Raw genomic sequence first — 57,671 nt, forward strand, 5'->3', positions numbered from 1 at the left:
ATGGGGGCAGAACGCCTCAAGAAACCGAGAACCACAAAAAAGGACGAACCAGGTCGCAAGAGGCGACCTGGTTCGTCAACAAGCTGAAACCGATCGCAATACGATCGGTTTTTGTTTAACATTCTCCAGGCGTCCCAGCATTCGTCGCCGTCCTAAAGCTAGAACCGCAACCACATGTGGCAATCGCATTTGGGTTTTTTATCGTGAAACCTCCGCCGAGCATCGATTGCTTATAATCAATCTCAAGTCCGTCAACGACCCCATGGTCGACTTCAGCCACGATGACACGCACCCCATGATGGTCGAACTGAACGTCTTTGTCCGTTCGTTCTTCATCGAAGCCCATTCCGTACGAGAGTCCTGTACATCCGCCCCCTTGTACTTTCACACGCAAAAATTGCGCTTCCGGACGTTCCGTCTGCTTCATCATCTCTAACACTTGAAGTGCCGCTGATTCTGTTAAATGAATCATCTGAACCCCTCCTCATTTTATCTTCAGTTCAAGTCAATTGACTTGTCATATTGTGCATTATCTTGTATAACTAAACTGTAACAAAAAAAATTAAATCGTTCCATCTTCGGGGCAGGGTGAAATTCCCGACCGGCGGTATTGAAGAATATATTCTTCTCAGCCCGTGAGCGAGCAAGGCGTTGCTTGCTGATTTCGTGAGATTCGAAAGCCGACAGTATAGTCTGGATGGGAGAAGATGGCGGCATCCGACCGATATCCGGATGTTTTCTTTGACGTGGATTTTTCCGCCTCGGGAAACATCTGTTTCGTATGCGCGTAAACTCTCCCGATTGTCTTTAGTGCAATCGGGTTTTTATATGCGATGGGTGCCATTCATCAAGGAGCGACCTAAAGGAGAGATTCTGATGAAAACTACGCGCAACAAACGACTGACGACAATGGTGACTTTGGCAATGCTCGGGACGATTTCGTTCGTACTCATGCTATTCAACTTCCCGCTACCCTTTTTACCACCATTCCTCAAAGTGGACTTTAGTGACATTCCAGCACTCATTGCCGGGATCGTCTTCTCACCACTCGCAGGTGTCGTGGTCGTCGGACTGAAAAACGTCTTATACTATGTCTTTAACGGCGGTGGTGTCCCAGTCGGGGAAGTCGCAAACTTCTTCGCAGGCGTGGCCTTCATGTACCCGGTCGCATGGTTTTACCATAAACGAAAGACAAACAAGGCGCTCGCTTCCGGTTTGCTCGCAGGCACAATCACGATGGCATTCAGCCTCGCGATTTTGAACTACCTCGTCATCTTGCCAGCCTACGCATTCTTCTTCGGCATGGCGGATATGGCCAACCCGGCTGTGAAGACGGACCTTGTCCTTTACGGAATCTTACCGTTCAACTTGATTAAAGCGATCTTGATTAGCGCGCTCTTCATCCCGCTCTTCTTGAAGTTGAAGCCGTGGATCGAACGTCAGCGCATACAACTCCAAGCATAATCGATTTATGAATACAAGAGCACCTCAAACGATTGAGGTGCTCTTTATTGTTGGGTCTACTATATTCTATGCACCCTCGGCACCCCGTGCGAAGCCTAAACAACATTGTAAGAAATGGAGCGGCTCATTCGATAGCCAAGGTGCGACAATCCTTCCAAATAAAACAAGCGACCACATACGTGATCGCTTGTTTGTATTGTGATTAGAGAAGTCCGATCAAAAGACCAGCCAATGTTGCTGACATCAAGTTAGCAAGCGTACCGGCGAGAATTGCGAGAGCACCCATACGTGCGATGTCACCACGACGGTTCGGCGCCATACCACCGAGACCACCAAGAAGGATGGCAAGTGATGAAATGTTTGCGAATCCACAGAGTGCGAACGCTGTCATCGCCTCTGTACGAGCAGACAATTCACCCGACCCGATGATTGGAGCGAACTCAGAGAACGCCACGAATTCGTTCAATACGAGTTTTTGACCGAGGTAGCTACCGAACTGGACCGCATCTGCCCACGGTACACCAATTACGAATGCGAGCGGCGCAAAGACATAACCGAGGATCAACTGAAGTGAAAGAGATTCATATCCGAACCATCCACCGATGCCTCCGAGCATCAAGTTAACGAGCGCAATCAACGAGATGAAGGCGAGGAGCATTGCACCGACGTTCAACGCGAGGAAGAGACCGTCAGATGCACCACGAGCAGCCGCATCAACGAAGTTGGCAGGTTTGTTTTCTTCATCTTCAGCAATTTCAATGTTGTCGTCCACTTCTTGCGTTTCCGGAACGACAATCTTCGCGAACATAAGACCTGCAGGTGCGGCCATGAAGCTCGCTGCGAGCAAGTACTCAAGTGGTACACCGAGTGCAGCGTATCCAGCAAGTACCGAACCAGCTACAGAGGCGAGTCCACCGACCATGACTGCGAAAAGCTCAGACTGTGTCATCGTAGGAAGATAAGGCTTGATGACGAGCGGGGCTTCCGTCTGACCGACGAAGATGTTCGCTGTTGCTGAAAGCGACTCTTTACGTGACGTCCCGAGCGCTTTCGAGAGCGCCGTACCAAGAATACGGATGACCCATTGCATGACACCGATGTAGTAAAGGAACGCGATCAATGACGACATGAAGATAATAATCGTTAAGATTTGGAAGGCGAAAACAAAATTGTCACCTCCAACAGCTGTACCAAAGACGAAACTAATTCCGGCATTTGCCGTGTTCAACACTTGCTGTACCCCTTCAGAGAGCCACTTTAACGCTGCACGACCCCATTCTGAATAGAGGACGAGGAAGGCGAAAATGAACTGTACTGCAAAGGCAGCGAGGACGGTGCGCCATTTGATGGCTTTACGGTTGGTAGAGAAGATGAAAGCGATTCCAATTAACGCCACAATACCAACGAAACTCATGATAATCATTATTGATGAACTCCTTTCAAGATAAAAACGATATATTATGTCATACCCAAAATGAGATGTGTCCTACCGTTTGAAACGCTTTCTTTTTGTCGTTGTTAAACGTCAGACAACCTACATTTGAACCTCTTAGAATATACCATCTCTATTTTTAAAATGCAACGGGTGAAATAAAAAAGTTTGAGGTCATCCCTCAAACTTTTTACCATGCCATCTCTTCTATTTTCTCATACACCTTAGTCACCAGTTCGTCCGGTGTTTCACCGGTCACCACTTCTCCATCGACGAGGCAAAATAAATCAATTGAACAGACACCACAATAGCCCGTACAACCGTATTCGACCACATCGAGATCAGGGTCTGATTCCAATTTAGCACGCGCTATCTGTGAGCCCATCGCTAAATTCGATGCACAAAATTCGATGATTGGATTCATCATATATGTCACCGTCTTTCTTTATGTGAATTATCGGAAAATGGTCCTTCTACGGCAGATTATAACATGATACAGTTGAAGAGTAACAAAGGGGGATTATTATGCGCAAACTAGTCGTCTTAGGAGGCGGTTACGGGGGTATGCGTGTGATCGAAAGAGTTCTTGGACATCAGTTACAAGATATCTCGGTCACGCTCGTCGACCGTTTACCTTATCACGGATTAAAAACAGAGTATTATGCACTCGCCGCAGGGACGGTCTCAGACCGCGATATCCGCATCGACTTTCCGAATGAAATTGATTACATATACGGACAAGTCACAGATATCGACACGGAAGACAAGATGGTTTTGCTCGCGAGTGGAGAAAAGGTTCCTTATGATGACCTCGTGATCGGATTAGGATGTGAGGACAAGTATCATAACGTTCAAGGCGCAGCAGAGTTCACGTACAGCATTCAGACGTTGGAAGAATCTCGAAAGACACAACAAGCAATCAACGGTCTTCGACCAGGCTCCGTCGTTTCTGTCGTCGGTGCCGGACTATCCGGTGTCGAACTGGCCAGTGAACTGCGTGAGAGCCGTCCAGATTTGACCGTACGCTTGTTTGACCGCGGCCCGTCGGTATTGTCATTCTTATCGAACCGGGTCTCGATGTATGTACAATCATGGTTCGAAGAACATGGCGTCGACGTGATCAACAACGCGAACATCACCCGCGTCGATGCCGACGGCCTATGGAATCATGAAGAGTTGTTCCCTTCTGACTTGACCGTATGGACGGCCGGTATTCAACCCGTCGCCGTCGTACGCAACCAAGGTTGGGAACTCGATGGGGGCGGTCGGGTCAAGTTGACGGAACACCATTTCGTTCCTGACTTACCAGACGTGTTCGTCGTTGGTGACAACGCAAGCTTGCCGTACGCTCCGTCAGGACAGCTCGCAGAAGCCCAGGCAGAACAGATTGTGCAAGTGCTCATCTGTAAGTGGAAGGGTGTGGCTTACCCGGAGTTACCAGACATCAAACTAAAAGGGACGCTCGGGTCCCTTGGGAAGAAAGCCGGTTTTGGGGTATTTATGGGGAAACAATCACTCACCGGTAAAGTCGCCCGACTGTTGAAGTCAGGCATTCTGTGGAAACATAAAGTCATCAAATAAAAGAGTGGCAGTCCGACGACTGCCACTCTTTTATTGAATACCGAACCCCCGTCTACCCGTCCGTAATGGGCAGTTCAAAGTTTTTCTGTTGAGACTAATAGTTCTTCGGACGACGTGGCAATTTGTCTCGTTGCGTGTTGCAATTCCAGAATCGCATTGGTCACTTCTTGAATCTCATCGAACAAATGATTCATCTTCCCATCCGTCACCGTCGAATCTGTGGCGATTTTGACGAACAAGTCTGTCACCTGATGCATACGATTCATCGAATCTCTCATGTCTCGTTCTGTAACCATCACCCGTTCAGTCGTTTCCTCGATCCGGCGATTTAGACGATCCGTTAACTGTTCAACTTGTTCGGCTGATGTTTTCGACTGATTAGCAAGTTGCCTCACTTCAGAAGCAACGACTTGAAAGCCTCTTCCTTGTTCGCCAGCACGCGCAGCCTCAATCGCCGCATTCAAACTAAGCATATTCGTTTGGTCTGCGATCCGTTTGACTCCGTTCGTGATTGAAGAGATCTCAGACATCAACTGATTGAGTTCACCCATTTGGTGAGATGAGCTCGATAGCTCTTCTGAGATGGCCGTCAACCGGTTCGTTTCGTTCATTAACGTCTCTTTCCCAAACTGTGATGATTCACGCATGTCGCCGAGTGTCGACTTTGCCTCTTCGCTCATCGAACGCATTTCTCCGACCATGCCGTTCATCAAACTAAAACTAGCCGTCATCTCCTGCGTCATCGAGACGAGACCTTCTGTCGTCGATTGGACTGCCTTACTCATTTGTTCACGATAATCAATCTGATCTTTCATGTTAGATGCCTCTTCATCAAACATCTCTAAAACGATTTGTTGCTCAAAATTAAATATTTTTGTAACGGCTGAAATGAGTTTGATCTTTGAGACCGAGTCAAACGATTCAGATTCAATTTTCACTAAAATATAGTCAAAGATTTTTTGAAAGGCCGCCATATACCATTTTCCTTTAAGACCGATCATATGATGACGTTTCGCAATCCGATAACGTTTTTCAATGTATGCTGAATCGATCACCCCGTCGAACATCTCACCGATATGGGTGGTTAACGTCACTTTCAACCGGTCTGATGAGGAATGTTGATTGATGATGTGATTCACCTCTTCAATTTCCTCTAAGTGTTTATAAAATAAGTCAACCAGTTTAGGTAATGATTCTTGAATCTCAGCTCGGTAACTTCTCAAATAAGCTAAATCTTCTAAAGTCAGTTGAATCAATTGTCGCTGCTGATCCAACTCTGATGACAGTTCGATTCTGACGTCGTCGATTTCACCCGCTTCAAATAATTTTTTCTGCGATTGTACTTTTTTGCGAAACATAGTCATCGCCTCCTCTACCAGTAATATTACAATAAGAAAAACTTATTACCTTTATTCAAAAAATTAATTTTTTGTTATTTTTAATGAAAATAGACGACTTTATAGCGTATAAAATCGTCAAATTTGTCACATATTATTTTAGTACGCCATCGATTGCCGCGTACACCTTCCGTAGTTGAATGACCCCTTCGTCAATCACGTCCCCATCCAACAATACGAGCGGATAGAACCACTCATCCTCTTTCAACGCTCGGGCAAACTCATCTTCGCTCTGTTCAAAATCAATATACTCAAACGTGATTTTCTCAGGATACTTCCGACCGAGCGCGCTCTGTAACCATTCATATGTCTCGGTCGAGCTCGGTGCACCGACACAACTCGCACATTGAGCTTCTGTACCATATACTGTGATTTTCATTTTCCATCCCCCTCACTTTCATTATACAAAATCTGATCGACGACCGAAGTTTAGAGGCTCGGCGTAAATGATTGAGAAACCATCTCAAACTTGCTAAAATAAGATAGAACGAGAAAGGGGTAGATACCATGGAAATGTTTGATCAAGTCCAAGAAGTGCTCGATAAATTACGTCCGTTCTTGCTTCGTGACGGCGGAGACGTCGAACTCGTTGATGTCGAAGAAGGCATCGTCAAGCTCCGTTTAATGGGTGCTTGCGGCAGCTGCCCATCTTCAACCATCACGTTAAAAGCCGGGATCGAGCGTGCTCTCATTGAAGAAGTGCCAGGAATCCTTGAAGTAGAGCAAGTATTTTAAAAAAGGGAGACATTCGTCATCCCTTTTTTTCATGTTTCCATTCATCTAAGCTCTCGACCATAAAGGTTGGGAGTTTTTCTTGTTCATGAATAAATGCCGGTCCATGTACTCCTGAGTTGACATGAAGCGTGCGAATACCACCATTGATCCCAAACAAGATATCCGTATGATAGTTATCCCCGACCATCACAACATCCTCTTTCGATAACCCGATCATATCGAGTGCGACATCCACCATGACCGGTTCTGGTTTACCGATGAAGAACGGGTCTTTTTCTGTCGTCACCGTCAACACGGATGTGAGCGAGCCATTCCCTGGCAAAAAACCGCGTTCAGTCGGAATCGCAATATCCCCGTTCGTCGAGATGAATCTTGCCCCTGAACGGATGGCAATCGCACCTCTCGCCAATTTCTCGTAAGTGATGTGACGATCGAGACCGATGACGACATAATCCGCTTTCGGCTCGTCCGTAACATGAAAACCACGAGATTCCAAGGCCAGGCGGAGTCCATCTTCCCCGATCATATAAATCGTTGCCCTAGGAGACATTTTTTCAATGTAAAAAGCCGTTGCCATCGCACTCGTCAAGACGTGCTCCGCTTTTACGTTCGCCCCCATCGAGATCAACTTGTCTGCAATCTGTTGTTGTGTCATCGAAGCATTGTTCGTGACGAATAAATATGGGACGTTCATCGCTTCCAACTCATTGACGAAATCGACCGCCGCTTGAATCGGCTCTGTCCCAGCATACATTGTACCGTCTAAATCAAACAAATATCCTTTAATCGGTTCCACCCAATCACTCGCTTTCTGGTAAGAATGCGGACACTGGACCAAGTTCGACCTCTAAGTAGCGACGAACTTGCGCGGAGAACGGTGTGAAATCTTGGATTGACGTCCCCATCCAATCATCAAATCTTGATGCGTCGGCATCGACAAACTCCCGAACGTAATACGCACGTAACCCGACGAGTGCTTTCGTGGCGCTTGCTGTCGCCTCATCAAGAACACGTTCATCTAGTAGAATGTCGACAATGTCTTCATAGCTGCCCGGGTCACGCATGATGAACCCGTCAATCATCGAGTTGCCAACGTCGATGACACCTTCAATAAGCAGTACGGCCATCCGTTGTTTCGCAAGCTCTACAGTGAACGCATCCCCGTCCAATCGATCGATATGCGTCAACATCGTCTCCATTTGTTCCAGTGTCTGATTTATCTTTTCTCTATTCACAAAATACATGATGATCCCCCCTGCTGTTAATACTAATCCTTTTTCGATCTGGAGAAAAGAACCTCTCCTATTTACATCATTTATAAAATTGTGTTACACTAATCAACGGGTTTAATTCGAAAAAAGTATAACACATTTAATAGAGATAACGTGGAGGGTACAACACTATGGAACGTGAATTAGCATTAGAAATCGTACGAGCAACAGAAGCGGCTGCACTCGCTTCATCAAAATGGATCGGGCGCGGACAAAAGAACGAGGCTGATGACGCGGCAACGTCAGCGATGCGCGAAGTTCTCGGGACGGTCAACATGGACGCGACGGTCGTCATCGGAGAAGGTGAGCTCGATGAAGCTCCGATGCTTTACATTGGAGAACGGCTCGGTACGACGTTCGGCCCAAAAGTAGACATCGCCGTCGACCCGCTTGAAGGGACATCGATTGTCGCTAAAGGGCTTGGCGATGCGATGGTCGTCATTGCTGTCGCCGATGAAGGTGCCCTCCTCCACGCACCTGATATGTACATGGACAAACTCGTCGTCGGACCAAACTTGAAAGGAAAAGTGTCTCTCGACGAGCCGCTTGAGTCCATCATTGAAAAAGCTGCAAAGTACAACAATAAACGCATTGAAGAAGTGACCGTGATCATGCAAGACCGCGATCGTCATGAACATTTCCGTCGCGCCGCCATGAATGTCGGTGCACGCGTCAAACTATTCGAGGACGGTGACGTTTCTGCCGGAATCGCGGCTGCGGTCAAATCAAACCCAATCGACATCTTTATCAGTACCGGCGGGGCTCCTGAAGGGGTCATCACTGCCGCTGCGGTCAAAGCGCTTGGTGGCGACATGCAAGCCCGACTTCATCCGATGAACGAAGAAGAGTCTGCCCGTGTGATCGCGATGGGGTTAGCTGACCCGCTTCAACTTCTCACACTCGACGACCTCGTCAAAAGTGATGACTGCATCTTTGCCGCGACTGGTGTGACATCTGGCGAGTTGCTCGATGGGGTCAAGTTCTTAACAGATGATATCGTCGAAACGACTTCACTCGTCATGCGTTCGAAGACACGCACCATTCGTAAAGTCGTGGCCGAACACCACTTGTCATTGAAGCCATACTTACAAAAATCTGAAGTCAACGCCTAAACGAACGCCCCGCTCAATAATGAGCGAGGCGTTTGTTTGATTAAAATCCTTGATCTGTCTCATGAACCGGCTCGTCTGCGCCGATCCGATTGTCACGAATCGAATCATAGAACGTTGCATACGTCGTCGAATAGTATGGCCCGATGAAGAAGAAGCCGATACCGAGCGTCAAAATTCCGACGAGGAACCAACCGAAGAATGACAAGAAGAGCATGAACGCTTCCATCTTGTGACCGTCCATGAGGCGACGTGATTCCGTAATCGACTCGAGCGCCGAAAGTTCTGGCTGGTCGCGTAAAATGTACGGTGTGAGCGAATAAGAGAATCCTTTAATGATGCCAGGCACGATGAGGAGAAGCGTCCACAAGAAGAGGAACAATCCCATCACAAATGATGTGATGACATGTTTGACGTATTTCGTCTGGAACGGCTTGAACATCGCTGAGAGCGATGCGCCTTTTTCGCGTGATACATTTAACGCGAGCCATGACCAACCGATGGCAAGTGGCGCAATCAAGATCTGAAGAACGTTCGATACAAACGTCAACGTGACGTCTGTCGATGTGAACGCTTCCGGTGAATTGGGGTCCATCTCAGGGGCGAACCACTGCGGAATTCCGTTGATGATCAGGAATAAGAGCGCCAACCCTGCCATGAGCCACCATTTCCCTTTCAATGCTTGACGTGCATGTTGTTTCCATTCTGTTCTCATATGAACCCATCCTTTTTCATAGTCTTTCTATAGTGTACGTGAAAAAGTTACGATACGTTTCAAAAAATATATAAAAAAGGGAAAGGAATTTCTCCTTTCCACCTTACCGAATCATCACATTACCTAAAAAGAACTGAGACATGGATAAAATCAACAGCAACACCCCGATTGATAAAATCAAGTGAGATGTGATTTTGAATACGTTGCTCCGTAAAAAAGTATGGCTATACTCATAACGACGGATGAGCAATACGTGAACGAGTTCAAATAAAATAACGGCTGCTGTAAAATAAAACGTCATCATGATGTGGAAACTAAAAAAGAGCATCGCCAATATCCCGAGTCCGAAGTTATGAATTCGATTATGGACGTCATCCCGATCCCCAACGGTTGTTTGTATATGTTGCATCCAATCACCTCACCCTGAAAACCAATACTACGTAGCTATCCTTAATGCCAATTTATCACATTTTTCCAACCTCTAAACGTTATGTCATGACTTTTTACCTAAACGAAATATTTGGAAATCAAATGTAATAAAAAAAGTGCTGATGCTTCAGCACTTTACGTGTTTGTCTCTTCTGACTTGTTGAACTTTCGTTTTAACTTTAATTTTTGTTTCGTTCCACCAAAGACAGGACCACTTTCTTCCTCGTTAATTTCGGTTTCTTTTTTCAAGACGAAATAAGGACATCCGAAATTACAGTATTCATACACATAGTCCATCACGTTGTCGATCCGGTTCTCATATGTCGCCAATTTAGACTTTGGTTCATAGAACCCTTTCAATCGCAATTGACCGTGCCCCCAATCGCCGACGATGTAGTCATACTTGTCAAGCACATCGCTATACCTTGCGATAAACGCCTCTTCGTTGAATCCGTCGCGTTTCTCTTCTAAGACGGTATAACCGTGGCGATTCACTCGTATCATCGTTCCCACCTCCGCTTCCTTATCATAGCACGTCCCCCTCGAATCGGCTCTACCCTTTTCGGAGAATCTCATGTCGAGTGACGATCGCTTCTCTGAGCACGTCACGTAACAATTCGGGCATAAAATATCGTTTCGGTTGATCTTTCAAATACGGAAGAAGGGGACCAAACGTCAACATATCGACCGTCGCGACACGGTACGTTCGATTCGGTTCCAATCGTTCTCCTAACACAAAATACTGGCCGTCACGTTGTTCAATTTGATAGAAGCTCGGTTCTCCGAGCACGGTTCCTCTAAAGCCTAAACCTCTCACATGCATGTTCGTGAACGTCTCTTCGCTCACATCGTGTAAAAAACGTGTCAGCGTCTTTCCATCCAATGTGAGCACACAAGGATTGATCGGATGCGGACAAATCCGGTGCAGCATGTTGAGCGTCACTTTTCCAGGGGGGATCCCTTCAAGAACCACACCGGAAGGAATGATTCCGACGTCCGCCGTACACCATTCAACCATGCTTTTCACGAGCAGGTCACTGAGCGGGGAATGCCCGAACCAATTCGATACATAGCCGTCCGTCTCAGCAATCGTCACATCGAGAAGTCGTTTTGCATCGGCTCCTTCGGAATGCAAGATGGACAATGTGTCCGGACTATCGGATCGATGGGATAGCTCATGGAGGCGAGCTTCTTTCTCAATGATTTTCGTTCCATCAAGCCTTAACGTGACTTCCCCCACATACTTTCCATACTTGCCTGCCTGCGCGATCAACACCCCATTCGTCATCACACCTTCATCTAAGACGTGATGTGTGTGCGCGCCGAGGATGACATCGATTTCGGGGTACATCTCGGCCAATCGCTCATCTCCAAAAAAGCCGAGATGACTGAGCGCGATGATGACATCACAGTGTTCCAAACGCTTCAATGCTCGTTTGGTCGACTCATACGGCGATTCAATCTGCCAACCGAGTTCTGGATACAACTCTTCGTAAGGCGCGGTCATACCAAACAAGCCAATCTTTACACCATCTTGCTCGATCACAAGCGTCTCCTCAACCCAATCCGGTCGGGAGCCGTCCGCCTCATACACGTTCCCGAGCAGGACCGGAAACGTCGCCTCCTCGTACAGTTTCGACAGCCAATCGTGTGGAAACGTGATTCCTTCATTGTTTCCGATTGTGACGGCCGTCGGCTGAAGCCGTTCGAGCAAACGAACGTTCAACTTGCCACGGGTCACTTCCGTCGCCGGATGCGTACGGTCCGCGTGATCCCCTAAGTCAAAGTAGAGCGTATTGTCCGTGCGATGTTCTTCTAAAAAGGAAACAAGTTTCGGCCATTGGTCGAACTTTGAATGAAGATCGTTGTAATGAAAAATCGTAAGTGTCGTCACGGCCATCCCTTCTTTCTAAAACAGACTGATTTGTCGGGGTGCAAGCTCGTATTCGAGACCAAGAATCTCAATCAAGCGCTTGGCATTCGGAGCCGCGTCCCCGGCAGAGTTGTTGTTGAAGTACACATATACGTCTTTCGCCTCACGGTCAATCTCACGAAGTGAAGTTGCCAACTCTTGAAGTTCCTCCTCGCTGTAACGGTACAAGCAACGGACATGCCGCCATTCTTGACTCGTCATTCCCGGCTTTTTTAGCCATCCAGATGTATTTCGTCCATGTAATCGAACGACCGCGACGTCAGGATGGGTAACGACCGGGACGAACGGGATGCTACTTTCTTTCGTCTGTGGCTCATCACAAATCGTGTTGATGAATCGTTGTTCCTTTAAAAATTGTAGTGTCCGGTCCCGAAACGCTTCAGAGAACCATGTCGGATTACGGAACTCGATGGCAATCTCATAGTCAGAAAGCTCGGCACGGATCGTTCGCAAATAATCAAGGTATGGTTTTGAGACATCGAACCAAGGCGGTAGTTGAACGAGAACAGCCTTCAGCTTCCCGGCCTGCTTCAGCGGTTCGACGGAGACCCGGTAGCGTTCAAACAGTTCGGACAAAGGCACTTTTGGTTCACGGTCGTGTCCACTCATTTCCCTGGAAACTTTCACGACGAACTGGAAATGGTCCGGTGTCTCGGCATCCCACTTCTCGAAATTTTTCACAGGTTGAATTGCATAGAAGGTCGAGTCGACTTCGACGGTCGGAAAATGTCCTGCATATGTCGGTAATTTGTGTTTTCGTTCTTCTGGGGTCGTATACAATAAATCGTGGTCACCCCATCCGGTCACCCCTACGTAAATCATAGCGTCCTCCTTAAGATTCTGAAATGACGGCTGCTTTCCGTTTCGACCAGTTCCATGTCCCCGTAAACGTGACGAGCAATAACACGAGCCCCATGATGAACGGGTAGCGCATGTCGATATCAAAGGCAATTCCCGCGAGCGTCGGTCCTAAAATGTTTCCGATGCTCATATATGCGTTATTCATACCCATCGCAAGTCCTTGTTCGTTTCCGGCTAGTTTCGAGACGAGCGTATTCAACACCGGTCGTAAAATCGATGTCGATAGGAAGATGACGAGCGTCACCGCGAAGAAGAGCATATACGTTCCTGCGAACAGGGACATGAAGAAGCCGAATGACGCGAGCGCGATAAAGGCGAGCACGACCTTCACCTCTCCCATCAGTGCGACGAGACGGTCCACCGCGAACAGTTGGACGATGACGCTCACAATCCCCGTCCCGGTCACCATGATGGCAATTTCTTGTGGTGTCGCACTGAACATCTCACTGACATATAGTCCGAGCACCGATTCGTAAGCCATGAGACCAAATGCCATGACTAGGTTGATGACCAACACGAAGAAGTATGGCTTTCGTGTCGACATCGCCAATTGTGTCGGTAAAGATTCTTTCGTCTTCGGTGCCTCGTACGGGGCACGGTCAGGCTCTTTCAGAAGCAGTACAGACGAGATCACGGCGATAAACGATACAATCGCTGAAACGAGTAGCGGTGTCTTCAATCCGAACTCGGCAAAGAATCCACCAATCCCTGGTCCAACAACGATTCCAAGCGACATTGCCGCGGAAATATAACTATTCCCTCGAGCTCGTTGCTCTAGTGTTGTAATATCTGCCACGTAAGCGAAGATGGCCGGAATCAAGAGCGCCGCCCCCACGCCTCCGATCGCACGAGACACGAGTAAAACCGTCAAGTTATCCGATAGATAAAAGACCCCCATCGAGATGGTGAACCCGATGAGACCGAGGATAATCATGAGACGGCGCCCATAGACGTCCGCCCATTTCCCGGCAATCGGTGACATCACGAGTTGCGCACCCGCAAACACGGAAATCATTAGTCCTGCGGCCGTCCCTCCCTCGCCAATCATCTTTAAGTAGTCCGGAATAATCGGGATGATAATCCCAAATCCGGCAACGGCAATAAACATGTTCAACATGAGAATCGCCAATTGATTTTTTTGTTTTGTCGTCAATGCATGTCACTTCCTTTTCATCTTTCCATTTTACTGTTTGACTTCGCATATGGGCAAACAATAAGACAGAAAAAACCCATCCTTGACCAAAGGATGGGTTTGACTTAAGAGATGCGTGACTGAGCGAGTGACTCTCGTGTCCCACTCTTTGGAAGAAGAAGCGTGATCACGTAGACGATCATCGTCGGGACTGCCCAAGCTAAATTAATGTCCGCCATCGGTAAGCTCGAAATCCAAGACGTGACAGCTGAAGGTTGAATCCCGTTCCACGTCTCAAAGAGCGAGAGCACGAGGGCTGTATAAATCGTCGCTTTCATCGCCACACTAGGGTTGCGTTGGATACGCTCTGTCACCGACACGAGCACGAGGGCAATCATGACCGGATAGAGGAGCGTGAGAAGTGGCACTGCGATTTGAATCAATGTGTTCAATCCGACAAGGGAAATCAAATAACCGAACAACGTCGTCGCAATGACGACATGGTGGTATGTGAGTGACGTGAATTGGTTGCTGATGAAGCGTGAGAACTCAGAGATGAGCCCGACCGCTGTCGTCAAACAAGCGAGGAAGACCGCTAACCCGAGCGCGAGCATTCCGACTTGTCCGTATGACGTACCCGCAAACGCTTGGAGAAGACTCGCACCACTCGTCGTCCCTTCAGCGACCGCCATGTTCGCCCCGATTGACCCGAGCGAGATATAGACGAGCATCAAGCAGGTGACCGCGAGCATCCCCGCCGAGCGAAGGAGCGATGATGCCTCTTTTTGGTCACTCAATCCGTTAGCTTTCAACGTGACGAGGACGATTGCCCCAAAGACGAGAGCCCCGAATACGTCCATCGTCAAATAACCTTGTTGGAAACCTTGACCGAGTGCGCCAACCCATGTTTCAAACCCTTCCGCTGGAGATCCTGGTTCTCCAAGCGGTGCGACAAGGTTCGTGATTCCGATTGCCGCAAGCAAAAACAGGAGGATCGGTGTGATGATACGCCCGATGATTTCAATCAACTTTTGGGCACGAAGCGTCAAGAAGAACGTCAACCCGAAAAAGACGGTCGAACTGATCGCTAATGTCAAAGTAGAGGGTGCGTCGAGAAAAGGGACAAGTCCCATCTCATAAGTGACCGCTGCCGTACGCGGAATCCCGAAGAATGGCCCGATGGCCACGTACATTAATCCCGTCAAGATAAGCGCGAGACGCTTTGGAATATAACGAGCGATTTGATCCGTTCCGCCGCCTACCCGAGCGACTGCGAACAGAGCAAGAAGCGGTAAACCGACACCCGTAATGACGAACCCGATCATCGCCGGTACGAGGTTCTCACCCGCCAAGGCGCCGAGCTCAGGTGGGAACAGTAAGTTCCCGGCCCCAAAGAATAAAGCAAAAATCGTAAACGCTAACGGGAATAATGTCGATTTTTTCATACAACTACCTCCACATACTTGGTGTTCAATAAGCTTAACAAAAAAATAATAACTAAATTTTCTGACAATATATCGCTTGGTCTACTCCATTATACACACTTCCTATCGTTTGACCACCCCATCTCCAAAATTCAATTGTACTTTTTTATAAGTGGACGATATAAAAAAATCCCCTTAATCCAAGGGGATTTGTAAGCTTTCAGTAGCGGATATCGAATGAACGAAATGCTTGATCTTCCGCTTCGCCTTCTTCGATACGGTCGACACCGACAAAGCGGTTCCCATCTTTTAACGCTTGCTTGAACGTATCGATGTCTTTCTCTGAGCCTTCCACGTGAAGTTCGACCGTCCCGTCACTCTGATTTCGAACCCACCCTTTGATGCCGATTTGTTGAGCGGTCTCTTGTGAAAAATATCGAAACCCGACACCTTGGACACGTCCCGATACAATCAAATGTTTAGCGACTTTCATTCTATTTTCCCCCTTTATTTTGACAAAGATGTTTAAAGGTCCTTCCTTTAGGAAACAGTATTTAAGTAAAATAATGGAATTGGAGTGGTTGTATGAATGATGTTATTACGCTTGTCACGAAAGTTTCCGACTGGCTTTGGGGTGTCCCCATCATCTCGTTACTCGTCTTATCCGGTGTCTTCCTCACCATCAAGCTCGGTTTCTTTCAGTTTCGTTACCCGATCTACATATTCAAGCAAACGTTCGGCAGCATCTTTAAAAAGCCAAAAGGTGAAGGCGACATCAGCCCGAGACAAGCCTTAACGTCAGCGCTCTCTTCAACAGTCGGGGCCGCGAACATCATCGGTGTGCCCGCAGCGATCATGTTCGGGGGACCGGGTGCCATCTTCTGGATGTGGGTCATCGCCGTCATCGGCATGGCAATCAAATTTTCAGAGAGTGTATTGGCTGTTCACTATCGTGAAAAGAACGACGCCGGGGAGTTTGTCGGCGGTCCGGTCTACTACATATCAAAAGGACTTCGTTGGAAGTGGCTCGCGACCTGGTTCGCCTTCGCCCTCATGATCGAACTTATCCCGAGCATCATGGTACAAGGGAACGCCGTCAGCTCGGCCGTCCGTGAGACGTTCAACGGGAACACGCTCATCACCGGCATTCTCGTCGCTGGTCTAGTCGGCATCATCGTCTTCGGTGGACTGAAGCGCATCGCGAAAGTGACAGAGGTCGTCGTCCCAGGGATGGCTCTCATCTATGTCGGAGCCGGATTCATCATCGTCTTGATGAACTTGTCCGAGATCCCAAACGTCCTCGGTCTCATCTTCTCCTATGCATTTGAGCCGATGGCCGCGTTCGGAGGATTCGCCGGGGCCGCCGTTGCCGAGACGATCCGCTGGGGCTTCGCCCGTGGACTTTACTCGAATGAAGCGGGTCTAGGGACGGCTCCGATCGCCCACGCCGCGGCACAGACAGACCATCCTGTGCGACAAGGATTTTGGGCGGTGATTGGGATCGTCATCGATACACTCATCATTTGCAGTACGACCGCCTTCGTCGTCTTGTCTTCCGGTGTCTGGGCGGCTGACGGGGCGATGGAAGACCCAGCGGCATTGACGACGATTGCCTTCCGTGAATACTTCGGTTATACGGGAAGTTTACTCGTCACCATCTCGCTCATCTTCTTCGTGCTCTCGACCATCATCGTCATCATCTTTTACGGCTCGCGCCAGGCCGAGTACTTATTCGGGTTGACGGCAGGGAAGGTCATGAAGGCAGTCTATATCGTTTCGATCGTTATCGGATCGATCGGAGGCGCTCAAATGATTTGGAACTTCCTCGACTTGATGCTCGCGATGATTCTCATCCCGAACGTGATTGCCGTCTTGCTCTTAAGCAGTGAAGTGAAGCGATTGACGACCGAGTTCTTCACATCTGAGAAGTATTACAAGAAAGACATCGCCGAAGAAAAGGCATCATAATGACAAACCCGGCCACGTGGTGAGCCGGGTTCATTTTTATTGATTCGCCTCAACTTTTTCGATCGCTTTACGAATTCTTCCGACCGAGGCGTCGAACTGTTTTTGTTCTTCATCTGTCAGCTCGATCTCGACGATTTGACGAACACCGGTCCGGTCAAGCAGGGCAGGTACGCCAATGTGAAGACCAGAGGCACCATATTCGCCATCTAAATGAGCTCCGATTGTGACAACCGAGTTCTCGTTTCGAACGATGGCCTGAACGATCCGGAGTAGGCCAAGTCCAATCGCGTAATATGCCGCGCTCTTATATTCGATAATCTGATTCGCCGCATTGCGAACCCTTTCATAAATCGCATCCAAGTCTTCCTGATGATACATATCGTTCTCCTCAAGCAACTGTTTGATGGACTTCCCGTAAATGCGGGCGTTGTCCCAGGCAACGAAACCACCGGCACCGTGCTCCCCCATATAAAAGACATGACAATTTCGCGCCGACAAGTCAAAATACTCACCAATCTTATAACGGAGGCGCGCTGTATCAAGCACCGTACCCGAACCGAGGACGCGACGCTTCGGCAAGTTAGACGCTGTCCACGCAACGTGCGCCATTACGTTCACTGGGTTCGTCGCGACGACGATGATACCATCGAACCCGCTCGCCATGACCTCGTTCGTGACATGACGAACGACTGTCGCATTCTGTTCGGCAAGGTCCATCTGGGTTTGACCAAGTTTTTGTGCGGCACCGGCTGTGATGACGACGATGTCTGCATCACGGCAGTCCGAATAGTCACCTGCCCAAATCCGGACCGGTGTCGATGCGAAAGAGATCCCATGATTGAGGTCCATCGCCTCACCTTCTGCCTTGGCATGGTTCGAATCGATCAAAACGAGCTCTTCACAGAGAGCTGCGGTCGATAGTTGATAGGCGAAACTGATTCCTACCCAACCGGCACCGATGACGGCGATTCGGGTGATATCTTTTGGATCAATATAATCATTCTGCGGTTTACGTGTCATGTGTATCCTCCTTTTTAAATTTTTCTAAGTGCTCTACTTCTCCACCAGCATCGCATATTTCGGCTAATATTTATTTACGATAATCGTGTTTTTGTGCAAAAAGATTCATTATAAATATAGTTCCGATTGCACATGAATTAAATTAACTTCTTGATTATCTATTTTCTCAAATTTATATTTCATAAACATAGCATTGATATCACTATGGGTTGACAAAATCAGTTGGTATTCTTTTAAGAACTCATGACGAGTTAATTCAATAAAGGAATGGATATTCATAGTATCTAGATCTTGAACTGGATCATCTATAGTCAAAATTTTTAAGCCTTTTGAAATATTATAGGTTTTATTGATTGCTAGTGTAAAAGCTAATGAAATTACCGCTAGCTGTCCTGAACTTAAATGATGCATAACGTCATGGTCTGTACTTGGATCCGAAATAAAGCGAATCGACTCACTTCCCTCTTTCGTGTGTAAAAAGATGCCCATTCCTTGTTGATAATTTTGCAACATTTTAGCAGTATAAATGTAGAATGGTAACTTAATATTTTTAGCCATTTCTATTTTATGATTAGTAATCTCAGATTTATATACATCTTTTACTTTCAATAAATTTGAATGAACAAGATTAAATTTTTCTTTTCTATCTTTTAAATATCTAACAACTGAAAATTGCACATAATCATAGGTATATTCAACATACTTTCGTTTCTTCTCAATATCATTCAAACTCAACTTCTCAAATTCTTCAGCACTTCCATTAAAATATGTCTCAAAGTAATTATTGTCGTTTCGCGCTCTTCCACTATCAAATTTAAGATGTTTTTTCTTACTATTTAATTCAGATATTAACTTTATTCTATTAACCTCTATGATATCAAAATTTAATCTTGAATTTGTATTTATTTTAATAACAACTTTATTTAACTCTTCTTCTGACATTATACTCTTTACAAAAGAAATCTCATTATTAAAAGTACGGTAATATAGCATATTTATTTTTTCATACACTGAATAATCAACATACAAATAGTTTTCTAAGTAAGCTTTTAGTTTAATAACTGCTTCATTCAAATTACTGATTGATTCAATTTCGACCCAAATAAACTTTTGAATAGTTGGTATATTATTCAATTCTGATATTAAGCCCATTTCAAGATGCTTAAAGTCACTAATCTTTCTCAATACCTCGCCATCTATTTTTAGATGAGATTCAATTTTTTTTGACAAGTTATCTTTCAATGGTATAAAAATTTCACGTTCAAAATCAGTTTTAAGATTTAATAACTCTTTAGATTGTTCACTTAATACAATCGATAGATTTTCTGTTCTCTTATCAAAAGCTAGCATTAATGATTCAAAACTATTCCAGTTATGTCCGCAATAAGGACATTCACTTTCTAAATTAGGATGGTTACACTGTTTACTAGTCTCATCTCTTAGCAATTGACGCAATCTTAAAATCTCTCGCATGGTTTCTTCTATTTCATTTGTGGTTTTTGACAATAAATTATACTTTTTAATAAAATCGTTATACTTTTCAGATAAATCTGGTTTCAAATCTTTAATGATTTTCTCGATTTCATTTAAACTACTATAAGCATCATTTTTTTCTAATATTTCTAGATATTTGTTAAGTTGAGTGTATCGTTCATCATTTTGAATATATTCATTTGATTTAGAAATTATTTTTTGCAAAATAAATCGTTCAAGCAAATCGCGGTTCTTGATTAGATTTACATTTGAACGTATCTTTTCAAATTCATTTTGGAGCATAAAATCTTTCAATACAAAATAATATAAAAAATCTTGGTTCTCTATTAATTTATCTATCTCTAACAGTTTATTTTTCTTTTGAAATTCTTCTGGTGAAAACTCTTGTTTGAATTTAATTAGTGTGCTTAGTTCTTCTAAATATTCTTCTTTTTGTATCGGCCACAAATCACTGACCTTCTTATCAAATAGTGTTTTTCTATCAAATAGAAAGTCATTTTTTTCAAACAGAGGTTCGTAAGGTACGCTTTTAACTTTCTCATTACCTTCAATGGACTCTATTTTTTTATCAAGATCTTTGATTATTTGATTTATATCAAAAATTAATGTATCAATTTGGTGTAATTTTTCTTCAGCTTCTGATGTTTGAAAGAGAAACTTTAACTCATCCTTTCTTTCATTCTCAGACTTTTTTAAAAAGTATGTATTCTCTTCTTGTTGCAAATAATTGAATAAATAATATATGTCTTCTATTTTAAATTCTGTATCTCTAAATTCAAAAAAAGAATTAATTTGACTTTGGCTTAAGTTTTTTTCTGGATAAAATAGGTCTTTTTCAAAGTCCTCAGTATTTTCTGTAAATGTTTTTAACAAACCAAAGTCATTCGGTTTATTCTTCCTCCCTCTTCCATCGACAGTTCCAGAATTGTCTTTATCCAAAAATTTTACAATTATTAAATTTTCATTATTTTCTTTTTCTAACCATAGTTTAACGACCACATCTTCCCCGCTAGTATTTTGATAAAAAGGCTTTTTATAATCCTTAGCATCATTTGTTACACGTTGTTTGACAAATGTTCTATGAAGTTTTCCTGTAAGGCATAATTCAATCACATCATAAATAGTAGTTTTTCCAAATCCATTTGGTCCTATCAAAAGTGTAGTACTATTTTTAAAGTCAATTATTCTTTTTTCTTTGATTCCTTTAAAATTTTTTATATATACTTTTTTAATTTTCATTTTTTATTCACCTCAAAATGCTCAAAAAAACTACTTAATAAATCTGATTCATCAAAATCTAGAGCAGAATCTCTTAATAGAGGATATCTATCGATGCTACTATTTCTGATATATTCAAAAACTTTTTTCTCATATCTCAAAAGATTATTCCTCAGAATAACTTCATTTATTTTACTTTCCAAAGTCCGGTATTCTTCAACCTCTAAATCCAATTGTACAAATGGAATTTTCACAAATAATTGTATAACTACAAAATATTCTTCTTCTAAATATAAATTTTCTTGAAATTTTTCTAGTCTACTTTCTTCAAGAAGTATTATATGTAATTCTTTGAGCATGTTTTGGTAATCCTTAATTTTTTTAATACTTTCAGAGGTATATACTATGAGATATTTTCTGAAAAAATATTCATCTTCTTCAATCCTTAAAACTTGGTTCTTATACTTCTTATAAAATTCGTTTATACTCTCAACTTCAAGCAGCAAAATTAAGGATGTGTTCTTTCCTGCTTCTGTATCATTTTCTTTCATTTGATTAAACAAGTTTATTACCTCATCAGTCTTTTCACATTCAAAAAAATTAATAAACTCATCTATTGAATAATCTACTGTGATCAAGAATTCTTTATTTTCTCTATTAGAATTTATTATCCCTGATTGAGATTCAACACTTTCAAATTGACTTTCTAAATAGATTTTTTTGATAATATTTTTCATATACTATTACTCCTTCTCATTTAACTGTTTTATAGCGTTTTCTAAGTTAATAAACTTCAGATCAGCATATAAAAAATGATCATCTTCTATTATTTTTCGATTCCAATTCTCTTTTATATCTTCATTTTTAAAAGATTGCAAACCTTCAAAAATTTTAATGTTATCTATTTTTTCATTGACCAGATATTTCCGCTCAAAAATTGATGCTGTTACTAATTTGTTTGAAATCATTTCTCCAATAACAGATTTTATTGCCTGTGGTTTTCTGTTAATTAAAGTTAAATGATACCCTCCATTTGCTTTATATCCGAAATAATCAATTTCATAATCATTCTCTTTAACATTAAGTAAACAGTCAAAGAAAATATCTTTTAAGCTATCTACTTTAAATAAATCTATAACAGTTTCAACTGAGGCAATACTCTTATCGCTATTTTTATCAGGATTTAAATTTATCAAAAATTGAATAAATTCTTCATCTTTTAGTTGATATAATCTGGATACAATATCTTGCACTTTGTCTTCATGACTCTTTTGATACTCAACCCTCGACTCTTCTAATTCTTGAATAAAATCAATCCAAGATTGGACAAATTTTTGCCTCAATATAGAGGTATTGACTTCTGACTGAGTAACAGTATCAATAATTGTTGACTTTATTCTTTGAAAACTAAGACTAGGATATGTAGATTTTCCTAACAAATGTTTACTTCTTATTTCTGTGTCAAGTTCACTTAACAACAATTGATATATCCTTAGGTGTTGCTCTTTATTATCTTGAAACTCATGATTTATTTTTTTCAAAATACTTTCAATTTTTTCTAAGCAAAACATCTTTAATTTATCCTGATTATTCGTTCCTGACAAACTACAATACTTTAAGTTATCAGGATAAGTATAGAGTTGAATATTATTTGGATTTTCTATATATTTATTATTTGGATACGCTTTCAAGAATTCTTCTTCTGTAAGATCAAACCCAATTGTTTCTGTGATAGTATGAAGAAATCTAGAATCTCTTTGGACTTCAACATCTCCTAAATTTCCATGATTATCAACTTTATGTATTTGAAAACCTTTGGATTTGATTTTTAATTTTTTATCTTTAAACTCATATTCCAAAATTCCTAGCACATCTGAATAAGAAGAAGGATACATAGCATCTTTGTATGCCTTCACCTGATGTCTTGATACTACTATTGCTCCGTTTTTTATATCAATATCTTCTGCGGATTCATACTGAACTTCCCATCCCGCAATACTATCATCACTACTTGTTAAATCATCCAAATAAGCTAAAGCTAAAAAAATTCCCACTTTCCCCTGATGAAGATACCCACTCCAGCTTCCAGTTGCATTTCTACTATTCAAATCTGTTCTAACCTCCATTTATATTTTTGTAGAGTAAACGAAACATTCTTTTTAATGGAATTAAATATTATTTTTACCAGGTGCCTACATTCTATTTTTAACCATTCTACCAAAATATAATCAAATAATCTCATGATAATCAATATAATATTTCTGTCTTATACTTAGTTGCAACTATACTACTATACTTAATTTATTTTTGTTACCCTAAATTATCTTTGTTATTTTCAAACGGTAATGATAAATGTTTCAAGCTACTTTCAGTCGTTCACTGAACAGATGCTACTTTAAGTTATTAGAGTGTGTCCAGTTGAAATCAATCTAAAGACATGATTTATTTCTAATGTGACGTCTTATGATAATACATATAAATTTTTAAAAACTGCACCCCTAATGGCTAAAAATCTTAACCATCAGGGGTGCAGTTTATTAATTATTATAGGCAATCTATACTCATTTTGAGTTTTATCCAATCGAACCTTCCATCTCGAACTTGATGAGACGGTTCATTTCGACCGCATATTCCATTGGCAATTCTTTTGTGAACGGCTCGATGAAGCCCATGACGATCATCTCTGTCGCTTCTTCTTCCGAGATTCCACGGCTCATGAGGTAGAAGAGTTGCTCTTCTGACACTTTCGAGACTTTCGCTTCGTGCTCCAGCGACACTTGGTCGTTCAAGATTTCGTTGTATGGGATCGTATCCGACGTCGACTCGTTGTCCATGATGAGCGTGTCACACTCGATGTTCGAGCGCGCGCCCTTCGCCTTACGGCCGAAGTGGACGATTCCACGGTACGATACTTTTCCGCCTTGTTTCGAAATCGATTTTGAGACGATTGACGACGACGTGTTCGGTGCGAGGTGAATCATTTTCGCACCAGCGTCTTGGTGCTGTCCTTTACCAGCGAGGGCGATTGAGAGTGTCATCCCACGTGCGCCTTCCCCTTTCAAGATGACAGCCGGGTATTTCATCGTAAGTTTCGATCCGATGTTTCCATCGATCCACTCCATCGACCCACCCGCTTCACAGACGGCACGTTTCGTTACCAAGTTGTAGACGTTGTTCGCCCAGTTTTGGATTGTCGTGTAACGGCAGTATGCGTCTTTGTTGACGAAGATCTCAACGACCGCTGAGTGAAGCGAGTTCGTTGTGTAGACCGGTGCCGTACATCCTTCGACGTAATGAACCGATGCGCCTTCGTCGACGATGATGAGCGTACGCTCGAACTGACCCATGTTTTCCGAGTTGATGCGGAAGTAAGCTTGGAGCGGTTGCTCGAGTTTCACACCTTTTGGTACGTAGATGAACGAGCCACCCGACCAAACGGCTGAGTTGAGCGCTGCGAACTTGTTATCCGTCGGCGGGATCAACTTCCCGAAGTACTCTTTGAAGATTTCTTCGTCTTCTTTGAGGGCCGTATCTGTGTCTTTGAAGATGACCCCTTTCGACTCGAAGTCTTCTTGCATGCTGTGGTAGACAACCTCAGACTCATACTGAGCCGAGACACCTGCCAAATACTTTTGCTCTGCTTCCGGGATACCGAGCTTGTCAAACGTACGTTTGATTTCTTCTGGTACCTCGTCCCACGAGCGTTCTGTCTTCTCAGACGGCTTGACGTAATAAGTGATTTCGTCGAAATCAAGTGCCGAGAGGTCTCCGCCCCATGTCGGCATCGCCATCTTGTTAAAGTGATCCAACGACTTCAAACGGAAGTCGAGCATCCATTGCGGCTCTTCTTTCATGCGCGAGATCGTCTCTACGATTTCTGTTGTCAAGCCGCGGCCTGAACGGAAAATCGAAACGTCCCGATCATGGAAGCCATATTTATAATCGCCAATTTCCGGCATATTCTTTGCCATATCGGTCTCCTCCTTCTCCTTACGCGTCCTCATCTACCCCTTTTTCAAGCGCCTTCCACGCAAGCGTGGCACACTTGATGCGAGCCGGGAATTTTGATACGCCTGAGAGTGCCTCGATGTCATCGAGGTCAAACGTATCTGCATCGTACTCTTTACCTTGAACCATTTCAGAGAAGATGTTGGCGAGTTGAAGCGCCTCTTCCACTGTTTTCCCCTTGATGATTTGGGTCATCATCGAGGCTGAGGCGATGCTGATCGAGCAACCCTCACCTTCAAACTTCGCGTCTTTGACGATGTCATCTTCAATCTGTAATTGAAGTCGAAGCGTATCCCCACACGTCGGGTTGTTCAAGTTGACCGTCACGCCATCCTCGATGGCGCCGCGGTTTCTTGGATTTTTATAGTGATCCATGATGACCTGTCGATACAACATGTCGAGATTGTTAAAACTCATAATTGAAATACTCCTTCGTTTGACGTAACCCCTCGATGAACCGGTCGACTTCTTCTTTCGTGTTATACACGTAGAAGCTCGCCCGCGCCGTCGATGATTGCTTCAAAAGACGCATGAGTGGTTGCGCACAGTGGTGACCGGCACGAACCGCAATCCCTTGCATATCGAGAACGGTTGCGAGGTCGTGTGCGTGCACGTCCTTCAAGTTGAACGTGACGAGACCGACGCGATCTTCGGGACCATAAATCTCAATCCCCTCAATCGTTTTCATCTGCTCGATCGCATAAGATGCGAGTTCACGTTCATGCGCTTCGACGTTCTCAAGACCGATCTCTTCTAAGAAATCGATTGCGGCCGCAAGACCGACCGCACCAGCGATGATCGGCGTACCCGCTTCAAATCGATATGGAAGGTCTTTCCATGTCGATTCATATAAATCGACGTAGTCGATCATCTCGCCACCGAACTCGACCGGTTCCATGTTTTTGAGAAGTTGTTTCTTCCCATATAAGACACCGATCCCAGTCGGTCCGAGCATCTTATGTCCCGAAAAGGCGAGGAAGTCACAGTCGAGTGCTTGCACGTCAAGTTTACGATGCGGTGCACTTTGTGCGGCATCGACGACCATGACGGCCCCCACTTCATGCGCGAGTCGAGCGACGTCAGCGATCGGATTGATCGTACCGAGCACGTTTGAGACGTGGCTCATCGCGACGATTTTCGTACGGTCCGATAAGACTGATTCGACCGCATCGAGCGTGACGCGTCCGTCCGGCGTAAGTTCGACGAATCGAAGTGTCGCACCTCTCCGTTTGGCTAGCTGTTGCCACGGAATCAAATTCGCATGGTGCTCCATCGGAGTGAGGACGATTTCATCACCTTCGTTGACATTCGCATCCCCGTAACTCGATGCGACCAAATTGATGGCCGTCGTCGTCCCACGTGTGAAAATGATTTCTTCAGGAACCGTCGCATGAATGAACGAGCGGACACGTTCGCGTGCTCCTTCATACGCATCCGTCGCCTGCGTCCCGAGCGTATGGACGCCACGATGCACGTTCGAATGATTACGACGATAATAGTCCTCGATCGCCTCGATGACAGCGAGCGGCTTTTGAGAGCTCGCCGCGCTATCAAGATAAACGAGCGGGTGTCCATTGATTTCCTGATTTAAAATCGGAAACTGTTCACGAATCGAGGCGTTCAACATCTTAACGCACTTTCCCTTCGATGACTTCGCGGAGACGGTCTTTGACCGAATCGATTGCGAGTTCTTCGACGACAGGCGTCAAGAATCCGTGGATGATTAAACGCTCTGCCTCTTGGCGAGACAATCCACGGCTCATCAAGTAGTACAATTGAACATCATCGACACGACCGACCGACGCCGCATGCCCTGCCATGACGTCGTCCTCATCGATGAGAAGAATCGGGTTGGCATCGCCACGTGCTTTTTCAGAGAGCATCAAGACGCGCTCGGTTTGGACACCGTTCGATTTTGATGCACCATGGTGAATCATCGATGTTCCGCTGAAGATCGCAGTGGCTGCGTCTTTTTGGACACCGTGAATCAAGATGAACCCTTCAGATGCTTTCCCGAAGTGGTCGGTACGGATGTTGAAGTTTTGTTTTTGTGCACCGCGACCGATCGTCACGGCTTTCGTATCCGAATACGTGTTGTCGCCGACGAGGTGTGTCTTCGTTTCGACGACCGAGTTCCCGTCGTTCATGTGACCGAGCGCCCAATCGAGGCGACCGTTCGCATAGACGACACCACGACGATTCATGAACGTGAGTGCTGACTCAGCGAGTTGATCGACACCACCGAAGACGACTTTCGCGTTCTCTCCGGCGAATACTTCCGTCACGACGTTGACCGTGTGCGGTTCGTTCGTTCCTGATAGGAAGTTTTCGATATACGTCACTTCACTGCCTTCATCCGCGACGAGGATTGTGTGGTGGTAAAGGGCACCGTTCGCCTGTTCCATCGTGAAAATCGCTTGAAGCGGGTCGTTCAATTTCGTGTTTTTCGGCACGTAAATAAACGCACCACCGTTTGTGAGGGCGGCGTTCAATGCAGAAAGACGTTCTTCGTCGACACGTACGCCTTCTGTCATGAAATATTTCTCAACGAGCTCAGGATGTTGTTCCATCGCTTCTTTGATCCCCATGAACAAGACGCCTTCTGGCATCGACAATTCGTTGTAGACGACATGACCGTTGCGTTCAACGAGCACGTTTGTCCGATGGTCTCCGAGAAGTGCCTCGATGTCAGCCGTCAAACCGTCTTTCGTTTCTAGTTCGACATCACCGGCTGTGAAGTCCCATTTATCTATTTTAATCTTTTCAACTTTTGGTAAAGCAAGTGTCGGCGCAAGTTCTGCTGCTTCTTTACGACGGTTGACCATCCATGCTGGTCCGCCGAGCGCTTCTGCACGTGCCGACAACGCTTGTGCATCCAATTCAAATTGTACGGTCATCGTACGGCCTCCTTACGCTTCTGTGTCTACTGTCATGCCGAGTTCTTGTTTCACCCAGTCGTAACCTTCTGCCTCGAGTCGTTGCGCGAGCTCTTTTCCACCAGACAAGACGATTTTCCCGTCCATCATGATGTGTACGAAGTCTGGCTCGATATAGTTGAGAAGACGTTGGTAGTGCGTGATGATCAAGCAACCGAATTCTTCTGAACGCATTTCGTTGACACCTTTTGCGACGACTTTGAGGGCATCGATATCGAGACCTGAGTCGATTTCATCCAAGATGGCGATGTTCGGTTGAATCATCATCATTTGGAGAATTTCGTTACGTTTCTTCTCACCGCCTGAGAATCCTTCGTTTAAGTAACGGTGTGCCATTTCTGAAGGGATTTCGAGAAGTTCCATCTTCGCGTCGAGTTCACGGATGAACTTCATGAGCGAGATCTCTTGACCTTCTTCACGACGTGAGTTGATTGCTGAACGTAAGAAGTCTGCGTTTGTGACACCGCTGATTTCAGCCGGGTACTGCATCGCGAGGAACATTCCAGCTTGCGCGCGCTCGTCAACTTCCATTTCGAGGACATCTTCGCCGTTTAAATCGACGCTTCCCCCAGTGACCTCATAGAGTGGATGACCCATTAGTGCTGATGCAAGTGTAGATTTACCAGTTCCGTTTGGACCCATGATGGCATGAATTTCGCCACCTTTAATTTCTAGGTTAAGACCTTTGACAATCTCTTTTCCTTCGATTGAGACGCGGAGGTCATCAATTTTCATTTGTGGTACGTTTGACATTCGGATACCCCTTCCGTATTTTCTCGCCAAAATGATTGACGTAGATTAGATATATTCTAATCTTAGACTAGTCGATTTTTTATTTCAAGCGACTCACCTTACGATTCATTCTCAATAAAATGATAAAAGTTGAGAATGCTAATAGTAGGAAATCAAGACATTATCCAACCGTCTCTTCAACGAGTGCGAGTGCGGCTTTCCGTTCCCGTAAGGCGGCGGCAAAGAAGAAGGTGCCACACCCCGTCAAGATCGCCAAACTTCCGAACACCGGGAGCGAGGATTGACCGAATGTATCGAGTAACACGCCACCGATAATCGGTCCGATTGTCTGTCCGAGCGATGTCAATCCCATCGCCCCGAAATACGTCCCTCGTAAATGTTTCGGTGCGAGTTCATCCGTCAAGACGTCTGTCATCGTGAACATCAATACCTCACCGATTGTGAAAATGATCATTGCCACAAAAAGAACCCACTCGACCGTCGCCAACCCAATTAACAAGAGTCCGAGTGACAACGTTGAAATGCCGAAGAAGAGCGATTTGATCGGTGAGACACGAATCCCGAAACGCATGATTGGATATTGGACGATGAGGACCGTGATTGCGTTCGTCGTCAATAGGTAAGCGAACAATCTTGAACCGTCTTCTAATCCGTCACTCAGCGCGATGAATTGGGGAAGGGTTGAATTGAACTGACTATAGCCGATAATCGCAAAAATCATCCCGATGATGACCGACCGAAACGTCCGGTCGTCCCGTAAGACACGAAACGTCTCCGTCAAGCGCGGGCGTGCCTTGATTCCGTCCCCCTCCTCGAATGAGTATTTGTAAAATAGCGTCGAGATGATGACCCCATACAATATGTAGACCGCCGTCACGACGAAGAACGCGGTCTTCACACCGGTGAGCGACAAGACGACCGCTAACAATGGTCCGATCGCCGCGGCAATGTTGATCATGAAGTAACGGACGTTATAGACGATGACCCGCTGGTCCGCCTGTGTCGTATCACTGATGAGCGCGCGCGATGCCGGCTCTAAAAAAGAACGTGACACCCCCATCAAAATGGATAATGCATAAAACCAGACGAGCTCCGTCACGACGGCAAGACCTGTGAACGTGATGGCATTGAGCGCGATGCCGATGAGCATGAGCTGTTTTCGGCCATATCGATCAGAAAGTGTCCCTCCAAAAAAACTCATGAACAGACCCGAAAGTGCCATCACGGCAAAAATCGTTCCAATCACACTCGCCGAAAAGCCAAGCGTGGCCAAATAAATCGCAAAAAATGGCATGACGAAAAACGTTGCCAGTCGTGCAAAAAACGTCCCGAACAGGACTCCCCACGTCAGTGGATGAATCTGTCTGAGCTTCATCCAAATCCCCCCTTTTCTTTCATATATGTAGTGTACTTCTCTTTATGAAAGAACACTAGACAAAAAAAGGCCCAGGAGAAAGTCTCCTGGACCAAAATCGTTTACTGTTGTACCGGTACGACCGCACCTTTATATTCGTCCAAGATCCACTGTTGTGTCTCTTCAGACGTCAATACTTCGAGGAGTGCTTTGATGCGCTCATCTTCTTCGTCTCCTTCACGCGTGACGATCAAGTTGACGTATGGTGAGTCTTCGCCTTCAAGTGCGATTGCATCTTCAAGTGGGTTGAGGCCTGCGTCGATCGCATAGTTCGTGTTGATGAGGACCGCATCGCCTTCTCCGTTCTCAAATGCCGTCGTGAGTAATGTCGCTTCTACGTCCGTTTTGAACGTCAAGCCTTTCGGGTTGTCGACGATGTCAGCGACCGTCGCGTCCACCGTTTTACCATCCGCAAGTGTGAGGAGTCCTTCTGACTGGAGCATCGTGAGGATTCGTCCGTGATCAGCGACCGATGAGCTCATGATGATTTCTGCCCCTTCAGGAAGTTCGTCGAGCGATTTGAACTCTTTCGAGTAGACTCCGATCGGCTCGATGTGGACGCCACCCGCTGACGCGAATTTGTAGTCTTTGTTTTCAGCCATTTGCGATTCGAGGTACGGCTCGTGCTGGAAGTAGTTCGCATCGAGTTCTTCGCTCGCGAGCGTCTTGTTCGGAAGCACATAGTCTTGGAACTTTTTGATTTCGAGTTTGTAACCTTTTGCCTCATATTCTTCTTGTACGTGCTCTAAAATCTCAGCGTGCGGTACGTTCGAAGCACCGACGATCAATGTTTTTTCATCGCCAGAACCTGTTTCCGCTTCTTCCCCGCCACAAGCCGCGAGAACCGTGAATGCTGATAGTGCCGTCAATCCAAGTACTGTTTTCCAAGTTTTCATAATGAATCCCTCCAAATGTATGTGTGATTATGCTGAACGTTTATCAATGGTCGTGACGAGTCGGTCACCGATGAACTGGATGACGAACACGATCAACAAGATGAGCACCGTCGCCACGAACGTGACGTCGTTTTGTGAACGCTGGAATCCTTCCAAATAAGCCAAGTTCCCGAGACCGCCGCCTCCGACGACTCCGGCCATCGCCGTATAACCGACGATTGCGACAATCGTCACTGTAATCCCGGAGACGAGCGCCGGTAGTGCTTCAGGAATTAACACTTTATAGATGATCTGCCATTTCGTCGCACCCATCGACTCTGCCGCCTCGATGACCCCGCGGTCGACTTCACGAAGCGCAAGTTCTACCATTCGGGCATAAAACGGTGCCGCTCCGATGATGAGCGCCGGGAGCGCCGCCGTCGAGCCGAGCATCGTGCCGAGTAGGAACAAGGTGAACGGGATGAGTAAGATAATCAAAATGATGAACGGAATCGAACGAAACACGTTGACGATTGCGCTGACAAAGACGTAAATCGGACGATTCTTCAATAGGAGTGACTCGTTCGTAATGTATAGAATCAACCCTAGGGCGAGTCCGATCACAAACGTCGCCACACCTGCGACGAGCGTCATGTAGAGCGTCTCCCATGTCTGTTCCATCATGATTTGCCAGTCCACGTTAGGAAACATCGCTCTCCACCTCCACTTCTACGGATTGCGAACGAATCGACGTGATGGCACGATCGATTTCATTCGCTTCCCCAATCAATTGGATGAACAGCGTGCCGAGCGCACCGACTTGCGACTGGGTCACATTCCCGCCGATGATGTTGAATCCGATCTGATGCGTCTTGAGGACGTCAGACAAAATCGGTTGTTCCGCCGTTTCGTTCAAAAACTTCAATTTGACGATTTGACCGCTCGGGTACCGTTCTTTCAAATGTTCGAACGTGAGCGACAGATCGTCGACCGCCCCGATCTGTTTGACGAACTCTTTTGTGATCGGTTGTTCCGGATGTTGGAACACGTCCGAGACTTGACCCGTCTCAACGACTTTCCCAGATTCCATCACGGCGACCCGGTGACAAATCTTTTGGATGACGTGCATCTCATGCGTGATGAGGACGATCGTCAATCCGAGCTTCTTGTTGATGCTGACGAGCAGTTCGAGAATCGAATCCGTTGTCTTCGGGTCGAGCGCGCTCGTCGCTTCGTCACAGAGGAGCACCTCTGGATTTGTAGCGAGCGCGCGGGCGATCCCGACTCGCTGTTTTTGACCGCCTGATAGTTGCGATGGATAGCTATCCTCGCGACCGGCCAAGCCTACGAGCTCGATGAGTTCCTGGACACGTCGTTTCCGTTCACTTGCCGGCACCCCGATCAGTTCGAGTGGAAAACTGATGTTCTCTGCGACCGTGCGCGACCACAGAAGGTTAAAGTGCTGGAAGACCATCGAGACGTTCTTGCGGACTCCTCGTAATTCTTTCGGGCTGAGTTTCGTCAGCTCGCTCCCCGCGACCTCGATTTCACCGCTTGACGGTGACTCGAGACGGTTGAGTAATCGGATGAGCGTTGATTTTCCCGCTCCCGAATATCCGATTATTCCAAAAATTTCACCGCGATCAATCGTGAGTGACACATCATCGACCGCCTGGACACGACCATTCTTCGTATCGAACCATTTGGCGACGTTTCGTAATTGAATCAATACCTTTCCCTCCTGACAACAAAAAAAGCGCGCACGTTTGAGCAAACGTGCGCACTTTATCGTACGGACAACGATTGCTCTCATCTGTCAAGGTTAATCACCTTGCTGGAATTAGCACCATTTCGGATTGCTCCGCGGTTGCTGGGCGTCATAGGGCCAGTCCCTCAGCCTCTCTTGATAAGAGTGTTGTATATTCGATTAGCTTTATCATAGCGACAGCTTTTTCTGCTGTCAAATCCTTTTTTCAAAAAATTAAAAAAAAGGTGCCGTCCGAGGACGACACAGAACGTAGCACCTTGAGTCACGGAAGGACAGCCCATAGATGAAAATCTTTTGCCCGTTCAAGATTTTCACCCTCACATGGGGGAGATTCGCCAATCATCACTCGATCTTGGCTTGGACCGTGCAATTATACGAAACGTCCTGCTTCGCTTGATTTTTTTGGGGGACAATCGAAGGGAAGACTGACGTGTATTCGTATAAAATGTAGCAGCGGCTTCGCCAAAACGTCTTGATGACGGGAATATCGCGTCCTATATTGTGTTCAAGTAAGATGTTGTAATGAATATACCATTCGTGAACTTTCTGTGTCAACTGATTATTTAAAATTTTCAGATTATTCTAATTTCCCTCTCTTATTTTATGAAAGAGAGGACGTGTTGCACGTTTTGAAATGCGTAGAGACGTTCTTTAACCTCGCCATTTTCAAGCTTTAAAAGAGCCGGTACGCTCATCACCTGATAGGCTTCGAGTTCATCCGGGATAAAGTTCGCATCACGTTTTTCGATTCGGACTTCAGGGTCGACCGCTTCGACGACCGTCAACATTTTCTCCGCCACAGCGCATGTACCACACATTGGGGCGTATATATATAAGAATCCGTCTGTAATCATTCTTCTCACCTCTCTTGTCATTATAAGGGTCGATGGATTTCCATTCAAAAATCGTGCTTTTGTGAATTTTCTCTATCGCATCTTCGAACGGGCGACGCTCGTCAAGTTTGATCACTACCGTCTCGATTTCGAGTAATCAAAAAATCGGCCTCTCCTCAACAGGAGAAGCCGATTTCGATTATCCTTGAATCATCGCTTCATATTCTTCCGCAGACATGAGCTTGTCGAGGTCCGACTCTTCCGTCAACTCGACTTCGATCATCCACGCATTTTCAAACGCTGACTCGTTGACGAGTTCCGGAGAATCCGCGAGGTCCTCATTCACAGCAGTGATGCGACCTGATACCGGCGCATACAACTCAGAGACCGTCTTGACCGATTCGACCGACCCGAATGGCTCGTCGAGCAAAATCGTCCCATCTACTTCTGGGAGTTCGACAAACACGATATCCCCTAGTTCGCTTTGTGCGAAATCCGTGATGCCGATGCGGGCTTTCGTTCCGTTCACTTCAACCCATTCATGTTCTTTTGAATAACGTAAATTTGCCGGTACTTTGCTCATCCTAACTTCCCCCTCAAATAAATTAGACTCACATCTGTATTATAGCACTTAGCCCCAAACGTCCGTAAAGGACTTTTCTGAAAATCCGACGGTCGTTTTTTCACCATTTGTGACGATTGGTCGCTTCAAAAGCATACCATTGCTCGCTAACAGCTCAAGTTGTTCGTCTTCTGATAAAGTCGGCAACTTGTCCTTGATCCCTTCGTTCCGATACACCTGTCCGCTCGTGTTAAAGAACTTTTTGAGTGGTAGACCTGATTGTTTCCACAGCTCGGCGAGTTCCTCTTTCGTCGGCGTCGATTCGACGATATGGACGTATGTATACGTGATGCCTTGTTCCTTCAACCATTTTTCTGCTTTTTTACATGTACTGCATGGTGGGTAGCCGTATAGTGTCACCATCATTTCATCACCTCTTTCATCAATGTAGCACATCCAAGGAAATCAAATCACGCCTGAAGTAGCCGTTCAATCTCTCGCTTCATCGTCGTGTTCACTTCGTGCCTCGATTCGATAAAACGTAAGATGGCCGCTGCCGCCTCACCTGACCTGCCGTATCCTAATACCCCGCCTGAAAGGAAAGGAATCATCTCGGGGAACCTCGACTCGACCCGGCGTGTCGGATTGAACGGGTCTCCTTGTTCACCGATCGCTTTCAAGACGTTTTGAACGGCCGCGACTTGCACGAGTTCGAATCCGGCGAGCGCCTCGCCCCGACGTTCGCGTAACAAGCCGACATATAGGTTCGTCAACGCCTCTTCGTAATAATAAGACGACTCATTACGCTCGATGGCAAGGTGCGGTGTCGCGAACGCCTCGAGCGCCTCGTCCCGTCGCCAGACGATACGTCCCGGTGTGTAGGCGATGGCGGAAAGTTCATGCACTTCAAAGACAGCAAACTCACCGTAGATGCCGTCATGATACATGACCTTATGTCCGTCTTTCGTGTTTTGGAACTGATAGTGGAGCGGTTCGACCTCGAGCCAGTCGAGTCGGTCGATAAAGCGTGCTTTCTGTCCATCTTCGACAATCAAAAAGAAATCAAGGTCAGAATAATCGTCCAACCGCTCCGTCTCTTGGCCAATCGACCCGAGCGCGAGCAGCATGAGCGTCCCGTCAAGTTCAGCAACGGATTGTCCGATCCGTTCCATCCGGTCGAGTAATACATCTCGTTTTTTCATCGTCTCTCCTCCTCGTCTCTATTGTACGTGGCAGAGCTCAAAAAAAGAAAGGGTCGACCGCGTCCGGTCCACCCTTTCTGTCAATTTGATTAAACGATAAATTTGTTCGCTTTGATGAGGCTCGCTGCGACTTCGCGCTTCGTCCCGATCACGTTGATCGGCTGATAGCGGCTGAATTTCTTCATGGCCGAGAGAAGCATGCGCTGTTCGTCACCAGACGCCGCCGCGTACAACACTTCTTTCGCCATAAGCTCGACTTGCTTGAACACCTGTTCCGCAAAGATTTCAGTGTAGCGGACTTTTTGCGTGTTCTTCTCTTCGCCTGAACGGGCAATCGCTTTGTCCGTACGGGCGATGGCTGCTTCAAGCGCATAGATGGCACTGATCATGTCCGCAATCTTCGCCAAGATCTCTTGTTCGTTTTGAAGGTCTTGTTGATACTTCTGAACGGCCGTACCTGCGACCATCAAGTTGATTTTCTTCATGTTCGAAAGGAGCATCTTCTCGCGTGCGAGTGGTGAGCCGTCCAATTCTTGTGGCATGTAGCTCATGAGCTCTTTTTGAAGCTTTTGTGCTTCTGCGAGGAGTGGCAATTCCCCTTTCATCGCTTTCTTGAGGAGCGTGCCTGGGACGATCAAACGGTTGATCTCGTTCGTTCCTTCGAAGATACGGTTGATGCGTGAGTCGCGGTAGAGGTTCTCGACTTCATACTCGGCCATGAATCCATATCCACCGTGAATTTGAACCGCTTCATCGACGACATAGTCGAACGTCTCAGAAGCGAATACTTTGTTGAGTGAGCATTCGATCGCATATTCCGCGATCGCTTGTGCGACTTTCGATCCGTCACGCATATTCTCGTCACCGAGTGCATCAAGACTGTCTTGGAACAATCCGCCCGTACGGTAAACCGAACTTTCCATCGCGTAAATGTTCGCTGCCATCGTCGCCAATTTCTCTTGGATGAGTGGGAACTGGCTGATCGGCGTCTTGAACTGCTTGCGTTCGTTCGCATATTGCACCGAGAGGTCGAATGCACGTTTTGAAGAACCGACCGCTCCGACCGCGAGCTTGTAACGACCGACGTTCAAGATGTTGAAGGCGATGACGTGACCTTTGCCGATTTCACCGAGAAGGTTGTCGACTGGTACTTCGACGTCTTCAAGGATGAGCGTACGTGTCGACGAACCCTTGATTCCCATCTTCTGTTCTTCTGCGCCTGTCGAGACACCTTTGTAGTCACGCTCGACAATGAAGGCACTGAACTTGTCGCCATCGATTTTCGCGTAGACGACGAAGACGTTCGAGAAACCGGCGTTCGTAATCCATTGCTTCTCACCGTTCAAGACATAGTGCGTGCCGGCCTCGTTCAAGACAGCCGTCGTTTTCGCACCGAGTGCGTCAGACCCTGAGCCCGGCTCTGTGAGGGCATATGCCGCAATCCATTCGCCTGTCGCGAGTTTTGGCAAGTACTTGTGTTTTTGTTCTTCCGTTCCGAAGAAGACGATTGGAAGCGTCCCGATCCCGACGTGTGCGCCGTAGCTGAGTGCGAATGAGCGTGCTTTCGCGAAGCGCTCCGTGATGATCGAAGATGAGATTTTATCGAGCTGGTAGCCGCCGTACTCTTCTGGAACGTCTGCTCCGAGGAGACCGAGCTCGCCCGCTTCTTTCAATAATTCGACTGACAGGTCGAACTCATGTTTCTCGATACGCTCAAGGACTGGCATGACGCGGTCATCAACGAATCCCGCAGTCGTGTCACCAATCATCTTATGCTCATCCGAGAAATCCTCTGGTGTGAAAAGACGCTCTGCATCGAGTGCGTCAATGACGAAGCTACCGCCTTTAATCAATTCATGTTCTGTACGTTCCATATCCGATTCCCCCTTAAAGTAATTCGAAGACACCAGCCGCACCCATACCGCCGCCGATACACATCGTGACAACTCCATACTTCTCATTGCGTCGTTTCATCTCATGCAAGATTGAGACCGAAAGTTTTGCTCCGGTGCAGCCGAGTGGATGACCGAGGGCGATGGCGCCGCCGTTTACGTTCACTTTCGACGGATCGATTCCGAGTTCACGGATGACACCAAGTGACTGACTCGCGAACGCTTCGTTCAATTCGAACAGTCCGACTTCTTCTAATTTCACGCCAGCCATCTCGAGCGCTTTCGGAATGGCGACGACCGGACCGATCCCCATCACTTCCGGACGGACACCGCCGACTGCGAACGAGAGGAACTTCGCCATCGGTTGCAACCCTTGCCGTTCCGCCTCTTCACGTTCCATGACGAGCACTGCTGCCGCCCCGTCAGAAACTTGCGAAGCGTTCCCCGCTGTGACCGAGCCTTTGATTTTGAAGGCCGGACGAAGCTTACCGAGCGCCTCAACCGTCGAATCGGCACGAACTCCTTCGTCGTGCTTGACGACTTTTTCCACTTCAGCGACTTTGCCGTCTTCACCGAGCACGTGCTCGATGACCGTCACCGGTACGATTTCTTCTTGGAACTTGCCACCGGCGATCGCTGCCGCCGCCTTTTGGTGACTATTGATGGCGAACGCGTCCTGGTCCTCGCGCGAGATGTTGTATTCCGCTGCGACACGTTCTGCCGTATGACCCATGCTCATGTAATACTCTGGTGCCGTTTCCATGATGTGTGGGTTGGGACGGATGACGTGACCACCCATCGGCACTTGACTCATCGACTCCATACCGCCGGCGATGATCGCCGTCGCTTGACCGATCATAATTTTTGCCGCCGCATCCGCGATCGCTTGAAGGCCTGACGAGCAGTAGCGGTTGATGGTGATCGCTGGAACTTCGTGCGACAGTCCCCCCCGGACCGCCGCATAGCGAGCGATGTTCATCCCTTGCTCCGCTTCTGGCATCGCACAACCCATGATGACGTCATCAATCGGTCCTGTATATCCTGAACGTTCAAGCGTCGCCTTGATGGCATGTCCCGCGAGTTCGTCTGAACGAACGTCACGGAATGAACCGCGTTTTGCTTTTCCGACCGGCGTCCGTGCGCCGGCTACGATGACTGCTTCCCTCATCTGTTTTGTCCCCCTTTATCAGTTCCGTAATGGTTTGCCTTTCACGAGCATATGTTGCATCCGTTGTTGTGACTTCGGCTCCCCGATGAGACTCAAGAAGGCTTCACGCTCGATGTCGAGGAGGTACTGCTCGTCGACGAGTGTACCGTATGCTAAATCACCACCACTGATGACGTGTGCGAGTTTCTTCGCAATCTTCAAATCGTGCTCTGAAATATAACCACCGTAGAACATTTCGTACGCCGCGAGTTCGAGCGTCGCTTTACCCGTTTGACCGACGACCGGCAACTTCTCACGTACCGGTGCCGTGTACCCGTCAGCCAGTTCAAGGACCGTCTGTTTCGCATCGAACGTCAAGTGGTCACGGTTCATCGAGATACCGTCGACCGCACGGTGATAACCGAGCGTCTTCGCATCAAATGCCGACTTCGATACTTTTGCCATCGCAATGTTCTCGAACGTCTGTTGCGCAGCCTTCTCGATGTTTTGCATCGATTTTGGTGTCTGTTCAAGGAGACGACGATACGTGTTGACGTTCCCGCCGCCACCAGGGATGAGGCCGACACCGACCTCGACGAGACCCATGTACGTCTCGAGTGCAGCTTGCATGCGTGCTGCCGGTAGACTGATTTCCGTTCCACCGCCGAGCGTCATACCGTATGGTGCGGCGACGACCGGGCGACTCGAATAACGAATCTTTTGAACGACTTGTTGGAACTTGTTGATGATCCAATCGAGTTCGAACCAGTTCTCGTCTTCCGCTTCCATGAGCATCATCGCAAGGTTCGCGCCGACACAGAAGTTCTTGCCGTCATTGGCGAGAATCATTCCTTTGTAGTCTTGCTCGACACGATCGATCGACTGTTCGATCATCTGCATGATGTCGACTCCGATTGCGTTGTTCGGTGATGTGAACTCGAGTGCGACGACGTCATCGCCGATGTCGACGAGGCGTGCGCCACCGTTTTCTAAGATGATGCCGTTTGATTTTGCGAGCGGTTTGAGCTTCAATTCTTTCGGGTTGACGGTCTTCTCGACATACGCCTTCGACGCTTTATCGTAATACTGGTCTCCCTTGTAGAATGACGTATTGCCTGCAGCAAGCATCTCATCGATCCATGCCGGGACGTTATAGCCTTCTGCTTTCATACGCTCGACTGATTTTTCAACACCGAGGGCATCCCACATCTCGAACGGGCCAAACTTCCAACCGAAGCCCCACTTCATCGCGTCGTCGATGGCGACGATCGTATCTGCGATCTCACCAGTGAGACGTGCCGAGTAAACGAGCGTCTTCGCCGTGATCGGCCAGAGTAACTGTCCGATGCGACCTTTGTTCAAGATGGCACCTTTCAATTTCGCCTTCGAACCAGAAAGCGATTTGATTTGATCGAGTTCAGGTCCTGTAATCGCTTTCAATTGTTCGTATTCGAACGTCTGAAGGTTCAACTCTTGGATGACCTTGCCTTCTTTTTTATAGAAGCCTTGACCGGCCTTTTGTCCGATCCAACCTTTTTCGACGAGTTGCTTCATCTCTGTCGGTACGTCGAATGTGTCCTTCTCTTCCCCTGATTCGAGCGTCTCATAGACGTTACCTGCCACGTGGACGAACGTGTCGATTCCGACGACATCGAGTGTACGGAACGTCGCTGATTTAGGACGACCGATGAGCGGTCCTGTGATGGAATCCATCTCCCCGATTGAAGCGTTTTGCTTCAGCATCTCTTCGAACGTGACGAGGAGACCGTACGTCCCGATGCGGTTGCCGATGAAGTTCGGCGTGTCTTTTGCTTCGACGACACCTTTTCCGAGGCGATCTTCTGCGAAGCGTGCCATGAAGTCGATGACCGGACGGGCTGTCTTTTCCGTCGGGATGAGTTCGAGCAACTTCAAGTAACGCGGTGGGTTGAAGAAGTGTGTGCCGAGGAAGCGTGATGTTAAGCTTTCTGGAAGGGCGCTTGCCATCGCTTCGATCGAGATTCCTGACGTGTTCGAGCTAAGGATTGCGTCTTCACGGATGTAAGGTGCAATCTTCTCGAAGAGCTGTTGCTTCACGTCGAGACGTTCGACGACGACTTCGATGACCCAGTCCGCTTCTTTCAAACGCTCCAAATCATCTTCTAAGTTCCCCACTTCGATGAAGTTGAGATGGTCTGCTGTCGCAAGTGGTGCCGGATTTTGTTTCAATAGCTTCTGACGGTTCTCTGATGCGATGCGATTGCGTACTTCAGGTGACTCGAGCGTCAACCCTTTCGCTTCCTCTTTCGCTGTCAGTTCACGTGGTACGATGTCGAGCATGAGCGAACGAATCCCCGCATTCGCCAAGTGAGCCGCAATCCCCGCCCCCATTACTCCTGAACCGATGACGACCGCAAAACGAATCGAGTTCGTCAAACGGAGGTCGGTTGATTGTTCGATGTGACTCGTCATAGTGTTCCCCCCTAAAATGAGAATGAATAGTGATTCATTTCACGCGTAAAAAAAATCGCAATCACCATCGTGTTTACTCTTCTATCATAAATGAATGAACATTCATTCGCAAGCGTTCATTTTTCAATTTCATTCCATTTTTTGATTGAACGATTAGTTTTTAATCCGTGTGGTATAGACAAAAAGAATCACATTTAGAAAGGGGAATGTACGCATGCGAGAGAATCGCCTAAACACTGTCGGTAGCCGAAAGGATTTTGAGTCGTTTAAAAAAGATGCTCAAGAACAGGCGCATCAACCAGGAATCGATTCGAAAATGGAGCCTTTTCCGATTTACGAACGGGAGGACTATAAAGGAAGTGACAAATTAAAAGACAAGGTCGCGATCATCACCGGCGGGGATTCTGGCATCGGAAAATCGGTCGCCATCTTCTTCGCCCATGAAGGCGCGAACTCCGTCATCGTCTATAAAGATCAAAATGAACTCGAGGACGCGGAGGCGACAAAAGAACGAATTGAAGACCTAGGTCAAGCCTGTCTTTTGCTTCAAGGAGACCTTGGGGAGTCTTCATTCTGTCAACAAGTCGTCGAAGAGACGCTCGAGACGTTCGGGCACGTTGACATCCTCGTCAACAACGCGGCCGAGCAACACCCACAGGAATCACTCCTCGACATCTCGGACGATCAACTCGAGAAGACGTTCCGCACGAACATCTTCAGTATGTTCTACTTAACGAAAGCCGCCCTCCCTTATTTGAAGGAAGGTGCGAGCATCATCAATACGACGTCGATCACGGCGTATGAAGGAAACGACCAATTGATCGACTATGCATCGACGAAAGGTGCGATTACCGCGTTCACCCGCTCGCTCGCCAAAAACTTGGCTGACAAGAAGATTCGGGTCAACGGGGTCGCCCCGGGACCGATTTGGACACCGCTCATCCCGTCAACGTTTGATGCGGAGAAAGTGAAATCGTTCGGTGACTCATCCGGTATGCAGCGACCTGGACAACCGGCCGAACTCGCACCGGCCTACGTCTATCTCGCAAGCGATGACTCGACGTATGTCAGCGGCCAAGTCATTCATGTCAACGGTGGTACAGTGATTAATGGATAATTGGTGAGACTCAGTTTGTAGCTGAGTCTTCTTTATGTGCAGTGCGTCCTTTCGGTGCCCATGCTTTCAGCAGGCGATCCCGAAGCCACCTCGCACTACAGGGTCTTCGTCGGATTGCTTTTCTGCATATCGGTCCAGATTTTTGGGTAAGTGAGGACGAGGACAAGAAATCGTAACACATCCGCTATATAGAAGGCCGAACGCATCGACGTGATCCATACATCAAAAAGCACGAACATCCTCGACGGACGTTCGTGCTTTTCTCATTTCTTCACCATTCCTTTTAACACGAACGCCACGTTTGCCGGGCGCTCTGCGAGACGGCGCATGAAGTAGCCGTACCAGTCACGGCCGTACGGCACGTAGACACGGACTTTGTATCCTTGGCGCACGAGCTCGAGTTGACGCTCGACGCGGATGCCGTATAACATCTGGAACTCGAACTGGTCGAGCGAGATATCGTTCTCTTTAACGTGCTCGATGATGGCATCAATCATATGGTCATCGTGTGTCGCGATAGATGCGTAGTTACCGTGCGCTAGATGGAGTTTGACGAGCTTCACGTAGTTGTGGTCGACGTCCTCTTTTTCAGGGAATGCGACCGTGGCCGGCTCTTTGTATGCCCCTTTGACGATGCGAAGGTTCGGCTTGAGCGGTGCGAGATGATTAATATCGTCCTCGGCGCGGTACAAGTACGACTGGATGACCGTCCCGAGACCGTCGAATTCAGCCTTCAGTTTTTTGAACAGCTCGAGCGTCTTCTCACAGCGCTGCTCGTCTTCCATATCGATGGCCACAAAGACCCCGACCTCTTGTGCGACCGTCAAAATTTGACGCATGTTGTCTTCAATCAATTCGTCCGAGATGTCAAATCCGAGCGACGTCAATTTGAGTGACATGTATGCATCTAATTGCTCTTCTGCCATAATTTCAATCGCTCGCATAATTTCTTCGCGATTCGTATTCGCTTCTTCGACCGTCGTGATAAACTCCCCGAGATGATCGACCGTCACCGACAACCCTTTCGCGTTGAGTTCGCGAATCGTCGGGACAGACGCTTTAAAATTTTCCCCCGCTACAAAGCGTGATGCACCAAATCGTAGACCATATTTCTTCGCCAAACTGTTGAGTGTTTTGTTTTGTGACATATAGATAAATCCATCGCGCAACACTTTTTCCATCTGATTTTCCCCCTTACTTTTACACCCATCTATCTCTATGATGATGTCTGAAATTATTATGACACACAAACGTCATTTCGTCTGTATTTTTGTAACCGTTTTCAATACTTTCTTCCCAACTTTTAAAAAAAAACAGACGCCCCTTAGGACGGCTGTCTTATAGGCTTGTCGAAGGTGCGACATAGAGCAGGATACTTAAGAAAATGAAAACGCTCCCGGCTAGGACGAACAAGTGCCAAATCGCATGGTTGAACGGCAGTTTTTGCCACACATAAAATACGATTCCAATCGAATAGGCGAGCCCTCCTGCGAGAAGAAGCATGAACCCTTGATGCCCGAGTGATTCGTACAAGGGGCGGATGACGATGATACACATCCAGCCGAGTGCGAGATACGTCACATTCGACACCCACATATACTTACCGGTCGAAAACAATTTCCACACGATCCCGAGAATCGCCACACCCCATACAATCCCGAATAAAATCCAGCCAAGCGTCCCGTGAAGTGTCACGAGGGCAAACGGCGTGTAACTCCCGGCGATGAGTAAGTAAATGCCTGCATGATCGAACACTTGCAACACCCGCTTCGCCCGTGGATGCGGGATGGCGTGCATGAGTGTCGAGAAGAGATAGAGTAAAATCATCGATGCCCCGAACACGCTGACCGCGGTGACGTTCCACGTGCTCCCACTCTCTGTCGCGTTCATGACGAGTAAGACGAGGGCGACGACACTGAAGATGACCCCTAGACCGTGCGTGACCGCGCTCGCAATTTCTTCTCCGAGCGTGTCGGCATGGAGCATCTCTTTCAATTTATTTTGTTCCATATGCTCCCACCTTCCGTAATGGTTCCTTCTAGTATGGACATTTCCCGATTTGAACGCAATCAAAAACACGGGCTACCGATTCGCCCGTGTCGAGTTTATGCGACTTCCTTCACCGGCACATCACATTCCATCCGGGCCGCCCGCATCGACCGCGCCCGTCTTTTAGACACTTTTGTTCGACAAAAAACGACGCCCGATTCGGACGTCGTGAAGCATCATTTTCATGATCATTGTTTAATTCGTACAGTGAACGGTCCATCGCCTTCAATATCTTCAAATGTGACCGATACCGGATAAGCGTGTTTGCTGTGGACCGGCTCTTCGAGACGAATCATCGTGAAGCCGACCACTTCATCCCCGTTCACGAGTTCAAGCGGAAGTTTTTCGACGTTCAGGTGACGGTCGTACCCGTTGCGTAGAAGAATCGTCGCTGTGACGTTCGTCTCTTCCTTTTCCACAGACACGAGCATCAAGTTGAACTCGTTCTCTCCGACCGGCGGCGTCGAGATGTTCGTCCGCATGAGCTGTTGCCATGCACGTTTTGAGAATGTCGCCTCCTCTTCCGGAGACACGAGCTGAAGCTGGTCGATTGGGTTCATTTGGAAGACGAGTCGGAGCGAGTCAAACGACTCCACCTCGCCGAACATCTCATCCAAGAAGAAGTCCAAATATACCGGCTTACTCGTCCATGCCTCGAAACTTGGCAATTCGGAGCGGCCGAGCACTTTGCGTCCGATCGGGACGTTGTTCGCGTCCAATAAGAGGACCGGTAGCTCGTTAATCTCGAACGAGCTCGGGAGCGTGTTACGGAACAAGGCGACGATGGACAAGTCATATCCGAGCGACTCGGCATTCAACAACTCGATCGAGAGCTGGTTGTCAAGAAGCGGCGGAAGCCGTTTCGCGTGGTAACGGAAGACGTACTCGTCCTCTTTCGGGATGCCCATCGCGTCGTCGATGACGAGCGTCAATTGGCGTCCCTCCTCTTTGTTTCCTGTTTCAATCTGTTTACGTTTACGAAATCCTAACATTATACTTCCTCCTCTGCCATCTCAGCGAAATAACGGTCGAGCTGGCATAGTTCCGTCGTGACATCCCGTGCGATATTGATATACGTCTGTTCGAAGATTTCCAGTCCTTCTTTTCCGAACTGACGGCTCGGGTCTTCCTGACCGTAGCTGCGAAGCCCGATCCCTTCTTTCAATCCGCTCATCGTCGTCAAATGATCCGTCCACTTCATGTCGACGGCACGAAGAAGCGATTCTTTGGCGAAGAGGACGATGTCGTCCTGTTCGAGGCGTGACGCCGTCGTATCGATGATCGCCTCCATCCAGTCTTTTAACGCATCCTTCAGTTCATGCGTGTCGGCGATATCATTCGCCCATGTCGGCTCCTGCATCGTCAAGTAGCGCAAGTCCTCTTTCAACTCATCGATCGGCCATTCTTCTGGCACGAGTTCGTCGGACACGTGCATATCGACACTGTTCTCGAGGGCGAGACGCATCATGCCGAGGACGTTTTTCGTGATCGCGTCCGCGTCGGCGTTGACGGCCTGGTTGCGAATCGTATAGATGATATTGCGTTGTTCGTTCAAGACGTCATCGAGTTTGAACAAGTAGTCCCGAATCGAGACGCCGAGTCCTTCGATCGTCGTCTGCGCATATTCGATGACCTCGATCGCGTCTTTCGATGAGACTTCACCTGTCGCGTTCGGTTTCAATTTCTTCTCCACACGCTCTAACTTCTGCGCCGCATAACGTTTCACGATCTCATCTTCAAGTGAGACGAAAAACTCGGTCGCACCCGGGTCACCTTGACGTCCTGAGCGACCGCGGAGCTGATTGTCGACACGCTTTGACTCGTGGCGCTCCGTCCCGATGACGAAGAGACCACCCGCCTCCTTCGACTTCGCGTCGAGCGTGATGTCCGTCCCACGCCCGGCCATGTTCGTCGCGATCGTCACTCTGCCGAACTGACCGGCATCGGCGATGATGTCCGCTTCTTGCGAGACCGTCTTCGCGTTCAACACGTCGTGCTCGATTCGCTTCTTCTTCAAGTGCTTACTGATAGCTTCTGACTGCGCGATCGAAGTCGTCCCGATTAAGACCGGACGTCCCGTCGCATGCAGTTCCGCCACTTTTTCAGTGACTGCTGCATATTTTTGCTCGATCGTCATAAAGATGCGATCCGAATGGTCGATGCGTTGACGTTCACGGTTCGTCGGCACTTGGACGACGTCCATGTTGTACGTCTTCAAAAACTCTTGGCGTGACGTCTGCGCCGTCCCCGTCATCCCACCGACGAGCGGATACATGCGGAAATAGTGCTGAATCGTGATCTCCGCCGTCGTCTTGTTCTCCTCGGTGATCGTGACGCCTTCTTTCGCCTCGAGCGCCTGATGCAACCCTTCCGACAGGCTCCGCCCTTCCATGATGCGTCCCGTGAACAAGTCGATCAGCTCAATCTTGTCTTCACGGACGATATAGTCGACGTCAAGCTCGAACAAGACGTTCGCCCGGAGCGCCTGGACGAGATAGTGGTAGAGCACCTGGTGCGAGGCGCTGAACAAGTTGTCGATGGCGAACAGCTCTTCAATCTTGACGATCCCTTCTTCGGTGAACGTCGCAGATTTCGACTCGAGGTCGACTTCGTAGTCGGTCTCCTCGAACTCGAAAATGATTTGTTGTGCCAACTGCTTCAAGCGGATATGTGACCGGTCCTTCTGCGCGATGATGAGCGGCGTCTTCGCCTCATCGATCAAGATGCTGTCGACTTCATCGACGATGGCGAAATGGAACGGGCGTTGGACCCGCTCTTCCGGTTTATGGACAAGGTTGTCACGCAAGTAGTCGAAGCCGAACTCCGTCCCGACCCCATACGTGATGTCCGACTGGTACGCGGAACGCTTCTCGTCCGCCTCGATATCCGGGACGTTCAAACCGACCGTCAACCCGAGGAAGTCATGAATCTTCCCGATCTGCTCTGCGTCACGTCTCGCCAAATAATCGTTCACCGTGATGACGTGGACGCCTTTTCCTTCGAGCGCCTTGACGTAACTCGGCAAGGCGGCGACGAGCGTCTTCCCTTCCCCGGTCGGCATCTCCGAGATGTTCCCTTCGAGGAGGGCGAACCCACCGATGAGCTGGACGTCATAGTGACGCATCCCGAGCACACGGACTGACGCTTCGCGGACGAGAGCGAAACCTTCTTCCGCGATGTCATCCACTTTCTTCCCATCCAAGAGACGTGCTTTGAGCGTCTCCGTATATGTACGCATCTCGTCATCCGAGAGGGCTTTCATCGTTGTCTCTAATTCATTAATACGCGCGACCCGTCGTTCGTACGCTTTCAAACGCCGGCTTTGATCATTCGTTAACTGTTTTACAAATTGGATCACACTAATAGCCTCCATCTTTCTATCAATTCATCACTTACATACTCGTCTATTATAACGAAAATCGAACCAATTCGGAGACTTTTTTACGAAAACTTCCTAAAAGTTGGTTTTTAGTCATCTAAAAACCTATAAATTTTGGTTAATTTTCAAAAAGTATTTGTAAAAATATTTTCAATTCACTATTTGAGATGACGTGAGACCGTGTTACGATGAAAAAAACAGAACATTTGTTCGTAAAAAGGAGTGGTGACGATGCGCAGACGAATCTTCTGTATCGATAGCGTCTCGTTCTATGCCAGTTGCGAGTGTGCCGCACGCAACAAAAATCCTTATCAGACGAAGCTCGTCGTCCTCTCGAACCTCGAGGATAGCGGGGCGCTCGTCCTCGCGGCGACCCCGAAGATGAAACAGCTCGGCATCAAGACCGGGGCGCGTCGCTTCCACATCGACCGCCTCCCGTGGCATGAACGACGGGACGTTCTCTATGCCGAGGCGCGGATGAGTCATTATTTGAACGTCTCCATCCAAATCATCCACATCCTCCATCAGTTCGCCCCGCCCGAGGCGATTCGCGTCTATTCGATTGATGAGACGCTCGTCGACATGAGTGGGACGGAGCGGCTGTTCGGAAGTGACGAGCACGTCGCCCATCTCATCCGTGCGACGATTTTTCGCTATACGGGCATTCCCGTCACCATCGGCATCGGGCCGAACAACGTCCTCGCCAAGCTCGTCCTCGACTTGCATGCGAAAAAGAACGGCGTCGCCACGTGTCTTCTTCACGACGTCGAGCGGCTCATCCATCCGGCTCCGATTGAGAAGATGTGGGGCGTCGGGACGAAGATGGCGGTCCACCTGCAGCGGCTCGGAATCTGGACGATCGGGGACTTGGCCCGTTATCCGCTCGAGTCCCTTCATGAAAAGTTCGGTGTCATCGGTGCAGAACTGTGGCATCACGCCTGGGGCATCGACGAGTCCCCGACCATCCTGCCCGCGAGCTCCCTGTTCGGGGCGAAGCGGACGCGACCGAAGTCGATCGGACACGGCATCACCCTCATGAAAGACTACACGACGTATTCCGCGATCCGGCTCGTCCTACAGGCGATCGCAGTCGAAGTCGGGATGCGGACCCGACAAGCGGGACTCGTCGGGGGAACGATCCACCTCGGGGTACGCTACACCCGGACGAGCGACCGGGGTGGCTTCAGTAAACAAAAGAAGCTCCCCCGCTTCACAGCGGACGAGCAAGAGTTTCTCCCGATTTTATTGCAGCTATTTTTAGACGGTTGGGAAGAGACGGAGGCCGTCCGCTACGTCTCGGTCGCCCTCGGCAAACTCGAGCCACAAAGCGACCACGTTCAGTTATCGTTCTTCGAAGACGAATGGGCGAAAGCGAAACGGCTCGACTTCCTCGATTTGATTGACGGCCTGAACGTCCGGTTCGGTCGCGGCACGATCCGACCGGCGTCGAGCCTACTAAAAGACAGTCCGCTCCGGACGCGCCAACGTTTAATTGGCGGACATAAACAAGGAGGCGATTCCTCATGAGCAAGACCCGCTATCGTGACCGGGGTGAGTTGAAATGGATCCCATTTCTCATGCCCGAGCACGTCGCCCTACTGAAACGGTATTATGCCCAAATCCAAAAGATCGAACTGCCCGACTTGGACGAACAGCTCCTCTATCTTTGGCAGACCGAGCTCGAACGGGCCATCCGTGAAGGCGATCAGGTCGAGGTGACCTTATTCGTGGACGGCTTGACGAAAAGCATGCGTGGCTACGTCCACGCCATCTATTACGCCGAGCGCGAAGTCGAGCTGTTCGACGGCGAGGTGCGCCGTGTCCCGTTCGGAGATATCTTGTCCGTTCGTTAAGACGCCTCGATCGCTTCCTGGGTCGTCTCGAACGTCTCGATCCCGTCGAGCAGACCATAGTGAGCAAGCGTCGCGCGGACCGATGGTGACAGATGCGCGAAGATGACATGACGTTCGGCCACTTTCAGCTCGGTGACGACACGCCGCAACTCTTCGACCGCGGTCACGTCGATGACCGGACAGCGGTGGAAGTTGAAGATGAACACGTTCGGTTCCCGATGAATGTGATGGAGAACGTGCTCGAACAACTCGACCGCACCGAAGAAGAGCGGACCTTCGACACTGAAGACGATTTGGCCGTCTCGTGTGACGTACCGTTCTGTCCGTTCGCGCACATCAATCGTATCGGCCATTCGTTTCGCAAAGAGTGCGAGCGCACAGATGACGCCGACCTCGACGGCGACGACCAAGTCGACAAATACCGTCAATAGTAATGTGACAAGAAGGACGAGCGACTCGGATGAACGATGACGCAACATCGCCATCACGTGATGGCGTTCGGACATGTTCCAGGCGACCCGCATCAAAATCGGAGCGAGTGCGGCGAGCGGCACGTAACTCGCGAACGGCGCGAGGACGAGCACCGCAACGAGCACCGTGAGCCCATGGATGACACCGGCACGTCGACTGACCGCTCCCGCCTGAATGTTCGTCGCCGTCCGAGCGATGGCACCTGTCGATGGGATTCCTCCAAAGAACGGCGTGATCACGTTCGCGAGCCCTTGCCCGAACAGTTCCTTGTCCGGCTTCATCTTCGTCCCCGCCATCCCGTCGGCGACCGTTCCCGAAAGAAGTGACTCGAGTGCACCAAGGAAGGCAATCGCGAACGCGGACGGGAGGAGCGTTGTGATCAAGTTGATGTCGATCGCGAGCCAGTTGAATTCCGGTAGTCCGCTCGGGATGCCACCGTATGCACTTCCGATCGTCGCGACCTCACCCGGGATGAGGAGACTGACGAACGTCGGGACGAGCATCGCCATGAGTAAGAGCGGTAAACGGAACGGCAGCTTCGGGACGAGCCAAAGCGTCAAAAAGCCGATCCCAGCAATGACAATCGGCCAAGGGCTCGCTTCGGGCAACGCCTGACCGAGGCGAAGCAAGTTCTCGTGAAAATGTGGTGCCTTCTCAAAGGTGACCCCAAACAACTCATCGAGCTGGTCGACGAAGATGACGACGGCAATCCCGGCCGTGAAACCGATGGTGACGGCCCGGGGCATGAAGCGGATGAGCCGTCCGACCCGAAGCACGCTCATGAGGAGCAGCAACATTCCGGCGAGGACGGTCGTGACGAGCAATCCCTCATACCCGTATGCGAGGACGACACCTGAGACGATCGGGATGAACGCTCCCGTCGGTCCGGCGATTTGGAACGTCGAACCTCCGAACAGGCTGACGAGGATTCCAGCGAAGATGGACGTGTAGAGCCCATATACCGGCGGGACGCCTGAGGCGATGGCGAATGCCATGGCGAGCGGGATGGCGACGACACCGACCGTAATTCCGGCCGAGATATCCTTTTGCCACATCTCACGTGTGGAGAGTGAGTCTTGCATCATACATTCCTTCTTTCCAATCAGTTCAAAAACGAGTTTAGTGTACGCCTGGAAAGAGGGCTTGTAAACGGATTGAGAAAAACGTTAACAGAATGTACAAAAGAAAAAGACGCACCTTTCGATGCGCCTCACGTCAATTCGTCGGAGCCTCCACGACTTGATCGCCGTCTTCTGCGTCTTTTGCCAGCAACTTCACGTGTCGACCGAACAGCCACATGACGACGAGATGGGCTTTCGCCTGCGTCTTCGTATAGAACCACCACGGGAGGGCCGGCACGAACTCATGGATGGCGACGAGTCCTTCATCCGAATCCGGTAAGCGTCTAAACTCGAGACGCCCTGTCTGATCCTCTTCACTCAACTTGACGAACTTGCCCCCGTCAATCGCAAAGGATGCCATATCGTCCGTCGCTTCCTGTTCAAGCGATAGATGAAGCGCGACGAACGAAGGATCGAGCAGCGCAATCTCCCAATCATCATCTTCTTTCGTCGTCTGGATGAGCGGGTACATAAAACGACCGAGCCACTCGAAGTACGTGTCCGCCATCCAAAGCGCCGACTTTTCTTCAGGCAGACCGAACCGCTGAATCGAACGGACCGTATACGATTTCGGCTGTTTTTTCTTTTTGCCGCCCGAGGACTGCTTCTCTTCTTCCTCAAGCGCATGTTCGACCGCCTGTTTGAATGGAATCTCACCTTGGCCGATACCTTCGACCGTGTCTTCTGCGACCATCGCGTGCCCCATGCTCTCGACGAGCGGATAGACGGTCGCCTTCGGTTCACCCGTGACAGCCATGACCCACAGGCGCGACAGTTTGATTGTCGGGAACGGGAAGTCGATCAAGACGCGACGCTTGTCCATGACCTCGGCTGTCTGTTCGATCATCTTCCGATACGTCATCACCTCAGGACCTCCGATGTCGATATGACGGTCGTAGAGCGACTCGGCACCAACGACCGAGATGAGCGCCTGAACGGCTTCCCGGATGTCGATCGGGTGTGTTTCCGTCTTCGTCCAGCGTGGCAAAATCATCGTCGGCAATCGTTTGACGAGCTTCGCTAAAATCGGGAACGATGAGCCTTCCGGACCAATAATCAGTCCAGCCCGAATCGTTGTTACCGGTACTCCTTGTCCGCCGAGGATGCGTTCGACTTCGAGTCGACTCTTCAAATGACGCGACAACGTCTTCTCTTGTTTCGGGATGATTCCGCTCAAATAGACAATCTGTTCGATGTCGTTCGCCTTCGTCGCCCGGGCGAAGTTGTCCGCAATGAGCGCGTCCATATCCTCGAACGTCGCTTGTGTCAAGCCGCCGTCCGGAATCATCGAGTGGACGAGGAACATCGCATAATCCGCACCCTCGCATGCTTCTTTCGTTGCTTCGTATGAGAACAAATCACAGGCACGCCACGTGATATGGGCCTCATCTTCTTTATTCTTCGTCGATCGCGATAACGCGATGATGTCATACTCTTCCTTCAGCTGCTCCATCACGTTCGAGCCGATATAGCCGCTCGCCCCCGCAATGACAATCGTTTTCCGCATAATGGTCACTCCCCTAATTATTCGCATAGAGGTAATGTACCCGTGTTTAATAGGATATAAATCCCCCCTCACATTTATAGATTGTAATTCACTCCTTTTCTACCCATCCGTAAGCAATTAATTTTTCTTTATATTCTGGTGACAACATCGACTCTTCAATTCCAATGGCTAACAAATGAGTTGGACGACTAAATGCAACATAGGCTAACTTCAAAAATTTTATAGTGTCATTAATTAAATCTTTCTCAATTTTATCTAGAGATTGGTACTCTCCGATTAAATAAGGTTTTAAGATATCAAAAATGTGGTTATCAAGTTGAGTATTTAGTAATAACAATGTAGATCTATGAGTTTCACCTTTAACTGAATGTATAGTTCCTATATAAACACCTCTTTTTGAAGTTGAAGGAACAGAATCGGGTATATTAGCAGCAACAGAAGTATTCGAAAACATTATTTCTAATTTCTTCTTAATTTTTTTATCTTTAAAATTACTAATTTCTTTTTCACACAATGATTTAATTTGAGATATCAAAAAATCAACATTATTTTGAGAAAAAGCTTGTTTAATACCTAAAGCGATATTGATTCGAGTTTTATAATCTTCTCTTAACATTTCTTCTGATTCGCGAAGCGAAATGTCAGTCTCATACGCAAAAGTTTTAATAATAAATTTATATAATTTAGTAATCAAACTTTGAGAAATTGAGATATCAACATTATTTTTTTCATAGTGCTTGAATATGGCCTTTAAATCATCATGTTTAAGCGAAATTATGGAATCCTTATTTTGGGACGTATTATACGACCGATCTTTGTCACTGATAAATTTAATCAACTCATCATATTTTCGTATTAAATCCTCTTCTGAATTATATAAAATAAAATAAGGAGAATGAGATTCATTAATACTTGCTGAGGTAAAGGCGTCATATTTTTCTAGGGCTACATTTCGAACGTGTTTTGCAATTTCTTCACTAAACCTTACAGTCTCAGTGATTTCAATTTTTTCAACTTTTTCTATAGATGGGAGCCAAGCATCTTTTTTTCCACCAAAAATTGTATACAACGCTTGATAAGGATCACCAAAGCGTTGGAAAGGAATATTATCCAAAAAAATTTCATTTAAAATAGTTAATTGATCATCGCTAGTATCTTGTGCCTCATCTAATAAAATAAATCGAAACCTGTTTTTTAAAGCCTCTATAATCGAATCTTGATAATTATTAATATACCAATTTGCGAACTCAAGACATTGTGAATTGTTAATATATCCTAACCTTAATAAAGTTTGAATACTCGAGTTAAATGCGTCTCTATAAGAAGGGGGTGCATTACTAGTAATATCAAATTTAAAATTTGGTTTAAAAGTGATTTGAGGATTTTTGTATTCAGGACGTGGAGCATCCCATTTATACCATCTTGGTTTTAAATAAGAAAATACCTCATTGAATTTTTGAAAATACTCTTCACCATCTAGTACTATCATTTCTTGGTTCTCACTAAACAAATGAAAAGATTTTTTGCTAAAGTATTGAATAATAAATTCTTGGATAGTTCCTATGAAATTAGGAAAACCCACCTCTTTAATGCCGACTTTGTGCAATCCGGATAATATTTCATCGACTGCGATATTAGTATGAGTAATTACGCAAATCCCTTCATCATTGCATTGATTTTCTTCACTTAGCAAAAGTGCACATTTAGCTATTAATACTGTAGTTTTACCAGATCCTGGACCTGCAATAACGTTTGCCGTATCGCTATTAAAAATCACATTCTTTTGTTGAACAGAAAAGTGAACATTACTTGGCAATAAGTTTCTCTCTATCTCATTAAAAAAATCATCATCGTATTGAATCATAGTTCTCCCCCGGCCTCGTGAGTATTTTCGGGCAGAATTTCATCAATTGTTTTCCCGGATACATGTAAAATAGCAGAAATTAAATATGATACGTATTTATCAGTTAGCAATCTTTCCTTTATAAAATCTGTCTTTCCACCAAAATTGCTTAACAATAACAAACTAAAATTTTGAGCTAATTCAGCTTTAGAAACTAATTTTTTAAAGACTGGGTAAAATATTTCCAAAGCAGTTTCATCATCAATATTTGATAGTCCTTTAAAATATTCAACGCGTTGATTAAACACTGTTTCATTTTTACCTTGAAAAGGATTTTTATATCTGAGAGTATGGATTGAAGTGTACAATTCCTCATATAGACAGCTTTTTGCCAAGCTATATTCTAACGTCCATTCTGGTGTAATAAACACTTCATGATTACTATTGTAGACATCATATTTAGCCTTAATAGATTCTTGTTTGCGTTCAATTTCTCGAGAAATAAATTGCTCCGTTACACTTATCTTTAAAAGTTTTTCCAAATCAGATTTATTGTCATTACTAACGTTCAGATTATAATAAGCAACTAATTTATTTATTGTAGCGAATTCTAATTCTATGTCATCAATTTGAATATCATCTTCCGTCACTTCTAATATCTCGAAAATTTTTGCCAATTTTTCTGAGCTTTTAATAGAAAATATATCTCTAGATTGTTTTTTATCGTAATAAGTAAATGGCTTAACATCTAAATCTGTAATAATTGCTATTGGGATATTTATAAATACATTAGCAAAACGCTCTCTCCATTCAGCAGATCTAGAAAATAATTTTAAGTACCTTTCAAAAGATGTACCGTGAACATTAACCACTGAAATACCATACTTATGTAACGGTATTCCTATCAATTCTGCTAGAGCAGGAAGTAACAACATTTCCGATTCGCCCTCAACAAAAATTATACCTTTTGCAAAAAACAGATTACTTTTTGTTGCATCTAAAAAACGATCTAAAAAATTATAATCTTCTTCTTCAAGACAGGTATATTTCTCATTCATCGGGTAACAATAATTGTTTTGAATCATCAGTATACTTTTTGGACTAACAGATGCTACTAGATCAGAACTGTGCGTTGTAAGAATCAATTGCCCTGAAACAGAATCATTAAAGATAGCATTTTCTAAATACTTTATTAACCTGATTTGAGCCTGAGTATGAAGATGTGCTTCTATTTCTTCTATTAAAGTTAGGTTTGGACCTATATTGCTTCCTTCATCGGAAAAATTATTTAAGAGTAATAATTCGGTTGCTATAAATAATAAATTTTGATTCCCTAAACCTAAGTTGATTTCCTCATTTTCTAAACTTAGTTTTCTTAAAATTGAATTTAAATCACTTTGGGAAATACTAAATTTTGATTTAGCTTTAGTGTTATCCGTTTCATCGTAAAAGTCTTTAAGGATATTTTCGATGTCTTTCACAACTGATTTTCCCTTTACATATTCTGTTTGAAAAAAATCCTCTATTTTCTCATTAGCTTCCTTCATAACAGTAATTAACTCTTGAGATCCCTCACCCTTCAATAATTCATGTGCCTTCAAAATATTTACTAATCTAGACTTGACACCTGATTTTAATTCAGAACCAGCATCTCTCAAAGGTTTTAAGTAGGTAGTCTTTAATAATTCTTTCGCATTATTATTAAATCTTAGTTCACAATTTTTTTGACCCGCTACCAATTTTTTTTCGAAATATTCTCTTCCATTCTCGCTAATTTTTTTCTCTACACTTAAAACAACTCTTAACTCATAGTTTTTGTTATCATCAAAAGAAAGCCATTCTAAAAATAGACCTGCTTCTATTGGACTCAAGTCTGAAAAAATACCCTCTATTACAAATTTATCAGCATAAATCCCACTTTCAATTTGAGAAAAATCTTCTTGCACAACTTTTTCATAGTCATCACTTGAAGTACCAAGCAACAACTTAATTGAATCGATAATGGCAGTTTTTCCAGAATCATTTTCTCCGATAATCACATTAAGATTCTTGTTAAGTAGAATTGAAATACCTGGTTCTCCATCAAGAGACATAAATTTCCTGAAGTTATACAAATTTAATTGATTTAAGTACATATATCAAACCTTCTCTCAAAAAATTAACATTAATAGTTAGTTCCAATATTATTATAATTACAACATACATTTAGGTAAAAATAAAATTGGAAAACAAAAAACTTTTACAATTGTAAATGAAATACCATCAAATATCTCTATAAGGAGGTCATTATGTGAAAAATCAAATTGATGTAAACTCTTCCGAAAACGAGCAAAATATAGCGTTCTATGTATATGAGTTCTATTTAACAAAGTCAAATGAAGTTTTTTATGTAGGCAAGGGTACTAAACAAAGAGCTTGGAGAAATGCTAGAAATGCAGCTTGTGAACAAATTAAACAGCAATACGATTGGGATGTCCGAATTGTAGAGAGCAATTTATTTGAAGAAGACGCCCTGTCTTTAGAAAAAGAACTAATTTTAAATTACAGAGAAACAGGTGGAATACTAACAAACATCTTACCCGGAAACTCGAAAATCACAGATACTCAAATTATTTCACATATAAAGTATGTATTATTTTTAATCGAACAGAAAGTGATTGCAATGAGCCTTAGTGAACTAAGTAATATATTCTTTTTAAATAGCTCTACTGTGTGGAATATAGCAAATACAGATACCTATTCTAACATCGAACCATTAATACCTGACAATATCGAACAAATTGTAAATACATATCATTATAATTCCTATAATGAAGATCGAACCAGAGCAGGTAATATTAAATATGTTTTATCTTTGCTTGAAAAAGGAGTAATTAAAACTACACAATCAAAAATCGCAGAATTTTACGGAATGACTGGATCAAATGTAAGTAGCATAAAAAAAGGACAAACTCATAGCGAAGTTCCACCGCTTTTACCAGAAAACATTGGAGAAATACTAACATTATTTAATCCCTTTGATCTTTCAGAAGAAGAAAGATTAAAAGGATACATTGCATTTATTCTTAGATTGAGAAATGAAGGAATAGTCGAAATAAATAATACAGAGTTAGCAAATTTACTAGGTACTACAACTTATATGATTTCAGAGTTTACAAGAACTAACGAAGATAGACGTTATCAGTTTCAAGAAGTTAGACCAACAAAGGATATAATGACCGAATTGTTACCCTACTTTGTAATAAACTAAATTAAAAAATAGGAGTTAGACAGTAAAATCAATCACCTTGTCTAGCTCCAATTAAAA

The 57,671-nt window shown here is 46.5% G+C and carries 52 protein-coding genes and 2 riboswitches; of the genes, 9 read left to right on the top strand and 43 right to left on the bottom strand.

The window, feature by feature from the left end:
• Nucleotides 1–115 precede the first annotated feature (115 nt).
• Nucleotides 116–472, bottom strand: coding sequence for a HesB/IscA family protein (locus tag KNP00_RS07335; RefSeq protein ID WP_215143668.1), 357 nt, complete (start codon nucleotides 470–472; stop codon nucleotides 116–118).
• 98 nt (nucleotides 473–570) lie between these two features.
• Nucleotides 571–713, top strand: a riboswitch (FMN riboswitch).
• A 163-nt stretch (nucleotides 714–876) separates the two neighbouring features.
• Here KNP00_RS07335 and KNP00_RS07340 point away from each other — a divergent pair.
• Complete coding sequence (locus KNP00_RS07340) at nucleotides 877–1,464, top strand: ECF transporter S component (RefSeq protein ID WP_215143669.1); 588 nt, start codon at nucleotides 877–879, stop codon at nucleotides 1,462–1,464.
• A 202-nt stretch (nucleotides 1,465–1,666) separates the two neighbouring features.
• Here the strand turns inward: KNP00_RS07340 and KNP00_RS07345 are convergent, their stop codons facing one another.
• Together KNP00_RS07345 and KNP00_RS07350 are read right to left on the bottom strand one after the other, a co-directional pair.
• Nucleotides 1,667–2,890 (bottom strand): NupC/NupG family nucleoside CNT transporter, encoded by a 1,224-nt coding sequence (locus KNP00_RS07345; RefSeq protein ID WP_420828313.1) that lies wholly within the window; start codon nucleotides 2,888–2,890, stop codon nucleotides 1,667–1,669.
• 196 nt (nucleotides 2,891–3,086) lie between these two features.
• Complete coding sequence (locus KNP00_RS07350; protein WP_215144056.1) at nucleotides 3,087–3,323, bottom strand: YuzB family protein; 237 nt, start codon at nucleotides 3,321–3,323, stop codon at nucleotides 3,087–3,089.
• Nucleotides 3,324–3,421: 98 nt separating this feature from the next.
• Between KNP00_RS07350 and KNP00_RS07355 the strand changes: the two genes are divergently transcribed.
• Entirely contained in the window at nucleotides 3,422–4,477 is a 1,056-nt protein-coding gene (locus KNP00_RS07355; RefSeq protein WP_215143672.1) for an NAD(P)/FAD-dependent oxidoreductase, read from the top strand.
• A gap of 74 nt (nucleotides 4,478–4,551) precedes the next feature.
• On the opposite strand, the gene KNP00_RS07360 is transcribed toward KNP00_RS07355, so the two are convergent.
• Together KNP00_RS07360 and KNP00_RS07365 are read right to left on the bottom strand one after the other, a co-directional pair.
• Entirely contained in the window at nucleotides 4,552–5,835 is a 1,284-nt protein-coding gene (locus KNP00_RS07360; protein WP_215143674.1) for a globin-coupled sensor protein, read from the bottom strand.
• A 133-nt stretch (nucleotides 5,836–5,968) separates the two neighbouring features.
• Nucleotides 5,969–6,253: a DUF1462 family protein gene (locus KNP00_RS07365; RefSeq protein ID WP_215143676.1), complete on the bottom strand. Its 285-nt coding sequence runs from the start codon at nucleotides 6,251–6,253 to the stop codon at nucleotides 5,969–5,971.
• 128 nt (nucleotides 6,254–6,381) lie between these two features.
• Here KNP00_RS07365 and KNP00_RS07370 point away from each other — a divergent pair, with 128 nt between their 5' ends.
• Nucleotides 6,382–6,609 (top strand): NifU family protein, encoded by a 228-nt coding sequence (locus KNP00_RS07370; RefSeq protein ID WP_215143678.1) that lies wholly within the window; start codon nucleotides 6,382–6,384, stop codon nucleotides 6,607–6,609.
• Between the two features lie 16 nt (nucleotides 6,610–6,625).
• Here the strand turns inward: KNP00_RS07370 and KNP00_RS07375 are convergent, their stop codons facing one another.
• Nucleotides 6,626–7,405: a TIGR01457 family HAD-type hydrolase gene (locus KNP00_RS07375; protein WP_215143680.1), complete on the bottom strand. Its 780-nt coding sequence runs from the start codon at nucleotides 7,403–7,405 to the stop codon at nucleotides 6,626–6,628.
• A gap of 4 nt (nucleotides 7,406–7,409) precedes the next feature.
• On the bottom strand, nucleotides 7,410–7,853 hold the full coding sequence (locus tag KNP00_RS07380; RefSeq protein WP_215143682.1) for a DUF86 domain-containing protein: 444 nt from the start codon (nucleotides 7,851–7,853) through the stop codon (nucleotides 7,410–7,412).
• Nucleotides 7,854–8,011: 158 nt separating this feature from the next.
• Here KNP00_RS07380 and glpX point away from each other — a divergent pair, with 158 nt between their 5' ends.
• Complete coding sequence (glpX, locus tag KNP00_RS07385) at nucleotides 8,012–8,992, top strand: class II fructose-bisphosphatase (protein WP_215143684.1); 981 nt, start codon at nucleotides 8,012–8,014, stop codon at nucleotides 8,990–8,992.
• 40 nt (nucleotides 8,993–9,032) lie between these two features.
• Here the strand turns inward: glpX and KNP00_RS07390 are convergent, their stop codons facing one another.
• The 8 genes from KNP00_RS07390 to KNP00_RS07425 form a co-directional block, all read right to left on the bottom strand.
• A complete protein-coding gene (locus tag KNP00_RS07390) occupies nucleotides 9,033–9,704 on the bottom strand; it encodes a DUF975 family protein (RefSeq protein ID WP_215143686.1) in 672 nt (223 codons plus the stop codon).
• Between the two features lie 103 nt (nucleotides 9,705–9,807).
• Nucleotides 9,808–10,113 carry a hypothetical protein gene (locus KNP00_RS07395; protein WP_215143688.1) on the bottom strand — a complete coding sequence of 102 codons (306 nt, stop codon included), beginning with the start codon at nucleotides 10,111–10,113 and terminating at the stop codon, nucleotides 9,808–9,810.
• Nucleotides 10,114–10,268: 155 nt separating this feature from the next.
• The gene (locus KNP00_RS07400) at nucleotides 10,269–10,637 is read right to left on the bottom strand and encodes a YutD family protein (RefSeq protein ID WP_215143690.1); all 369 of its coding nucleotides are present in this window, start codon (nucleotides 10,635–10,637) and stop codon (nucleotides 10,269–10,271) included.
• A gap of 49 nt (nucleotides 10,638–10,686) precedes the next feature.
• On the bottom strand, nucleotides 10,687–12,033 hold the full coding sequence (locus KNP00_RS07405; RefSeq protein WP_215143692.1) for a bifunctional metallophosphatase/5'-nucleotidase: 1,347 nt from the start codon (nucleotides 12,031–12,033) through the stop codon (nucleotides 10,687–10,689).
• A gap of 9 nt (nucleotides 12,034–12,042) precedes the next feature.
• Nucleotides 12,043–12,888 (bottom strand): DUF72 domain-containing protein, encoded by an 846-nt coding sequence (locus KNP00_RS07410; RefSeq protein ID WP_215143694.1) that lies wholly within the window; start codon nucleotides 12,886–12,888, stop codon nucleotides 12,043–12,045.
• 10 nt (nucleotides 12,889–12,898) lie between these two features.
• Complete coding sequence (locus tag KNP00_RS07415; protein ID WP_215143695.1) at nucleotides 12,899–14,080, bottom strand: MFS transporter; 1,182 nt, start codon at nucleotides 14,078–14,080, stop codon at nucleotides 12,899–12,901.
• Nucleotides 14,081–14,184: 104 nt separating this feature from the next.
• Nucleotides 14,185–15,504 (bottom strand): branched-chain amino acid transport system II carrier protein, encoded by a 1,320-nt coding sequence (brnQ, locus tag KNP00_RS07420; protein ID WP_215143697.1) that lies wholly within the window; start codon nucleotides 15,502–15,504, stop codon nucleotides 14,185–14,187.
• Between the two features lie 199 nt (nucleotides 15,505–15,703).
• Complete coding sequence (locus KNP00_RS07425) at nucleotides 15,704–15,976, bottom strand: acylphosphatase (RefSeq protein ID WP_215143699.1); 273 nt, start codon at nucleotides 15,974–15,976, stop codon at nucleotides 15,704–15,706.
• A 92-nt stretch (nucleotides 15,977–16,068) separates the two neighbouring features.
• On the opposite strand from KNP00_RS07425, the gene KNP00_RS07430 reads away from it, so the two are divergent.
• The gene (locus KNP00_RS07430; protein ID WP_215143701.1) at nucleotides 16,069–17,451 is read left to right on the top strand and encodes an alanine/glycine:cation symporter family protein; all 1,383 of its coding nucleotides are present in this window, start codon (nucleotides 16,069–16,071) and stop codon (nucleotides 17,449–17,451) included.
• Nucleotides 17,452–17,487: 36 nt separating this feature from the next.
• Here KNP00_RS07430 and KNP00_RS07435 read toward each other — a convergent pair whose 3' ends face one another.
• From KNP00_RS07435 to KNP00_RS07530, 20 genes are all read right to left on the bottom strand, one after another.
• Complete coding sequence (locus KNP00_RS07435; RefSeq protein ID WP_215143703.1) at nucleotides 17,488–18,471, bottom strand: L-lactate dehydrogenase; 984 nt, start codon at nucleotides 18,469–18,471, stop codon at nucleotides 17,488–17,490.
• A gap of 108 nt (nucleotides 18,472–18,579) precedes the next feature.
• A complete protein-coding gene (locus KNP00_RS07440; RefSeq protein WP_215143705.1) occupies nucleotides 18,580–21,204 on the bottom strand; it encodes an AAA family ATPase in 2,625 nt (874 codons plus the stop codon).
• Entirely contained in the window at nucleotides 21,201–21,920 is a 720-nt protein-coding gene (locus KNP00_RS07445) for an ABC-three component system middle component 1 (protein WP_215143707.1), read from the bottom strand. The genes KNP00_RS07440 and KNP00_RS07445 overlap by 4 nt, the downstream gene beginning before the upstream one ends.
• 6 nt (nucleotides 21,921–21,926) lie before the next feature.
• Nucleotides 21,927–23,291 (bottom strand): ABC-three component system protein, encoded by a 1,365-nt coding sequence (locus KNP00_RS07450; RefSeq protein WP_215143709.1) that lies wholly within the window; start codon nucleotides 23,289–23,291, stop codon nucleotides 21,927–21,929.
• A gap of 465 nt (nucleotides 23,292–23,756) precedes the next feature.
• Nucleotides 23,757–25,154 (bottom strand): Fe-S cluster assembly protein SufB, encoded by a 1,398-nt coding sequence (gene sufB, locus KNP00_RS07455; protein WP_215143711.1) that lies wholly within the window; start codon nucleotides 25,152–25,154, stop codon nucleotides 23,757–23,759.
• Nucleotides 25,155–25,173: 19 nt separating this feature from the next.
• The gene (gene sufU, locus KNP00_RS07460) at nucleotides 25,174–25,608 is read right to left on the bottom strand and encodes a Fe-S cluster assembly sulfur transfer protein SufU (protein WP_215143714.1); all 435 of its coding nucleotides are present in this window, start codon (nucleotides 25,606–25,608) and stop codon (nucleotides 25,174–25,176) included.
• Complete coding sequence (locus tag KNP00_RS07465) at nucleotides 25,598–26,818, bottom strand: cysteine desulfurase (RefSeq protein ID WP_215143715.1); 1,221 nt, start codon at nucleotides 26,816–26,818, stop codon at nucleotides 25,598–25,600. The genes sufU and KNP00_RS07465 overlap by 11 nt, the downstream gene beginning before the upstream one ends.
• 1 nt (nucleotide 26,819) lies before the next feature.
• The gene (gene sufD, locus KNP00_RS07470) at nucleotides 26,820–28,088 is read right to left on the bottom strand and encodes a Fe-S cluster assembly protein SufD (RefSeq protein ID WP_215143717.1); all 1,269 of its coding nucleotides are present in this window, start codon (nucleotides 28,086–28,088) and stop codon (nucleotides 26,820–26,822) included.
• A 12-nt stretch (nucleotides 28,089–28,100) separates the two neighbouring features.
• Entirely contained in the window at nucleotides 28,101–28,862 is a 762-nt protein-coding gene (sufC, locus tag KNP00_RS07475) for a Fe-S cluster assembly ATPase SufC (protein ID WP_215144063.1), read from the bottom strand.
• 178 nt (nucleotides 28,863–29,040) lie between these two features.
• Entirely contained in the window at nucleotides 29,041–30,255 is a 1,215-nt protein-coding gene (locus KNP00_RS07480; protein ID WP_215143719.1) for an MDR family MFS transporter, read from the bottom strand.
• Nucleotides 30,256–30,356: 101 nt separating this feature from the next.
• The gene (locus tag KNP00_RS07485; RefSeq protein WP_215143721.1) at nucleotides 30,357–31,190 is read right to left on the bottom strand and encodes a MetQ/NlpA family ABC transporter substrate-binding protein; all 834 of its coding nucleotides are present in this window, start codon (nucleotides 31,188–31,190) and stop codon (nucleotides 30,357–30,359) included.
• Nucleotides 31,191–31,217: 27 nt separating this feature from the next.
• Nucleotides 31,218–31,880 (bottom strand): methionine ABC transporter permease, encoded by a 663-nt coding sequence (locus tag KNP00_RS07490; RefSeq protein ID WP_215143723.1) that lies wholly within the window; start codon nucleotides 31,878–31,880, stop codon nucleotides 31,218–31,220.
• Nucleotides 31,870–32,898: a methionine ABC transporter ATP-binding protein gene (locus tag KNP00_RS07495; RefSeq protein ID WP_215143725.1), complete on the bottom strand. Its 1,029-nt coding sequence runs from the start codon at nucleotides 32,896–32,898 to the stop codon at nucleotides 31,870–31,872. The genes KNP00_RS07490 and KNP00_RS07495 overlap by 11 nt, the downstream gene beginning before the upstream one ends.
• Nucleotides 32,899–32,975: 77 nt before the next feature.
• A riboswitch (SAM riboswitch) is annotated at nucleotides 32,976–33,082 on the bottom strand.
• Between the two features lie 451 nt (nucleotides 33,083–33,533).
• Nucleotides 33,534–33,791, bottom strand: a complete 258-nt coding sequence (locus KNP00_RS07500; protein ID WP_215143727.1) for a thioredoxin family protein — start codon at nucleotides 33,789–33,791, stop codon at nucleotides 33,534–33,536.
• A gap of 178 nt (nucleotides 33,792–33,969) precedes the next feature.
• Nucleotides 33,970–34,353: a glycine cleavage system protein GcvH gene (gene gcvH, locus KNP00_RS07505; RefSeq protein WP_215143729.1), complete on the bottom strand. Its 384-nt coding sequence runs from the start codon at nucleotides 34,351–34,353 to the stop codon at nucleotides 33,970–33,972.
• A 48-nt stretch (nucleotides 34,354–34,401) separates the two neighbouring features.
• Nucleotides 34,402–34,755 carry an arsenate reductase family protein gene (locus KNP00_RS07510; RefSeq protein ID WP_215144066.1) on the bottom strand — a complete coding sequence of 118 codons (354 nt, stop codon included), beginning with the start codon at nucleotides 34,753–34,755 and terminating at the stop codon, nucleotides 34,402–34,404.
• Between the two features lie 47 nt (nucleotides 34,756–34,802).
• Complete coding sequence (locus tag KNP00_RS07515; protein ID WP_215143731.1) at nucleotides 34,803–35,534, bottom strand: hypothetical protein; 732 nt, start codon at nucleotides 35,532–35,534, stop codon at nucleotides 34,803–34,805.
• An 89-nt stretch (nucleotides 35,535–35,623) separates the two neighbouring features.
• On the bottom strand, nucleotides 35,624–37,408 hold the full coding sequence (locus tag KNP00_RS07520; protein WP_215143734.1) for an acyl-CoA dehydrogenase family protein: 1,785 nt from the start codon (nucleotides 37,406–37,408) through the stop codon (nucleotides 35,624–35,626).
• Between the two features lie 13 nt (nucleotides 37,409–37,421).
• Nucleotides 37,422–38,594 carry an acetyl-CoA C-acetyltransferase gene (locus KNP00_RS07525; protein ID WP_215143736.1) on the bottom strand — a complete coding sequence of 391 codons (1,173 nt, stop codon included), beginning with the start codon at nucleotides 38,592–38,594 and terminating at the stop codon, nucleotides 37,422–37,424.
• Nucleotides 38,595–38,612: 18 nt separating this feature from the next.
• Nucleotides 38,613–41,024: a 3-hydroxyacyl-CoA dehydrogenase/enoyl-CoA hydratase family protein gene (locus KNP00_RS07530; protein ID WP_215143738.1), complete on the bottom strand. Its 2,412-nt coding sequence runs from the start codon at nucleotides 41,022–41,024 to the stop codon at nucleotides 38,613–38,615.
• A gap of 214 nt (nucleotides 41,025–41,238) precedes the next feature.
• Between KNP00_RS07530 and KNP00_RS07535 the strand changes: the two genes are divergently transcribed.
• Complete coding sequence (locus KNP00_RS07535; protein WP_215143740.1) at nucleotides 41,239–42,141, top strand: SDR family oxidoreductase; 903 nt, start codon at nucleotides 41,239–41,241, stop codon at nucleotides 42,139–42,141.
• A gap of 263 nt (nucleotides 42,142–42,404) precedes the next feature.
• Here KNP00_RS07535 and KNP00_RS07540 read toward each other — a convergent pair whose 3' ends face one another.
• The 4 genes from KNP00_RS07540 to secA2 form a co-directional block, all read right to left on the bottom strand.
• Nucleotides 42,405–43,322: a proline dehydrogenase family protein gene (locus KNP00_RS07540; protein WP_215143748.1), complete on the bottom strand. Its 918-nt coding sequence runs from the start codon at nucleotides 43,320–43,322 to the stop codon at nucleotides 42,405–42,407.
• 157 nt (nucleotides 43,323–43,479) lie between these two features.
• Nucleotides 43,480–44,151, bottom strand: coding sequence for a PAQR family membrane homeostasis protein TrhA (trhA, locus tag KNP00_RS07545; protein ID WP_215143762.1), 672 nt, complete (start codon nucleotides 44,149–44,151; stop codon nucleotides 43,480–43,482).
• A gap of 227 nt (nucleotides 44,152–44,378) precedes the next feature.
• Entirely contained in the window at nucleotides 44,379–45,182 is an 804-nt protein-coding gene (locus tag KNP00_RS07550; protein WP_215143764.1) for an SLAP domain-containing protein, read from the bottom strand.
• Nucleotides 45,182–47,548, bottom strand: coding sequence for an accessory Sec system translocase SecA2 (secA2, locus tag KNP00_RS07555; RefSeq protein WP_215143766.1), 2,367 nt, complete (start codon nucleotides 47,546–47,548; stop codon nucleotides 45,182–45,184). The genes KNP00_RS07550 and secA2 overlap by 1 nt, the downstream gene beginning before the upstream one ends.
• Before the next feature lie 252 nt (nucleotides 47,549–47,800).
• On the opposite strand from secA2, the gene KNP00_RS07560 reads away from it, so the two are divergent.
• A complete protein-coding gene (locus KNP00_RS07560; RefSeq protein WP_215143768.1) occupies nucleotides 47,801–49,096 on the top strand; it encodes a Y-family DNA polymerase in 1,296 nt (431 codons plus the stop codon).
• Nucleotides 49,093–49,422, top strand: a complete 330-nt coding sequence (locus KNP00_RS07565; RefSeq protein WP_214746123.1) for a YolD-like family protein — start codon at nucleotides 49,093–49,095, stop codon at nucleotides 49,420–49,422. The genes KNP00_RS07560 and KNP00_RS07565 overlap by 4 nt, the downstream gene beginning before the upstream one ends.
• Here KNP00_RS07565 and KNP00_RS07570 read toward each other — a convergent pair.
• The 4 genes from KNP00_RS07570 to KNP00_RS07585 form a co-directional block, all read right to left on the bottom strand.
• A complete protein-coding gene (locus tag KNP00_RS07570; RefSeq protein WP_240542782.1) occupies nucleotides 49,419–50,975 on the bottom strand; it encodes a SulP family inorganic anion transporter in 1,557 nt (518 codons plus the stop codon). The genes KNP00_RS07565 and KNP00_RS07570 overlap by 4 nt on opposite strands.
• A gap of 133 nt (nucleotides 50,976–51,108) precedes the next feature.
• Nucleotides 51,109–52,521 carry an NAD-dependent epimerase/dehydratase family protein gene (locus tag KNP00_RS07575; RefSeq protein WP_215143772.1) on the bottom strand — a complete coding sequence of 471 codons (1,413 nt, stop codon included), beginning with the start codon at nucleotides 52,519–52,521 and terminating at the stop codon, nucleotides 51,109–51,111.
• 88 nt (nucleotides 52,522–52,609) lie between these two features.
• The gene (locus KNP00_RS07580) at nucleotides 52,610–54,385 is read right to left on the bottom strand and encodes a UvrD-helicase domain-containing protein (RefSeq protein WP_215143775.1); all 1,776 of its coding nucleotides are present in this window, start codon (nucleotides 54,383–54,385) and stop codon (nucleotides 52,610–52,612) included.
• On the bottom strand, nucleotides 54,382–56,499 hold the full coding sequence (locus KNP00_RS07585) for an ATP-dependent nuclease (RefSeq protein WP_215143777.1): 2,118 nt from the start codon (nucleotides 56,497–56,499) through the stop codon (nucleotides 54,382–54,384). The genes KNP00_RS07580 and KNP00_RS07585 overlap by 4 nt, the downstream gene beginning before the upstream one ends.
• A 155-nt stretch (nucleotides 56,500–56,654) precedes the next feature.
• Between KNP00_RS07585 and KNP00_RS07590 the strand changes: the two genes are divergently transcribed.
• Complete coding sequence (locus KNP00_RS07590) at nucleotides 56,655–57,614, top strand: GIY-YIG nuclease family protein (RefSeq protein ID WP_215143779.1); 960 nt, start codon at nucleotides 56,655–56,657, stop codon at nucleotides 57,612–57,614.
• The last annotated feature ends 57 nt before the right edge of the window (nucleotides 57,615–57,671 follow it).

The organism is Exiguobacterium qingdaonense, assembly GCF_018617855.1.
GTDB lineage: Bacteria > Bacillota > Bacilli > Exiguobacteriales > Exiguobacteriaceae > Exiguobacterium > Exiguobacterium qingdaonense.

Coding starts and splice junctions, on each gene's coding strand:
- sufB (WP_215143711.1), bottom strand. CDS start 25,154: ATGGCAAAGAATATGCCGGAAATTGGCGATTATAAATATGGCTTCCAT.
- KNP00_RS07485 (WP_215143721.1), bottom strand. CDS start 31,190: ATGAAAACTTGGAAAACAGTACTTGGATTGACGGCACTATCAGCATTC.
- KNP00_RS07350 (WP_215144056.1), bottom strand. CDS start 3,323: ATGATGAATCCAATCATCGAATTTTGTGCATCGAATTTAGCGATGGGC.
- KNP00_RS07565 (WP_214746123.1), top strand. CDS start 49,093: ATGAGCAAGACCCGCTATCGTGACCGGGGTGAGTTGAAATGGATCCCA.
- KNP00_RS07585 (WP_215143777.1), bottom strand. CDS start 56,499: ATGTACTTAAATCAATTAAATTTGTATAACTTCAGGAAATTTATGTCT.
- KNP00_RS07515 (WP_215143731.1), bottom strand. CDS start 35,534: ATGAAAAAACGAGATGTATTACTCGACCGGATGGAACGGATCGGACAA.
- KNP00_RS07570 (WP_240542782.1), bottom strand. CDS start 50,975: ATGCAAGACTCACTCTCCACACGTGAGATGTGGCAAAAGGATATCTCG.
- gcvH (WP_215143729.1), bottom strand. CDS start 34,353: ATGAGCAAAGTACCGGCAAATTTACGTTATTCAAAAGAACATGAATGG.
- KNP00_RS07380 (WP_215143682.1), bottom strand. CDS start 7,853: ATGTATTTTGTGAATAGAGAAAAGATAAATCAGACACTGGAACAAATG.
- KNP00_RS07425 (WP_215143699.1), bottom strand. CDS start 15,976: ATGAAAGTCGCTAAACATTTGATTGTATCGGGACGTGTCCAAGGTGTC.
- glpX (WP_215143684.1), top strand. CDS start 8,012: ATGGAACGTGAATTAGCATTAGAAATCGTACGAGCAACAGAAGCGGCT.
- KNP00_RS07360 (WP_215143674.1), bottom strand. CDS start 5,835: ATGTTTCGCAAAAAAGTACAATCGCAGAAAAAATTATTTGAAGCGGGT.
- KNP00_RS07560 (WP_215143768.1), top strand. CDS start 47,801: ATGCGCAGACGAATCTTCTGTATCGATAGCGTCTCGTTCTATGCCAGT.
- KNP00_RS07370 (WP_215143678.1), top strand. CDS start 6,382: ATGGAAATGTTTGATCAAGTCCAAGAAGTGCTCGATAAATTACGTCCG.
- KNP00_RS07490 (WP_215143723.1), bottom strand. CDS start 31,880: ATGTTTCCTAACGTGGACTGGCAAATCATGATGGAACAGACATGGGAG.
- KNP00_RS07445 (WP_215143707.1), bottom strand. CDS start 21,920: ATGAAAAATATTATCAAAAAAATCTATTTAGAAAGTCAATTTGAAAGT.
- KNP00_RS07335 (WP_215143668.1), bottom strand. CDS start 472: ATGATTCATTTAACAGAATCAGCGGCACTTCAAGTGTTAGAGATGATG.
- KNP00_RS07550 (WP_215143764.1), bottom strand. CDS start 45,182: ATGTTAGGATTTCGTAAACGTAAACAGATTGAAACAGGAAACAAAGAG.
- KNP00_RS07435 (WP_215143703.1), bottom strand. CDS start 18,471: ATGACACGTAAACCGCAGAATGATTATATTGATCCAAAAGATATCACC.
- KNP00_RS07500 (WP_215143727.1), bottom strand. CDS start 33,791: ATGATTACAGACGGATTCTTATATATATACGCCCCAATGTGTGGTACA.
- KNP00_RS07410 (WP_215143694.1), bottom strand. CDS start 12,888: ATGATTTACGTAGGGGTGACCGGATGGGGTGACCACGATTTATTGTAT.
- brnQ (WP_215143697.1), bottom strand. CDS start 15,504: ATGAAAAAATCGACATTATTCCCGTTAGCGTTTACGATTTTTGCTTTA.
- KNP00_RS07365 (WP_215143676.1), bottom strand. CDS start 6,253: ATGAAAATCACAGTATATGGTACAGAAGCTCAATGTGCGAGTTGTGTC.
- KNP00_RS07535 (WP_215143740.1), top strand. CDS start 41,239: ATGCGAGAGAATCGCCTAAACACTGTCGGTAGCCGAAAGGATTTTGAG.
- KNP00_RS07430 (WP_215143701.1), top strand. CDS start 16,069: ATGAATGATGTTATTACGCTTGTCACGAAAGTTTCCGACTGGCTTTGG.
- KNP00_RS07405 (WP_215143692.1), bottom strand. CDS start 12,033: ATGGCCGTGACGACACTTACGATTTTTCATTACAACGATCTTCATTCA.
- KNP00_RS07465 (WP_215143715.1), bottom strand. CDS start 26,818: ATGTTGAACGCCTCGATTCGTGAACAGTTTCCGATTTTAAATCAGGAA.
- sufC (WP_215144063.1), bottom strand. CDS start 28,862: ATGAAAATTGATGACCTCCGCGTCTCAATCGAAGGAAAAGAGATTGTC.
- KNP00_RS07575 (WP_215143772.1), bottom strand. CDS start 52,521: ATGCGGAAAACGATTGTCATTGCGGGGGCGAGCGGCTATATCGGCTCG.
- KNP00_RS07530 (WP_215143738.1), bottom strand. CDS start 41,024: ATGACGAGTCACATCGAACAATCAACCGACCTCCGTTTGACGAACTCG.
- KNP00_RS07395 (WP_215143688.1), bottom strand. CDS start 10,113: ATGCAACATATACAAACAACCGTTGGGGATCGGGATGACGTCCATAAT.
- sufU (WP_215143714.1), bottom strand. CDS start 25,608: ATGAGTTTTAACAATCTCGACATGTTGTATCGACAGGTCATCATGGAT.
- KNP00_RS07520 (WP_215143734.1), bottom strand. CDS start 37,408: ATGGAACGTACAGAACATGAATTGATTAAAGGCGGTAGCTTCGTCATT.
- KNP00_RS07340 (WP_215143669.1), top strand. CDS start 877: ATGAAAACTACGCGCAACAAACGACTGACGACAATGGTGACTTTGGCA.
- KNP00_RS07440 (WP_215143705.1), bottom strand. CDS start 21,204: ATGAAAATTAAAAAAGTATATATAAAAAATTTTAAAGGAATCAAAGAA.
- KNP00_RS07580 (WP_215143775.1), bottom strand. CDS start 54,385: ATGATTCAATACGATGATGATTTTTTTAATGAGATAGAGAGAAACTTA.
- KNP00_RS07355 (WP_215143672.1), top strand. CDS start 3,422: ATGCGCAAACTAGTCGTCTTAGGAGGCGGTTACGGGGGTATGCGTGTG.
- sufD (WP_215143717.1), bottom strand. CDS start 28,088: ATGACCGTACAATTTGAATTGGATGCACAAGCGTTGTCGGCACGTGCA.
- KNP00_RS07525 (WP_215143736.1), bottom strand. CDS start 38,594: ATGAGGGAAGCAGTCATCGTAGCCGGCGCACGGACGCCGGTCGGAAAA.
- KNP00_RS07510 (WP_215144066.1), bottom strand. CDS start 34,755: ATGGTGACACTATACGGCTACCCACCATGCAGTACATGTAAAAAAGCA.
- trhA (WP_215143762.1), bottom strand. CDS start 44,151: ATGGAACAAAATAAATTGAAAGAGATGCTCCATGCCGACACGCTCGGA.
- KNP00_RS07400 (WP_215143690.1), bottom strand. CDS start 10,637: ATGATACGAGTGAATCGCCACGGTTATACCGTCTTAGAAGAGAAACGC.
- KNP00_RS07390 (WP_215143686.1), bottom strand. CDS start 9,704: ATGAGAACAGAATGGAAACAACATGCACGTCAAGCATTGAAAGGGAAA.
- KNP00_RS07540 (WP_215143748.1), bottom strand. CDS start 43,322: ATGGAAAAAGTGTTGCGCGATGGATTTATCTATATGTCACAAAACAAA.
- KNP00_RS07480 (WP_215143719.1), bottom strand. CDS start 30,255: ATGAAGCTCAGACAGATTCATCCACTGACGTGGGGAGTCCTGTTCGGG.